This window comes from Loktanella fryxellensis (assembly GCF_900110065.1).
Taxonomy (GTDB): Bacteria; Pseudomonadota; Alphaproteobacteria; order Rhodobacterales; family Rhodobacteraceae; genus Loktanella; species Loktanella fryxellensis.
Genome location: NZ_FOCI01000009.1, coordinates 1 through 56,708, shown reverse-complemented (window position 1 = coordinate 56,708; position 56,708 = coordinate 1). Strand labels below are relative to the sequence as shown.

General features: G+C 65.8%; 54 protein-coding genes and 1 tRNA gene (1 of these 55 running past the window's edge). 34 read left to right on the top strand and 21 right to left on the bottom strand.

Annotation, left to right across the window (positions count from 1 at the left end):
* The 3 genes in view from nusA to infB are tightly spaced (at most 16 nt apart) and all read left to right on the top strand, a layout consistent with a single transcriptional unit that may run on beyond the window.
* Positions 1-1,269, top strand: the 3' portion of a protein-coding gene (nusA, locus tag BMX16_RS08710) for a transcription termination factor NusA (RefSeq protein ID WP_089901829.1). It extends 336 nt beyond the left edge of the window; the window shows 1,269 of its 1,605 coding nt (coding positions 337-1,605); its start codon lies off the left edge, out of view; its stop codon occupies positions 1,267-1,269.
* Positions 1,270-1,285: 16 nt separating this feature from the next.
* Complete coding sequence (locus BMX16_RS08705; RefSeq protein ID WP_089902060.1) at positions 1,286-1,912, top strand: RNA-binding protein; 627 nt, start codon at positions 1,286-1,288, stop codon at positions 1,910-1,912.
* 4 nt (positions 1,913-1,916) lie between these two features.
* A complete protein-coding gene (infB, locus tag BMX16_RS08700) occupies positions 1,917-4,403 on the top strand; it encodes a translation initiation factor IF-2 (RefSeq protein WP_089901827.1) in 2,487 nt (828 codons plus the stop codon).
* A gap of 94 nt (positions 4,404-4,497) precedes the next feature.
* Here infB and mutT read toward each other — a convergent pair whose 3' ends face one another.
* The 3 genes from mutT to BMX16_RS08685 are packed head-to-tail and all read right to left on the bottom strand — an operon-like array spanning position 4,498 to position 7,079.
* Positions 4,498-4,896, bottom strand: a complete 399-nt coding sequence (mutT, locus tag BMX16_RS08695; protein WP_089901824.1) for an 8-oxo-dGTP diphosphatase MutT — start codon at positions 4,894-4,896, stop codon at positions 4,498-4,500.
* Positions 4,893-6,110 carry a bifunctional glutamate N-acetyltransferase/amino-acid acetyltransferase ArgJ gene (gene argJ, locus BMX16_RS08690; protein WP_089901821.1) on the bottom strand — a complete coding sequence of 406 codons (1,218 nt, stop codon included), beginning with the start codon at positions 6,108-6,110 and terminating at the stop codon, positions 4,893-4,895. Before argJ ends, mutT begins: the two co-directional genes overlap by 4 nt.
* Positions 6,111-6,113: 3 nt before the next feature.
* Positions 6,114-7,079, bottom strand: coding sequence for a peptidylprolyl isomerase (locus tag BMX16_RS08685; RefSeq protein WP_089901818.1), 966 nt, complete (start codon positions 7,077-7,079; stop codon positions 6,114-6,116).
* A gap of 190 nt (positions 7,080-7,269) precedes the next feature.
* Between BMX16_RS08685 and secA the strand changes: the two genes are divergently transcribed.
* From secA to BMX16_RS08670, 3 genes are all read left to right on the top strand, one after another.
* Positions 7,270-10,014: a preprotein translocase subunit SecA gene (secA, locus tag BMX16_RS08680; protein ID WP_089901814.1), complete on the top strand. Its 2,745-nt coding sequence runs from the start codon at positions 7,270-7,272 to the stop codon at positions 10,012-10,014.
* A 103-nt stretch (positions 10,015-10,117) separates the two neighbouring features.
* Positions 10,118-11,146: a hypothetical protein gene (locus BMX16_RS08675; protein ID WP_089901812.1), complete on the top strand. Its 1,029-nt coding sequence runs from the start codon at positions 10,118-10,120 to the stop codon at positions 11,144-11,146.
* 71 nt (positions 11,147-11,217) lie between these two features.
* Positions 11,218-12,699 (top strand): OmpA family protein, encoded by a 1,482-nt coding sequence (locus BMX16_RS08670; protein WP_177174616.1) that lies wholly within the window; start codon positions 11,218-11,220, stop codon positions 12,697-12,699.
* Here the strand turns inward: BMX16_RS08670 and radC are convergent.
* Positions 12,696-13,463 carry a RadC family protein gene (gene radC, locus BMX16_RS08665; RefSeq protein WP_089901807.1) on the bottom strand — a complete coding sequence of 256 codons (768 nt, stop codon included), beginning with the start codon at positions 13,461-13,463 and terminating at the stop codon, positions 12,696-12,698. The two genes, BMX16_RS08670 and radC, sit on opposite strands and share 4 nt — an antisense overlap.
* Positions 13,464-13,565: 102 nt before the next feature.
* On the opposite strand from radC, the gene BMX16_RS08660 reads away from it, so the two are divergent.
* Positions 13,566-13,772 carry a hypothetical protein gene (locus BMX16_RS08660; protein ID WP_089901801.1) on the top strand — a complete coding sequence of 69 codons (207 nt, stop codon included), beginning with the start codon at positions 13,566-13,568 and terminating at the stop codon, positions 13,770-13,772.
* On the opposite strand, the gene dnaJ is transcribed toward BMX16_RS08660, so the two are convergent.
* The 3 genes from dnaJ to BMX16_RS08645 all read right to left on the bottom strand — a co-directional run bounded on the left by dnaJ (position 13,757) and on the right by BMX16_RS08645 (position 17,922).
* Complete coding sequence (gene dnaJ, locus BMX16_RS08655) at positions 13,757-14,917, bottom strand: molecular chaperone DnaJ (protein ID WP_089901799.1); 1,161 nt, start codon at positions 14,915-14,917, stop codon at positions 13,757-13,759. The genes BMX16_RS08660 and dnaJ overlap by 16 nt on opposite strands.
* Before the next feature lie 75 nt (positions 14,918-14,992).
* Entirely contained in the window at positions 14,993-16,906 is a 1,914-nt protein-coding gene (dnaK, locus tag BMX16_RS08650; RefSeq protein ID WP_089901796.1) for a molecular chaperone DnaK, read from the bottom strand.
* Between the two features lie 194 nt (positions 16,907-17,100).
* The gene (locus tag BMX16_RS08645) at positions 17,101-17,922 is read right to left on the bottom strand and encodes an ABC transporter permease (RefSeq protein WP_089901793.1); all 822 of its coding nucleotides are present in this window, start codon (positions 17,920-17,922) and stop codon (positions 17,101-17,103) included.
* Positions 17,923-18,070: 148 nt separating this feature from the next.
* Between BMX16_RS08645 and cysQ the strand changes: the two genes are divergently transcribed.
* The 8 genes from cysQ to BMX16_RS08605 all read left to right on the top strand — a co-directional run bounded on the left by cysQ (position 18,071) and on the right by BMX16_RS08605 (position 27,280).
* Positions 18,071-18,871 (top strand): 3'(2'),5'-bisphosphate nucleotidase CysQ, encoded by an 801-nt coding sequence (cysQ, locus tag BMX16_RS08640; protein WP_089902057.1) that lies wholly within the window; start codon positions 18,071-18,073, stop codon positions 18,869-18,871.
* Positions 18,871-19,671, top strand: coding sequence for a 3-deoxy-manno-octulosonate cytidylyltransferase (locus BMX16_RS08635; RefSeq protein WP_089901790.1), 801 nt, complete (start codon positions 18,871-18,873; stop codon positions 19,669-19,671). The genes cysQ and BMX16_RS08635 overlap by 1 nt, the downstream gene beginning before the upstream one ends.
* A 1-nt stretch (position 19,672) precedes the next feature.
* Positions 19,673-20,902 (top strand): glycosyltransferase family 2 protein, encoded by a 1,230-nt coding sequence (locus tag BMX16_RS08630; RefSeq protein ID WP_089901788.1) that lies wholly within the window; start codon positions 19,673-19,675, stop codon positions 20,900-20,902.
* A gap of 88 nt (positions 20,903-20,990) precedes the next feature.
* Positions 20,991-21,893 (top strand): UTP--glucose-1-phosphate uridylyltransferase, encoded by a 903-nt coding sequence (locus BMX16_RS08625; protein ID WP_089901785.1) that lies wholly within the window; start codon positions 20,991-20,993, stop codon positions 21,891-21,893.
* Positions 21,894-21,899: 6 nt separating this feature from the next.
* A complete protein-coding gene (locus BMX16_RS08620; protein WP_089901782.1) occupies positions 21,900-23,087 on the top strand; it encodes a glycosyltransferase family 4 protein in 1,188 nt (395 codons plus the stop codon).
* A 41-nt stretch (positions 23,088-23,128) separates the two neighbouring features.
* Positions 23,129-24,139, top strand: coding sequence for a glycosyltransferase family 2 protein (locus BMX16_RS08615; protein WP_089901779.1), 1,011 nt, complete (start codon positions 23,129-23,131; stop codon positions 24,137-24,139).
* A complete protein-coding gene (locus tag BMX16_RS08610) occupies positions 24,136-25,833 on the top strand; it encodes a DUF5927 domain-containing protein (RefSeq protein ID WP_089901775.1) in 1,698 nt (565 codons plus the stop codon). Before BMX16_RS08615 ends, BMX16_RS08610 begins: the two co-directional genes overlap by 4 nt.
* Position 25,834: 1 nt before the next feature.
* Positions 25,835-27,280: a nodulation protein NodH gene (locus BMX16_RS08605; RefSeq protein WP_177174615.1), complete on the top strand. Its 1,446-nt coding sequence runs from the start codon at positions 25,835-25,837 to the stop codon at positions 27,278-27,280.
* Between the two features lie 4 nt (positions 27,281-27,284).
* On the opposite strand, the gene BMX16_RS08600 is transcribed toward BMX16_RS08605, so the two are convergent.
* The 11 genes from BMX16_RS08600 to BMX16_RS08550 form a co-directional block, all read right to left on the bottom strand.
* Positions 27,285-27,749 (bottom strand): PTS sugar transporter subunit IIA, encoded by a 465-nt coding sequence (locus BMX16_RS08600; protein WP_089901771.1) that lies wholly within the window; start codon positions 27,747-27,749, stop codon positions 27,285-27,287.
* A 21-nt stretch (positions 27,750-27,770) separates the two neighbouring features.
* Positions 27,771-28,367: a ribosome hibernation-promoting factor, HPF/YfiA family gene (gene hpf, locus BMX16_RS08595; RefSeq protein ID WP_089901767.1), complete on the bottom strand. Its 597-nt coding sequence runs from the start codon at positions 28,365-28,367 to the stop codon at positions 27,771-27,773.
* 227 nt (positions 28,368-28,594) lie between these two features.
* A complete protein-coding gene (gene lptB, locus BMX16_RS08590; RefSeq protein ID WP_089901764.1) occupies positions 28,595-29,350 on the bottom strand; it encodes an LPS export ABC transporter ATP-binding protein in 756 nt (251 codons plus the stop codon).
* The gene (gene lptA / locus BMX16_RS08585) at positions 29,350-29,832 is read right to left on the bottom strand and encodes a lipopolysaccharide transport periplasmic protein LptA (protein ID WP_089901761.1); all 483 of its coding nucleotides are present in this window, start codon (positions 29,830-29,832) and stop codon (positions 29,350-29,352) included. Before lptA ends, lptB begins: the two co-directional genes overlap by 1 nt.
* A gap of 1 nt (position 29,833) precedes the next feature.
* Entirely contained in the window at positions 29,834-30,448 is a 615-nt protein-coding gene (locus tag BMX16_RS08580; RefSeq protein ID WP_089902051.1) for a hypothetical protein, read from the bottom strand.
* A gap of 4 nt (positions 30,449-30,452) precedes the next feature.
* Positions 30,453-31,415, bottom strand: a complete 963-nt coding sequence (locus BMX16_RS08575) for a KpsF/GutQ family sugar-phosphate isomerase (RefSeq protein WP_089901757.1) — start codon at positions 31,413-31,415, stop codon at positions 30,453-30,455.
* Positions 31,412-32,026, bottom strand: coding sequence for a ribonuclease D (locus BMX16_RS08570; protein WP_089901754.1), 615 nt, complete (start codon positions 32,024-32,026; stop codon positions 31,412-31,414). The genes BMX16_RS08575 and BMX16_RS08570 overlap by 4 nt, the downstream gene beginning before the upstream one ends.
* Positions 32,027-32,099: 73 nt before the next feature.
* A complete protein-coding gene (locus tag BMX16_RS08565) occupies positions 32,100-32,831 on the bottom strand; it encodes an endonuclease/exonuclease/phosphatase family protein (protein WP_089901751.1) in 732 nt (243 codons plus the stop codon).
* Positions 32,828-34,183: a phospholipase D-like domain-containing protein gene (locus BMX16_RS08560; protein WP_089901748.1), complete on the bottom strand. Its 1,356-nt coding sequence runs from the start codon at positions 34,181-34,183 to the stop codon at positions 32,828-32,830. The genes BMX16_RS08565 and BMX16_RS08560 overlap by 4 nt, the downstream gene beginning before the upstream one ends.
* A gap of 30 nt (positions 34,184-34,213) precedes the next feature.
* A complete protein-coding gene (locus BMX16_RS08555; protein ID WP_089901745.1) occupies positions 34,214-34,978 on the bottom strand; it encodes a phosphatase PAP2 family protein in 765 nt (254 codons plus the stop codon).
* Positions 34,979-35,059: 81 nt separating this feature from the next.
* Positions 35,060-35,145, bottom strand: a tRNA-Leu gene (locus BMX16_RS08550).
* A 168-nt stretch (positions 35,146-35,313) separates the two neighbouring features.
* On the opposite strand from BMX16_RS08550, the gene BMX16_RS08545 reads away from it, so the two are divergent.
* The 11 genes from BMX16_RS08545 (at position 35,314) to BMX16_RS08495 (ending at position 48,995) form a co-directional block, all read left to right on the top strand.
* Positions 35,314-36,297 carry a complex I NDUFA9 subunit family protein gene (locus tag BMX16_RS08545; RefSeq protein WP_089902048.1) on the top strand — a complete coding sequence of 328 codons (984 nt, stop codon included), beginning with the start codon at positions 35,314-35,316 and terminating at the stop codon, positions 36,295-36,297.
* Between the two features lie 3 nt (positions 36,298-36,300).
* Complete coding sequence (locus BMX16_RS08540) at positions 36,301-37,107, top strand: undecaprenyl-diphosphate phosphatase (protein ID WP_089901742.1); 807 nt, start codon at positions 36,301-36,303, stop codon at positions 37,105-37,107.
* A gap of 157 nt (positions 37,108-37,264) precedes the next feature.
* Complete coding sequence (locus BMX16_RS08535) at positions 37,265-38,734, top strand: NAD(P)-dependent oxidoreductase (RefSeq protein WP_089901739.1); 1,470 nt, start codon at positions 37,265-37,267, stop codon at positions 38,732-38,734.
* Positions 38,731-39,447 (top strand): hypothetical protein, encoded by a 717-nt coding sequence (locus tag BMX16_RS08530; RefSeq protein WP_245731437.1) that lies wholly within the window; start codon positions 38,731-38,733, stop codon positions 39,445-39,447. Before BMX16_RS08535 ends, BMX16_RS08530 begins: the two co-directional genes overlap by 4 nt.
* On the top strand, positions 39,434-43,966 hold the full coding sequence (gene gltB / locus BMX16_RS08525; RefSeq protein WP_089901736.1) for a glutamate synthase large subunit: 4,533 nt from the start codon (positions 39,434-39,436) through the stop codon (positions 43,964-43,966). The genes BMX16_RS08530 and gltB overlap by 14 nt, the downstream gene beginning before the upstream one ends.
* Positions 43,967-44,076: 110 nt before the next feature.
* Positions 44,077-44,802, top strand: coding sequence for a monofunctional biosynthetic peptidoglycan transglycosylase (mtgA, locus tag BMX16_RS08520; protein ID WP_089902040.1), 726 nt, complete (start codon positions 44,077-44,079; stop codon positions 44,800-44,802).
* A 52-nt stretch (positions 44,803-44,854) separates the two neighbouring features.
* Complete coding sequence (gene fzlA / locus BMX16_RS08515) at positions 44,855-45,520, top strand: FtsZ-binding protein FzlA (RefSeq protein WP_089901734.1); 666 nt, start codon at positions 44,855-44,857, stop codon at positions 45,518-45,520.
* 69 nt (positions 45,521-45,589) lie between these two features.
* Positions 45,590-46,654 carry a tRNA epoxyqueuosine(34) reductase QueG gene (queG, locus tag BMX16_RS08510; protein WP_089901731.1) on the top strand — a complete coding sequence of 355 codons (1,065 nt, stop codon included), beginning with the start codon at positions 45,590-45,592 and terminating at the stop codon, positions 46,652-46,654.
* Positions 46,651-47,010, top strand: a complete 360-nt coding sequence (locus BMX16_RS08505) for a PQQ-dependent sugar dehydrogenase (RefSeq protein WP_245731443.1) — start codon at positions 46,651-46,653, stop codon at positions 47,008-47,010. Before queG ends, BMX16_RS08505 begins: the two co-directional genes overlap by 4 nt.
* A 1-nt stretch (position 47,011) precedes the next feature.
* Positions 47,012-48,028 (top strand): phosphatase domain-containing protein, encoded by a 1,017-nt coding sequence (locus tag BMX16_RS08500; RefSeq protein WP_089901724.1) that lies wholly within the window; start codon positions 47,012-47,014, stop codon positions 48,026-48,028.
* Between the two features lie 43 nt (positions 48,029-48,071).
* Positions 48,072-48,995, top strand: coding sequence for a DMT family transporter (locus BMX16_RS08495; protein ID WP_089901720.1), 924 nt, complete (start codon positions 48,072-48,074; stop codon positions 48,993-48,995).
* Here the strand turns inward: BMX16_RS08495 and BMX16_RS17615 are convergent.
* Both BMX16_RS17615 and BMX16_RS08490 read right to left on the bottom strand, forming a co-directional pair.
* Entirely contained in the window at positions 48,992-49,162 is a 171-nt protein-coding gene (locus tag BMX16_RS17615; RefSeq protein WP_177174614.1) for a hypothetical protein, read from the bottom strand. The genes BMX16_RS08495 and BMX16_RS17615 overlap by 4 nt on opposite strands.
* A gap of 52 nt (positions 49,163-49,214) precedes the next feature.
* The gene (locus tag BMX16_RS08490) at positions 49,215-49,442 is read right to left on the bottom strand and encodes a hypothetical protein (protein WP_089901717.1); all 228 of its coding nucleotides are present in this window, start codon (positions 49,440-49,442) and stop codon (positions 49,215-49,217) included.
* A 168-nt stretch (positions 49,443-49,610) separates the two neighbouring features.
* Between BMX16_RS08490 and BMX16_RS08485 the strand changes: the two genes are divergently transcribed.
* Positions 49,611-49,895 carry a hypothetical protein gene (locus tag BMX16_RS08485; protein WP_143058006.1) on the top strand — a complete coding sequence of 95 codons (285 nt, stop codon included), beginning with the start codon at positions 49,611-49,613 and terminating at the stop codon, positions 49,893-49,895.
* A 60-nt stretch (positions 49,896-49,955) separates the two neighbouring features.
* On the opposite strand, the gene BMX16_RS08480 is transcribed toward BMX16_RS08485, so the two are convergent.
* Entirely contained in the window at positions 49,956-50,825 is an 870-nt protein-coding gene (locus BMX16_RS08480; RefSeq protein ID WP_089901711.1) for a branched-chain amino acid aminotransferase, read from the bottom strand.
* Between the two features lie 150 nt (positions 50,826-50,975).
* Here BMX16_RS08480 and BMX16_RS08475 point away from each other — a divergent pair, with 150 nt between their 5' ends.
* From BMX16_RS08475 to BMX16_RS08445, 7 genes are all read left to right on the top strand, one after another.
* Positions 50,976-51,488, top strand: a complete 513-nt coding sequence (locus BMX16_RS08475) for a MarR family winged helix-turn-helix transcriptional regulator (protein WP_089901708.1) — start codon at positions 50,976-50,978, stop codon at positions 51,486-51,488.
* On the top strand, positions 51,478-52,182 hold the full coding sequence (locus BMX16_RS08470) for a response regulator (protein ID WP_089901705.1): 705 nt from the start codon (positions 51,478-51,480) through the stop codon (positions 52,180-52,182). Before BMX16_RS08475 ends, BMX16_RS08470 begins: the two co-directional genes overlap by 11 nt.
* Before the next feature lie 120 nt (positions 52,183-52,302).
* Positions 52,303-53,244 (top strand): histone deacetylase family protein, encoded by a 942-nt coding sequence (locus BMX16_RS08465; protein WP_089902036.1) that lies wholly within the window; start codon positions 52,303-52,305, stop codon positions 53,242-53,244.
* On the top strand, positions 53,225-53,464 hold the full coding sequence (locus BMX16_RS08460) for an exodeoxyribonuclease VII small subunit (protein ID WP_089901702.1): 240 nt from the start codon (positions 53,225-53,227) through the stop codon (positions 53,462-53,464). Before BMX16_RS08465 ends, BMX16_RS08460 begins: the two co-directional genes overlap by 20 nt.
* Positions 53,464-54,327, top strand: coding sequence for a polyprenyl synthetase family protein (locus BMX16_RS08455; protein ID WP_089901700.1), 864 nt, complete (start codon positions 53,464-53,466; stop codon positions 54,325-54,327). Before BMX16_RS08460 ends, BMX16_RS08455 begins: the two co-directional genes overlap by 1 nt.
* Before the next feature lie 9 nt (positions 54,328-54,336).
* Positions 54,337-56,250 carry a 1-deoxy-D-xylulose-5-phosphate synthase gene (gene dxs / locus BMX16_RS08450; protein ID WP_089901697.1) on the top strand — a complete coding sequence of 638 codons (1,914 nt, stop codon included), beginning with the start codon at positions 54,337-54,339 and terminating at the stop codon, positions 56,248-56,250.
* A 192-nt stretch (positions 56,251-56,442) separates the two neighbouring features.
* Positions 56,443-56,708: transposase (locus BMX16_RS08445; protein WP_177174613.1), on the top strand; the 266-nt coding region annotated here is incomplete at its 3' end.

Genomic DNA, 56,708 nt, shown 5'->3' with positions numbered 1-56,708 from the left:
ATCGCCGCGCAGTCGGCCAAGCAGGTGATCCTGCAGAAGGTCCGCGAAGCGGAGCGCGACAAGCAGTACGAAGATTTCAAGGACCGTGCCGGCACGATCATCAACGGTCAGGTCAAGCGCGAGGAATACGGCAACGTCATCGTGGACGTGGGCTCCGGCGAGGCGATCCTGCGCCGCAACGAGAAGATCGGCCGCGAAGCCTATCGCCCCGGCGATCGCATCCGCTGCTACATCAAGGATGTGCGCCGCGAACAGCGCGGGCCGCAGATCTTTCTGTCGCGCACGGCACCCGAGTTCATGGCCGAGCTGTTCAAGATGGAAGTGCCCGAAATCTACGAAGGCATCATCGAGATCAAGGCCGTGGCCCGCGACCCCGGTTCGCGCGCCAAGATCGCCGTCATCTCCTATGACAGCAGCATCGACCCGGTCGGTGCCTGCGTCGGTATGCGGGGCAGCCGCGTGCAGGCCGTCGTGAACGAGCTGCAGGGCGAGAAGATCGACATCATCCCCTGGAACGAGGACATGCCCACGTTCCTGGTGAACGCGCTGCAACCCGCAGAGGTCAGCAAGGTGGTGCTGGACGAAGAGGCCGGCAAGATCGAGGTCGTCGTCCCCGAAGAGCAGCTGTCGCTGGCGATCGGCCGTCGTGGCCAGAACGTGCGTCTGGCGTCGCAGCTGACCGGTCTGGATATCGACATCCTGACCGAGGAAGAGGAATCCAAGCGCCGTCAGGCCGAGTTCGAGCTGCGCACCAAGCTGTTCATGGACACGCTGGATCTGGACGAATTCTTTGCCCAGTTGCTGGTGTCCGAAGGCTTTACCAACCTCGAAGAGGTTGCCTACGTCGAGGCCGAGGAACTGCTGGTCATCGAAGGCGTCGATGCGGATACGGCAGCCGAACTGCAGGCCCGCGCCCGCGACTACCTCGAGGCGCAGAACAAGGCGGCTCTGGACCGCGCACGCGAGCTGGGTGTCGAGGATTCGCTGGTCGAGTTCGACGGCCTGACGCCGCAGATGCTGGCCGCACTGGCCGAGGACGGCGTCAAGACGCTGGAAGACTTTGCGACCTGCGCCGACTGGGAGCTGGCCGGCGGCTGGACCGTGGTCAAGGGCGAGCGTCACAAGGACGAAGGCGTGCTGGAGAAGTTCGGCGTGTCGCTGGAGGATGCGCAGGCGATGGTCATGACCGCGCGTGTGGCGCTGGGCTGGGTCGATCCTGACGAGCTGAACGGTGCGGACGACGAAGACGATGCGGAGGCAGAGGCGTAAGCCTCTGACCCTGATCATGACGCGTGGTGGTGCCAGCAAGACACTGGACGACGGACCGGAGCGTCGGTGCATCGTCACCGGCGAGACGCAGCCGAAGTCGGGCCTGATCCGTTTCGTGGTCGGCCCGACGCACGAAGTCGTGCCTGACATCTTGGGAAAGCTGCCCGGACGTGGTATGTATGTCGCATCGACGCGCGACGCACTGGACCGCGCCCGCAAGGGGCAGTTCAGCAGGTCGGCCAAGGCGCCGGTGACGGTTCCCGACGGATTGACGGACGAGGTGGAACGGCAGTTGGTCCGGCGTACGCTGGACCTGATCGCCATGGCCCGCAAGGCCGGTCTGGCCGTCTGCGGGTTCGAGAAGGTCAAGGGCTGGTTGGCGGGTGGTGCGCGGGTCCGCGTCCTTCTGCAGGCCGGCGACGGATCGGAGCGTGGCAAGGCCAAGCTCTGGACGCCCGAAGGGGCAAGATATTACAGCTGCCTGACGGCGGCTGAATTGGGTTTGGCATTCGGTCGGCAAAGTGTGATACACGGCGCGCTCGCGACTGGTGGACTCAGCGACCGTGTTGTAGAGGAAGCCGCGAGACTTCGAGGCCTCCGCGAGATTGACGACGGCAATATGGCTGTCGGGAAGGATACGTAACGAGATGAGCGATACTGACGGCAAGAAACCACTGGGCCTTGGCGGGTCGCGTCCGAGCAACGTGAAGCAAAGCTTCAGCCACGGCCGCACCAAGAACGTCGTCGTCGAGACGAAGCGCAAGCGCGTGGTCGTGCCAAAGCCCGGAACCCCTGCGCCCAAGACGGGCGTGGCGGCCGGACTGCCTGCGGGTGGCGATCCGTCCAAGCGGCCTGCCGGCATCTCGGACGTCGAACTCGCCCGCCGGATGAAGGCATTGGCGCTGGCCAAGTCGCGTGAAGTCGAAGAGGCCGCCAAGCGCGAAGCCGACGAAGCCGCACGTGCCGAAGAGCGCGATCGCCGCCGTACCGAGATCGAGGCGAAAGAGGCCGAGGACCGCGAGCGCGAAGAGCGCGCCAAGGCGAAGGCCGAGGAAGAGGCCAAGAAGCTGCGCGCCGCAGAGGCCGTGCGCAATGCGCCCGCGCCGCAGGTCGATGCGCCTCCGGGCGTGAACGAAGTTGACAGGCCGATGTCGTCCGCCCCACGCAAGGCGACCGAACGCGACCGCGAGGCGCAGACCCGCGACACGACCAAGCCCAAGACCGATGCGGACGCCCGCCGCGGTGGCAAGCTGACGCTGAACGACGCGCTGACCGGGCGCGAAGGTGCGCGTCCGCGGTCCATGGCGCAGATGAAGCGCAAGCAGGACCGTGCCCGCCAGAAGGCGATGGGCGGTCAGGTCGAGCGCGAGAAGGTCGTGCGGGACGTGCAGCTGCCAGAGGCGATCACCGTCGGCGAGCTGGCGAACCGGATGGCCGAGCGTGTCTCGGACGTCGTCAAGGAACTGATGAAGATGGGCATGATGGTCACGCAGACCGAAACCATCGACGCCGACACGGCCGAACTGCTGATCGAGGAATTCGGCCACAAGGTCGTCCGCGTGTCCGACAGCGACGTGGAACAGGTCATCGACGTGGTTCAGGACAAGGACGCCGACCTGCTGCCGCGTGCGCCGATCGTCACGATCATGGGTCACGTCGACCACGGCAAGACGTCGCTGCTGGACGCGATCCGCAAGACCCGCGTCGTCGCGGGCGAGGCGGGTGGCATCACCCAGCACATCGGCGCCTATCAGGTGACGACCGACAGCGGTCAGGTGTTGTCGTTCCTTGACACGCCGGGCCACGCGGCCTTCACGTCGATGCGGTCGCGCGGTGCGCAGGTCACCGACATCGTCGTGCTGGTGGTGGCCGCCGACGACGCCGTGATGCCGCAGACGGTCGAGGCGATCAATCACGCCAAGGCTGCCGGCGTGCCGATGATCGTCGCGATCAACAAGATGGACAAGCCGTCGGCCAATCCCGACAAGGTCCGCACGGACCTGCTGCAGCACGAAGTGCTGGTCGAGAAGATGTCCGGTGAAGTGCAGGACGTCGAAGTGTCGGCACAGACCGGCATGGGTCTGGACAAGCTGCTGGAGGCCATCGCGCTGCAGGCGGAAATCCTCGAACTGCGCGCCAACCCGAACCGTGCCGCCCTGGGTGCGGTGATCGAGGCGCAGCTGGACGTGGGCCGCGGTCCCGTCGCGACCGTTCTGGTACAGAACGGCACGCTGCGTCAGGGCGACATCTTTGTCGTCGGTGAACAGTGGGGCAAGGTCCGCGCGCTGATCGACGACAAGGGCGAGCGGGTCAAGGAAGCCGGGCCGTCCGTACCCGTCGAGGTGCTGGGTCTGAACGGCACGCCAGAGGCCGGTGACGTGCTGAACGTGGTCGACACCGAGGCACAGGCGCGTGAAATCGCCGACTACCGGATGAAGGCCGCCAAGGACAAGCGCGCCGCCATCGGGGCCGCGACGACGCTGGAGCAGCTGATGGCGAACGCCAAGGCGAACAAGAGCGTCAGCGAGCTGCCCATCGTGGTCAAGGCCGACGTGCAGGGTTCTGCCGAAGCGATCGTGCAGGCGATGGATAAGATCGGCAACGACGAGGTGCGCGTCCGCGTGCTGCACTCGGGTGTCGGTGCCATCACCGAGACGGACATCGGTCTGGCCGAAGCGTCTGGCGCACCCGTGATCGGTTTCAACGTGCGGGCCAATGCGACGGCGCGGAACGTGGCCAACCAGAAGGGTGTCGAGATCCGCTACTACTCGGTGATCTATGCCCTCGTGGACGACATCAAGGCGGCGGCGTCGGGCCTGCTCTCCAACGAGATCAAGGAGAACTTCATCGGCTATGCCAACATCAAGGAGGTCTTCAAGGTCTCCAACGTGGGCAACGTCGCGGGTTGCCTTGTGACCGAAGGTGTGGCGCGTCGTTCGGCGGGCGTCCGTCTGCTGCGCGACAACGTGGTAATCCACGAAGGCACGCTGAAGACGCTGAAGCGCTTCAAGGACGAAGTGTCCGAGGTCCAGTCCGGTCAGGAATGCGGCATGGCGTTCGAGAAATACGAGGACGTTCGCCCCGGCGACGTCATCGAGATCTTCGAGCGCGAGTCGGTCGTGCGGACGCTGTAACGGCACCGCTTCCCCACATTGCACAAAGGCCCGTCAGCGCTGCTGGCGGGCCTTTTTCTTTGAGTATTTGAGTAAAAAGCGAGGGAAAGTGCCGTTACAGCCAGTCGCGCAGGATCGGGATCAGGGGAATGTCGGCAGGCGGCATCGGATACTGCGACAGGTCCTGCGCGCGGACCCATTTCAACACCTGCCCCTCGCGCGCCTGCGGCGTGCCCTGCCAGCGGCGGCAGGCGAACAGGGGCATCAGCAGGTGAAAGTCGTCGTAAGCGTGGCTGGCGAAGGTCAGCGGGGCCAGGCAGGACGTCCAGGTGTCGATCCCCAGCTCCTCCTGCAATTCACGGATCAGCGCGTGTTCGGGCGTCTCGCCAGGTTCGACCTTGCCGCCCGGAAACTCCCACAGGCCCGCCAGCGATTTGCCGGCGGGGCGCTGGGCCAGCAACACGCGCCCGTCCACGTCGATCAGCGCGACCGCCGAGACGAGCACGACCTTCATGAGCGGTAGTCGGCGTTGATCGTGATGTAGGTGTGGGTCAGGTCGCAGGTCCAGACGGTACTGGTGCCATCGCCCAGCCCGAGGTCGATGTTGATGTCGATCTCGGGACGTCTCATGTAGGCCGCGCAGTCGGCCTCCACATACTCCGGCGCGCGGTATCCATCGCGCGCCAGCACCAGATCGCCAAGGCGGATCGTCAGGGTATCGCGGTCGGCCTGCGCGCCCGACTTGCCGACCGCCATGACGATACGACCCCAGTTCGGGTCCTCTCCGGCGATGGCGGTTTTCACCAAGGGGCTGTTTGCCGTCGCCATGGCAACCAGACGCGCATCGGCGTCGCTGGCGGCCCCGGTCACGGCGATGGTCACGAACTTCGTCGCACCCTCACCGTCGCGGACGACCTGATGGGCCAGATCCAGCATGACCGCCTGCAACGCGCCGGCGAAATCCGCGTCATCCGTCACATCGACGCCGGATGTACCGGTTGCGGCGATCATCAGGCTGTCGGAGGTGGACGTATCGCTGTCCACGGTGATGTTGTTGAACGTCGTATCGGTCAGACACGCCAGCAGGGCCTGCAACGGGGACTGTGCGATGATTGCGTCGGTAAAGATGTAGACCAGCATCGTCGCCATGTCGGGGGCGATCATGCCGGACCCCTTGGCGATGCCGGCGATCTGCACGGGCCTGCCGCCGATGGTGACGGTCTGCGCAGCGCCTTTGGGGAAGGTGTCGGTGGTCATGATGGCGCGGGCGGCGTCGGCCATGCCGGTGGCCGTTTGTGCCGCCGTCAGTTCCGCCACCTTTGCCACGATCCGGTCGTGGGGCAGGGGTTCGCCGATCACGCCCGTGGACGCCGTGAACACGCGCCCCGCGGGGACACCCGTGGCATCGGCCACAGCATCGCAGATCGCGCGGACGGATGTGACGCCGGCCTTGCCGGTGAAGGCGTTGGAATTGCCGGAGTTCACGAGGATCGCGGCGGGACCGCCGGCGCCGTCTGCCGCCAGTTTAGCCTGACAGTCCAGCACGGGCGCCGACCGCGTGGCAGAGCGTGTGAATACGCCCGCCACCGTGCTGCCGGCGGCAAGCACCGCCAGCATCACATCGGTGCGCCCTTTGTATTTCACCCCCGCCTGCGCCGCCGCAAAGGTGACGCCCGCGATGACGGGCAGGTCAGGAAAGGCGGTGGGCGCAAGCGGAGAGAGTGCCATGGTTTACTTGTCCAGCAGATCGGTGTTGGTCAGCACGGCGGGGTCGATCGCACCGGGTTCTGGCAGGATGATCTCTGCACTTGCCGTCAGCTCCTCGATCTTGGCGAGGATCACGGCCTCTTGCAGCTGACCGACGATCTCGGGGCGCATCTCGTCCAGTGCGGGGACGGGACGGTCGCGGACTTCGTTCAGCTGGATCAGGTGCCAGCCGAACTGGGACTGCACCGGGGCGGACACGCCGCCCACTTCCATGTCGGCCACAGCGGTCTCGAATTCCGGTACCATCTGGCCCGGACCGAACCAGCCTAGATCGCCGCCCTGCGCGGCAGAGCCGTCGCTGGACACTTCGGTCGCGACGGCGGCGAAATCCTCGCCGCCTTCGATGCGGGCCGCAGCGGCGACCGCCTCTTCTTCGGTCGCGACCAGCAGGTGGGCGGCGCTCCACTCCTGCACCGGCTCTGCCGCGGCGGCGGCGGACAGCTCGTCATAGGCTGCCTGGATGGCCTCTTCGGTGACGGCGGCGGTGGACAGGTCGGTAATGACCTCGCCGGCGCGCAGCGAGCGTTCCTCGTTCGCGAGCGCCCAGTTCAGACGGTCAGGCGCCTCTGTCAGGCTGTTGGACAGCAGTTGCTGCTGCACGACCTGATCGAGGAGGCCTTCGAAGATCACCTCCGGGGGAAACTGCTCGTACTGCTGCGGCAGTTGCGCGCGCGCGATGATGAGCTGGCCCAGCGTGATGTCGGTGCCGTCGACGGTGGCCACGACGGTCGCAGGGTCTGCGGTCGGGGCTGCTGCCTCTGCGGGGGCGGCTTGCGTTGCCGGCGCTTCGGTTGCGGGCGCTTCGGTCGCCGGGGCCTCTGCGGGGGCCTCTGTCGCCGGTGCGTCGGTCGCGGCATCCTGTGCGGTGGCAGCGGTGGCCAGGGTCAGCGCCATGGCGGCGGTGCCCAGCAGGTGGGTCAGTCGGGTCATCGGTTCGTCCTTTCGGTCGGGCGCCCTCACGGGGTGCCACGTTGACAGCACACAGCCCCACCCTTACATCGCAGGGATGTCGCGAGGGGGCTGATCTTGGGGCCCTGTTTAGGGGTCCTGATGCGGGCCGACAACCTACCTCCTCTCACTTACGTATCACAGGGGCGGCAATGGTCCGCTTGGAGAGAACATGCTGGGTCTGTCAACGATCGCGAAAAAGGTCTTCGGAAGCACGAACGACCGCAAGGTCAAGGCGGTGCGCCCCCTGATCGAAAAGATCAACGGGTTGGAGCCTGCGTTTGCAGCCCTGTCCGACGACGACATCAAGGCCCGCACCCGCGCGCTGCAAGAACGGGCCCGCGCGGGCGAGTCCCTCGACGATCTGCTGCCGGAAGCGTTTGCCAACTGCCGCGAGGCGGCGCGCCGTGCGCTGGGTCTGCGGGCCTTCGATACACAGCTGATGGGCGGGATCTTCCTGCATCAGGGTAACATTGCCGAGATGAAGACCGGCGAGGGCAAGACCCTCGTGGCGACGTTCCCGGCCTATCTGAACGCGCTGTCGGGCAAGGGCGTGCACATCGTCACCGTGAACGATTACCTCGCGCGGCGCGATGCGGAGTGGATGAGCAAGGTCTATGGCGCGCTGGGTCTGACCACCGGCGTCGTGGTGCCACAGCAACCCGACGCGGAAAAGAAGGTCGCCTATCAGTGCGACGTGACCTATGCGACGAACAACGAACTGGGATTCGACTATCTGCGCGACAACATGCGGTCCGAACTGGGGCAGATGTATCAGCGCCCCCACAACTTTGCGATCGTGGACGAGGTTGACAGCATCCTGATCGACGAGGCGCGCACGCCGCTCATCATCTCGGGTCCTGCGCAGGACCGCAGCCAGATGTACCGTGAGATCGACCTGATCGTGCCGGGCATCCTGCCGGAACACTACACGCTGGATGAAAAGCAACGCTCGGTCAGCTTTACCGATGAAGGCAACGATTACATCGAACAGGCTCTGTCCGGTCGCGGCCTGCTGCCAGAGGGGCAGAGCCTGTATGACCCCGAAAGCGTCTCATTGGTGCATCACACCAGTCAGGCGCTGAAGGCGCACACCCTGTTCGCCAAGGACAAGGATTACATCGTCCGCAACGACGAGGTCGTGCTGATCGACGAATTCACGGGGCGCATGATGACCGGCCGCCGCCTGTCCGACGGCCTGCATCAGGCGATCGAGGCGAAGGAAGGCGTGACCATTCGGCCGGAAAACGTCACGCTCGCCTCCGTCACGTTCCAGAACTACTTTCGTCTGTACGCGAAGCTGGGCGGCATGACGGGCACGGCGCTGACCGAAGCCGACGAGTTCATGGAGATCTACCGCCTTGGCGTGGTCGAAGTGCCGACCAACCGGCCCGTGCAGCGGCAGGACGAACACGATCAGGTCTATCGTACCGCCCGCGAAAAGTTCGAGGGCGTGGTCAAGGAAATCAAGGTGGCCCATGCCACGGGCCAGCCGATCCTGGTGGGCACCACCAGCATCGAGAAATCCGAAGCCCTGTCCACCCTGCTGAAGGCCGAGGGCATCGCGCACAACGTGCTGAACGCGCGCCAGCACGAGCAGGAGGCGCAGATCATCGCCGACGCGGGCAAGCTGGGGGCGGTCACCATCGCCACCAACATGGCCGGGCGCGGCACCGACATCCAGCTGGGCGGCAACGTCGAGCTGAAGGTGCTGGAGGCGCTGGCCGCAGACCCCGAGGCCAACCCGGACGAAGTGCGCGCCCGCATAGAGGCGGAACACGCCGACGGCAAGGCGCAGGTCCTGGCATCCGGCGGGCTGTTCGTACTGGCCACCGAACGGCACGAATCGCGCCGCATCGACAATCAGCTGCGCGGCCGGTCGGGACGTCAGGGCGATCCGGGGCGGTCGTCGTTCTTTCTGTCGCTCGACGACGATCTGATGCGGATCTTCGGGTCGGAGCGTCTGGACAAGGTGCTGTCCACGCTGGGCATGAAGGAAGGCGAGGCGATCGTGCACCCGTGGGTGAACAAGTCGCTGGAGCGCGCGCAGGCCAAGGTCGAAGGGCGCAACTTCGACATCCGCAAGCAGTTGCTGAAATTCGACGACGTGATGAACGAGCAGCGCAAGGTCATCTTCGGCCAGCGCCGCGAGATCATGGAAGCGCAGGACCTGTCCGAGATCGTGCGCGACATGCGCCATCAGGTGATCGAGGATCTGGTGGACGACCACATGCCGCCGCGCAGCTATCCCGACCAATGGGATGCCGAGGGGCTTTATGCGCAGACCATCGCCATCGTCGGCGTCGACGTGCCGGTGATGACGTGGGCGCAGGAAGAGGGCGTCGATCAGGAGGTGATGCGCGAACGGCTGGAGAAGGCCTCTGACGATCACATGGCCGAGAAAGAGGCGGCCTTTGGCGCGCAGGCGATCCGCAGCATCGAAAAGCAGGTGCTGCTGCAGACCATCGACGCAAAGTGGCGCGAGCATCTGGTCACGCTGGAGCATCTGCGGTCCGTCGTTGGCTTTCGCGGGTATGCGCAGCGCGACCCACTGAACGAATACAAGACCGAAGGCTTTCAGTTGTTCGAGCGTCTGCTGGACGGTCTGCGGCTGGACGTGACACAGAAGCTGGGCCAGATCCAGCCGATGACGCAGGACCAGCAGGCGCAGATGATCGCGCAACTGCGGCTGCAGCAGGCCCCTGCGGCTGAACCCGCACCGATCGCAGAGCCTGCCCCTGCCGATCCGGCGCCGCAGGCGGTGGAGCGTGCCACATCCTCTGTCGTCACCGGCGATGCGACGCCGCGTACGGGGTTCGTCGCCGACGGCCCCCGTACATGGGGTACGCCGACACGCAACGAACCCTGCCCCTGCGGGTCCGGCAAGAAGTTCAAGCATTGCCACGGCGCCCACTGACCGCCGCCGCATTTACGACACGTTAATTCCTTGCGCCGGTCCCGTTCGGGACACTAGCGGTAGGCATACCGGTCCTTGACCCCACCGGGCAAGGAGACAGGACATGCGGGCATTCGTGCGCAAGGCGATCACGGCGACGGCGACATTCTCGGTCGCGCTGGGGATCGGGTTCGTGATGCAGTATGGCGATGCCCTGGCTGCGCGGCTGGGTGTGGACGATCCCGTGATCGACCCGGCGGTGCCGGACACGAACCCTGTCGCCCAGGTGACGACACCGCAGGCTGCGACGGCTGTGGCAGAGCCGCGCGGCGGGCGGGCGGTGCCGGATGGTATCGTCGCTGCCGGGATGCCGCTGGACATGCCGACACCGCGCTTCGACCTCGTCCGCTTCGATGCGGGCATGGCCGGTGCAACGACACCGTCAGCGCCAGTGCCCACGGCGTCCGTGGCAAAGGTGTGCGCGCCCAGCCTGTCGGCTGAGGCGCAAGATCAGGCTATGGTGCGCCTGACGCTGGATGCGGAATGCCACCCGTCCGCGCCCGTGACGATCCACCATCGTGGCATGATGTTCAGCGTCCTCACCGATGCAAAGGGACAGTTGCAGGTGGATGTCCCCGCGCTGTCACGCGATGCGATGTTCGTCGCCGACCTTGGGGCCGATACCGATCTTGCCACCGTCGTGCGCGTGCCGGATGCGGACACCGTCGCGCGCGCCGTGCTGCAATGGCAAGGCGAGGATGGCGTGCAACTGCATGCGCTGGAGTTTGGGGCGGATTACGATGACGCCGGGCACGTCTGGGCTGCGAATGTCGGCACCGTGTCCCCTGCCGGGCAGGCGGGTGGCCGTTTGACGGTCCTCGGCGACAGCCGCGTCAGCGACGCACGCCTGGCCGAAGTCTATACCTTTCCCGATGGTCAGATCGCCGTGGGCGATGCCGTGCGGCTGAACGTCGAGGTCGAGATCACGCAACGCAACTGTGGCCGGGCCGTCTCGGCGCAAAGCATCCGTATCGCACCGGGCGGCGACCCCGTTGCTGTGGACCTGACGATGACCATGCCGGATTGTGATGCGGTGGGCGAATTTATCGTCTTGAATAACATGTTCACGGACCTGACACTCGCGGCGCAATGACGCCACACGGACCATCTGTTCGGCAAGGTATCTGGCAGACTGCGGCAAAGGGATTTGCCGCAGTCCTGCTGTTGGCGTCGCCGCTCTCTGCGCAGGAGGTCACGATCACCTCGCAGGGCGGCGACCTGCAACTGACGGGACGTGTCGCGGGGTTCGACGGGACGTATCTGGAAATCGAAGGACCGCACGGCCCGGTGATCGTCGATCTGGCGCGCGTGACCTGCGCTGGTGCCGCCTGTCCGCCGCAGCAAGGCTACGTGCCGACCCTGCGCATGTCAGGAGAGCCGGTCCTGTCCGGGTTCCTCTTACCTGCGCTGCTGGAAGGGTTCGCCGCGGACCGTGGCCTGTCCCTGTCGCGGGCGGATGATGCGATCACTTTGACCACTGCGGATGGTACGGTGGCGTTGCATGTCGTGCTGACGCAAACGGGAAGTGCCGAGGCGTTTGCCGACCTGATCACCTTTGCCACCGATGTCGCCCTGACGCTCCGGGAGCCGTCGCCGGACGAGCGGGCGCGGGCCGCAGCGGTTGGTCTGTCGCTGACCGCACCTGCGGACGGCGTCATTCTGTTGGGCAACGATGCGCTGGTGCCCGTCGTGTCCCCGCGCAATCCGGTGCGCACGCTGGCACCCGCCGACCTGATCGCAGCCTACGCGGGACAGGTTGCGGACTGGGCGGCGATGGGCCAGACCGATACGCCCCTGACCCTGCATCTTGGCCTGGCCGACAGCGGCGCGGTCGAGGCTTTTCTGGCCCAACTGGACGCTCCGCCGGCCACCACCATCGTCCACCATCCGACCGCAGCGGCCCTGGCGCTGGCGGTGGCCGATGATCCCGGCGCGCTGGGGCTTGCCACGCTGGCTGATGCGGGCGTCGCACAGACCGTGACACTGCGCGACGCCTGCGGTCTGACCGCCAGCCCGCGTAGCGTGGATCTGCATACGCAGGACTATCCTTTGACGATGCCTGCCTTTGCGCTCGTCCGCTCGGCTGTGCAGCCGGCCATCGTCGTCGACCTGCTGGGCTGGCTGCGCAGCCCTGCCGCCGCCGCGATCGTGCGGCGCAGCGGGCTGGCCGACCGCACTGTCGTTCCGGTTCCGCTGAACGATCAGGGTGAACGGATCGCCCATGCAATCGACATCGCGGGTCCACAGACATCCCTGACCGACCTGCAAGCCACGATCGCACAGTTGCGCGCCCGGTCGCGGCTGTCGCTGACCTTCCGCTTTGCCGAAGGCGCGCTGGCACTGGACGCGGCATCGGCCGCCAACTTGCGGCGTCTGGCGCTGGACATCCGCGACGGCGTCCATGGTGGCCGCGACATCCTGCTTGCCGGCTTCACCGATGGCGCGGGCGAGGCGCAGGCCAACCGCGACCTGTCCGCCGCGCGTGCGCTGGCGGTCGAGGCCGCGCTGCTGGACCTGCTGGGCACGTTGCCTGCGGATGTGGATCTGGGCACCGTGGGATACGGCGAGGCGATGCCCATCGCCTGCGACGACATCGCATGGGGCCGGCGCATGAACCGCCGGGTCGAGGTCTGGATCGGCGACTAAAGCAGCCCTTCCGCCCTGAACGACAACTCTCGCGATTTGCCGATGATCAGGTGGTCGTGGACGGTAATTCCCAGCGCCTTTGCCGCCGCCGCGATCTGCGCCGTCATCGCGATGTCCGCCTGCGATGGCGTGGGATCGCCCGAGGGGTGGTTGTGCACGAGGATCAGGGCGGCGGCATTCAATTCCAGCCCGCGCTTAACGACCTCGCGCGGATAGACGGGAACGTGGTCGACGGTGCCGCGCGCCTGTTCCTCGTCCGCGATAACGGTGTTGCGGGTGTCGAGGTAGAGGACGCGGAACTGTTCCGTTTCCCGGTGCGCCATGACCGTATGGCAGTAATCAAGCAGCGCGTCCCAACTGCTGAGGACCGGGCGCGCCATGATCCGGCCGCGGGCCATGCGGTGCGCCGCCGCCTCGATTACCTTCAGCTCCGTGATGACGGCGGGGCCCACGCCCGTGACCTTTGCCAGCGCCATGGGGCTGGCGGCAATCACGCGGTTGAAATCGCCGAACCGGTCGATCAGCGCACGCGCCAGCGGTTTCACGTCCTGTCGCGGGATGGCGCGGAACAGCACCAGTTCCAACAATTCGTAATCCGGCAGCGCCGCTGCACCCCCCGCCATGAACCGGTCGCGCAGGCGTTGCCTGTGGTCGCGGATATAGGACGGCTGGCGCGTGCCCGTGTCAGGCACGTCGTCCACAGCCACCACCGGATGCGAAGTGGCGGCAAGGAACGGCAACGAGTCCTGAAATCCATGTGTCATGCACCGATGATGCCGCAGGGCCGGTAAACAATGCCTTAACGCAGTCCGCGCCGACGTGAGGGGTCATGGTCCGATGCAGCGACGAGGATGAGGGGAAACCGCATGGTGACGGATGTGATGCATTGGTGTGCTTGGAACATCATCGTCACGATGCCGGGCCTGATCCTGCTCTTCGTGCCGCGCTGTGGATCTACCGGTCTGGCGCTGATGTCGTCGCACCGGCAGCCTAGATTGAAAAGGCTCGCGATCTGCACCGCGAGCCTTTCGTTGGTCATCATGCTGAAAGGGCTGCTTCAGCCCTTCATCTGATCCCAGAAGCCTTTGACGGTCTTGAAGAAACTCGACCCGTGTGGATTGTTGTCCTTTGACAGAGTGTCGAATTCCTTCAGGATTTCGCGCTGCCGTGGGGTCAGGTTCACCGGGGTTTCCACCGACAATTCGATGAACATGTCTCCCGGGCCGCCGCCACGCAGCGCAGGCATCCCTTTGGACCGCAGGCGCATCTGACGGCCCGACTGCGAGCCTTCGGGGATCTTCACGCGGCTGCGGCCACCGTCGATGGTCGGCACTTCGATCTCGCCACCCAGTGCAGCGGCGGCGATGCTGACCGGCACCCGGCAGAACAGGTTGTTGCCGTCACGTTCGAACAGCGGATGATCGGCCACCTCGATGAAGATATAGAGGTCGCCCGCAGGACCGCCGCGCATGCCCGACTCGCCCTCTCCGGCCAGACGAATGCGGGTGCCGGTTTCGACGCCGGCGGGAATGTTGACGGACAGCGCCTTTTCCTTTTCGACGCGGCCAGCGCCCCGGCAGACGTGGCAGGGGTTCTTGATCGTCTGGCCCATGCCGTTGCAGGTGGGACAGGCGCGTTCGACGGTAAAGAAGCCCTGCTGCGCGCGCACCTTTCCCATGCCGGAACAGGTCGGGCAGGTGACGGGTTCCGACCCGTCGTCGGCACCGGTGCCCTTGCAGTTGCCGCAGGCCACGGCGGCAGGCACGTTGACGGTCTTCTGCAGGCCGGCAAAGGCGTCCTCCAGCTTGATCCGCAGATTGTAGCGCAGATCGTTGCCTCGGGTCGCGCGCGACCGTGCACCGCCGCCCGCGCCACCGCGCTGGCCGCCCATGAAATCGCCGAACAGGTCGTCGAACACGTCGGAGAAGGCCGACGCGAAATCGGCGTTGCCCTGCGCGCCACCGGGACGGCGTGCGCCGCCACCCATGCCGCCCTCGAACGCCGCGTGACCGTAGCGGTCGTAGGCGGCCTTCTTGTCGGCATCCTTCAGCACTTCGTAGGCCTCGTTGGCCTCCTTGAACTGGTCTTCTGCCTTGGGGTTGTCGGTGTTGCGGTCGGGATGCAGCTCTTTCGCCTTCTGGCGGTAGGCCTTCTTGATCTCTGCGGCATCGGCGCCTTTGCGGATGCCCAGCGTCTCGTAATAATCGCGTTTTGCCATATGAACGGGTCCCCCTCGGGAAAGGAAAAGACCGGCCCGGTTGCTGGGGCCGGTCTGTTCCGTCAGGCGGATGCCTTACTTGTTGCGCTTGCCATCGTCGAGATCCTCGAAGTCGGCGTCGAGGATGTCATCCCCTTCGTCGACGCCCTTGCGCGCGTCGGCATTGTCGCCCTCCTCGGCATCCTGGCTGGCCTTGTAGATCGCTTCGCCCAGTTTCATCGCCGATTCGGTGACGTTCTGGATGCCCGACTTTATCTTGGCGACGTTGTCGTTCTCCAGCTCGTCCTTCAGCGCGGCGATGGCCAGCTCGATGGCCTCGATCGTGGTCGGATCGACCTTGGACGCATGCTCTTCCATCGACTTTTCGGTCGAGTGGATCAGGCTTTCCGCCTGATTGCGGGCCTCGACCAAGGCGCGGCGTTCCTTGTCGGCGTCGGCATTCGCCTCGGCGTCCCTGACCATCGCCTCGATGTCCTCGTCCGACAGACCGCCGGACGCCTGAATCGTGATCGTCTGCTGCTTGCCGGTGCCCTTGTCCTTGGCGCCGACCGACACGATGCCGTTGGCGTCGATGTCGAAGGTCACTTCGATTTGCGGCATGCCGCGCGGTGCGGGCGGGATCCCTTCGAGGTTGAACTGACCCAGCATCTTGTTGTCGGCCGCCATCTCGCGCTCACCCTGGAAGACGCGCAGGGTCACGGCGTTCTGGTTGTCCTCGGCGGTCGAGAAGGTCTGCGACTTCTTGGTCGGGATCGTCGTGTTGCGGTCGATCAGGCGGGTGAATACGCCACCGAGCGTTTCGATGCCCAGCGACAGCGGGGTCACGTCCAGCAGCACCACGTCCTTGACGTCACCCTGCAGCACGCCCGCTTGAATGGCGGCACCCAGTGCCACGACCTCGTCGGGGTTCACGCCCTGATGGGGTTCCTTGCCAAAGAACTTGGCGACCTCTTCCTTGACGCGGGGCATGCGGGTCATGCCGCCGACCAGCACGACTTCGTCGATGTCACCGACCGACAGACCCGCATCCTTCAACGCGTCCTTGCACGGTTTGATCGAGTTCTTGATCAGGTCGCCGACAAGGCTTTCCAGCTTGGCGCGGGTCAGCTTCATCACGAGGTGCAGCGGCTGACCGTTCGACCCCATCGAGATGAAGGGCTGGTTGATGTCCGTCGTGGACGACGACGACAGCTCGATCTTGGCCTTTTCGGCGGCTTCCTTCAGCCGCTGCAGGGCCATTTTGTCCTTGGTCAGATCGACGGAGTTCTCTTTCTTGAACTCGTCGGCAAGGTAGTTGACGATCCGCATGTCGAAGTCCTCACCGCCGAGGAACGTGTCCCCGTTGGTGGATTTCACTTCGAACAGGCCGTCGTCGATTTCCAGGATGGTCACGTCGAACGTGCCGCCGCCGAGGTCATAGACCGCGATCGTCTTGGCGTCCTTCTTGTCCAGACCATAGGCCAGTGCGGCCGCCGTCGGCTCGTTGATGATGCGCAGCACTTCGAGGCCGGCGATCTTGCCGGCGTCCTTGGTCGCCTGACGCTGGGCGTCGTTGAAATAGGCGGGCACGGTGATGACGGCTTGCGTCACTTCTTCGCCCAAATAGGATTCTGCGGTTTCCTTCATCTTGCCGAGGATGAACGCGCTGATCTGGCTGGGCGAATACTTGTCGCCGCGCGCCTCGACCCAGGCATCGCCGTTGCCGCCATTGACGACGTTGAACGGCATGTTCTTCTTGTCCTTGGCCAGATCCGCGTCGTCGTAACGACGGCCGATCAGACGCTTGACCGCAAAGATGGTGTTTTCGGGGTTGGTGACGGCCTGACGTTTGGCCGGCTGGCCAACGAGGCGCTCGTCATCCGTGAAGGCGACGATGGACGGCGTGGTGCGGGCACCTTCGCTGTTCTCGATTACACGGGGCTTGCTGCCATCCATGATGGCGATGCAAGAGTTGGTGGTTCCGAGGTCGATGCCGATGACTTTGGCCATGGTTCAAATCCCTTATACTTCAGGCGGTTTGAGAGGCGCAGACCCGTTGCGGCACCTGCGCCCGTTTCACTGATGCGGTTGCCGGACACGCGTCCTGCACCGTCTGTCTGGCGTATATAGGGAGGGGCCACGGGGCCTGCAACGGGGGCCCCGCACCGGCCCCCGTTTTTCCCGTCCGGCCTGTCGCGGTGCAATCAGCGCCCGGCGTTCCAGCTGGCCGATGCCCGGCCGCGGGTATAGTATTCGCCCAGCAGCCCCAGCATCAGCAGGACCAGCGCCACGTAGACCGGATAGGTCGCAGAGCTGAAATGCGGGTTGTAGTTGACGAAGATGTCGCCGCGCAGCTGGTCGATCGTATGGAACAGCGGGTTCCAGTCGAACACCACCAGCATCGACGGTGGCAGGGTGTTGGCCAGGAACATCTTGCCCGACGCGATCATGTTGACGCGCCCATAGATCGAGCTGCCGATGCGCGTGAACTCCGGCGACCATGGCTTGATCGCAAGGAAGATCGTGCCGACGGCCACGCCGGAAAACCACGAGATCATGAACATTTCCAAGGCACCGATCGGATTTTCGATCACGACGGGGGCATAGGTGACATGATAGATGAACAGGATCACGAAGATCGACAGGAACTGCAGATACAGCGACGACAGGGCCGCGGCGCAGATCGAGATGGCGGTGCTCATCGGGGCGTGCTGCATCATGGGGGATGCGGGCCCTTCGGACGCGACGACGGACGACATGGCCTTGGTATGCGCCATGTAGAGGAAGATCCCCGACATGATGTACATCAGGTAATCGCCGCGCACCGCAGCCCCCCGGATGCCCAGCAGCGCGAACATCGCATAGAACGACGCGATCATCAGGACGGACTGGAAGATGTTCATCACCAGACCCATCAGCGGATTGCGATGGTTCTTGCGGATGTCGCGGATCGCGGAGTGATAGATCAGCTCTGCCATGCCCAGCAAGGTGCGGGATCGCGACTTGGGCGTCTGGATCTGAAACATCGGCGGCGTCCTGTGGCTGGCAATCCGGGCCCTGCGGGCTGACCGGCATCTAGACCTTGCCCGGCTGAAGTGGCCAGACCATAAGGGCAAAAGCAACGGTTTTCGATCAAATTGCAGTGTGTCGCAAAATTACGGAGAAAGTATGACCATGGATTTTGCCACGCTGACCACGGTCATGCGGCGACTGGCCCTGCAGGCGGGCGACCGCATCATGGAGATCTACGATTCCCCCGATTTCGAGGTCCGCACCAAGAGCGACGACAGCCCCGTGACCGCCGCGGACGAGGCCGCCGACGCCATCATCAGCGATGGCCTGCGTGCCGCATTTCCCGATGTGGCACTGGTGACAGAGGAGCAGGCGGCGTCCCACGGCGTGACGGCCACCACGTTCCTGATCGTCGATCCGCTGGACGGCACCAAGGAATTCGTGCAGCGGCGCGGCGATTTCACCGTAAACATCGCCTATGTGGTCGACGGCGTGCCGGTGCGCGGCGTCGTCTATGCGCCCGCCAAGGGGCGGTTGTTCTACACCGCCGCCGACGGCCAGTCGGTCGAGGAAACCGGCGATTTCGCCAAGGATGCGCCGGGCGCCACGACGCCGCTGTCGGTCAACGCAACACCCGACAACGCGGCCCTGATGGTCGTGGCGACCAAGTCGCACCGCGATCAGGCGACCGACGACTACATCGCCCGCTACGGCGTGCGCGACATGACCAGCGCCGGATCGTCGCTGAAGTTCTGCCTCGTCGCTGTCGGTGAAGCCGACCTCTATCCCCGACTTGGCCGCACGATGGAATGGGACACGGCGGCGGGTCATGCGGTGCTGACGGGCGCTGGCGGCCATGTGGTCGATTTCGACACGCTGGCCCCGCTGGCCTATGGCAAGGACGGGTTCGCCAACCCGTTCTTCATCGCTTACGCCCCCGGCGTCGCGTTGAAGTCCGCCTGATGTCGGTCCTGATCGTCATCCCCGCCCGCTATGCGTCCACTCGGTATCCGGGCAAGCCGCTGGTCGATCTGCGTGGTGCCAGCGGCGATGCCCGTTCGCTGATCCGGCGGTCGTGGGATGCGGCGATGCAGGTGCCGGGCATCGACCGGGTCGTGGTCGCCACCGACGACGCCCGCATCCGCGACGCTGCGGCAGCCTTCGGTGCAAAGGTCGTGATGACGCCCGAGGCGTGCCGCAACGGCACCGAACGCTGCGCCGCGGCCATCGACGCGATGGATGAAACCTACGACATCGTCGTGAACCTGCAGGGCGACGCGCCGCTGACGCCCGCGTGGTTCATCAGCGATCTGGTGACGGCGCTGGCAGCACGTCCCGACGTGGATGCCGCAACGCCCGTGCTGCGGACCGAGGGGCGCGCGTTGCGCGGGTTCCTCGACGATCGCCGCGCGGGGCGCGTGGGCGGGACGACGGCGGTGTTCGGGCAAAGCCACAACGCGCTCTACTTCTCCAAGGAAGTGATCCCCTATACCGGGCAGGACTGGGCGGACGACGCGATCACCCCCGTCTGGCACCACGTCGGCGTCTATGCCTATCGCCCGGACGCGCTGCGGGCCTATGGCACATGGCCCATCGGCCCGCTGGAGACGCTGGAGGGGCTGGAACAGCTCCGCTTCCTCGAACAGGCGCGTCCGGTGCTGTGCGTCGAGGTCGATGCCAAAGGCCGCCAGTTCTGGGAGTTGAACAATCCCGAGGATGTCCCACGGATCGAGGCGATGCTGCGCGAGATGGGCGCAGACTGACATGCCCGAAGGTGCCGCGGTCAGCGTCATCGTCGTCAGTACCGGACGCCCCGACGCCCTGCGCCGTTGCCTGCTGGGTCTGTCCCAGATCGCCCATCCGCTGTGCGAGGTGATCGTCGTCGCCGACGCCGCATCCCGTCCGGCCATTGCGGCAAGCGGGTTGGCGGATCACGTCAAGGCGGTGTCGTTCGGGGTCCCCAACATCTCGGCCGCGCGCAATGCCGGGCTGGCACTGGCGGCAGGCGACATCGTCGCCTTCATCGACGACGACGCGGTGCCGGAGCCGACATGGCTGACGCGGCTGACGGCACCCTTTGCCGATCCGGTCGTGACGGCGGCGGGTGGCTTCGTGCGCGGGCGCAACGGCATCGCATTTCAGTGGCGCGCGCGGCTGGCCTTTGCGGATGGAGAGGCTGTTCCCATCACCGTGGACCGGGTGCAGCCCACCCTGCTGACCGCCGGACCTGGTCGCGCTGTCAAGACCGAGGGCACCAACATGGCGATCCGCCGCGACGTGCTGCGGGACATGGGCGGGTTCGATCCGGCGTTCGCCTTCTACCTCGACGAGACGGACGTGAACCTGCGGCTGGCGACCATGGGTGCCGTCACCGCCATCGTGCCGCGGGCTGAAGTGCATCACGGCTATGCGGCCAGCGCCCGCCGCACGTCCGACCGTGTGCCGCGGGATCTGTTCCAGATCGGTGCCAGCATCGCCGCATTCCGGCGCAAACATGGCGATGGTGCCGCCTTTACCTCGCAGGCTGCGCGGGATCAGCAGCGGCAACGCCTGCTGGGGCACATGGTGGCGGGGCGGCTGATGCCGGGCGACGTGCCGCGCCTGCTGCGCACCTTCGACGCCGGGTGGGAGGACGGACTGGCGCGGGCGCTGGGCCAATATCCCGCCTTTGCCGCATCACCGCCATTCCTGCGGTTTCCGACGACCCGGCGGCCCCATATCGTCATAGGGACGGGTCTGCGTGGGGCGCAGGTGGCACGGGCGCGGGCAGCGCGAGCCGTGGCGGACGGGGCCGTCGTGTCGCTGATCATGCTGTCGCCGACGGCATTGTTCCACCGCATCAGGTTCACCGATGCGGGGGTGTGGGAACAGACCGGGGGGCAGTTCGGGCGGTCGGACCGCGGCGGGCCGCTGGTGCGGATGATGCGGCGCAAGGCCCGCGTCGCGGCAGAGATGGCGCGCGTGGTGGCGGTGCGCGATCCCTTTGCGCCTTGATCGCTTTCGATTTGCCACGATTTCTTCATAGATTAAGCTGAAACGTTACCGATACCCGTGCGATCCGATCCTGAAAGCGAGTTGCACCATGCGAGCCAAGATCACGAAAGCCATTTTTCCCGTTGCCGGTCTGGGCACCCGGTTCCTGCCTGCCACCAAGGTCGTGCCCAAGGAAATCATGACCCTCGTGGATCGGCCCCTGATCCAGTATGCCATCGACGAGGCGCGGGCGGCGGGCATCACCGATTTCATCTTCGTCACCGCGCGTGGCAAAACCGCGCTGGAAGATTACTTTGACCGGTCGCCCGATCTGGAACGCACGCTGGAGGAGGCGGGCAAGACCGACTTGCTGGCGACCCTGCGGGCCACGAACATGGACAGCGGCGCCATCGCCTGCGTCCGGCAGGACAAGGCGCTGGGTCTGGGTCATGCGGTCTGGTGCGCGCGGCGGCTGATCGGCGACGTACCCTTCGCCGTGCTGCTGCCCGACGACGTGATCGCGGCGGACAAGCCATGCCTGCAACAGATGGTCGAGGCGTATGACCACACCGGCGGCGCGATGGTTGCCACGATGAAGGTCGCACCAGAGGCGACGTCGTCCTACGGCGTCCTCGATCTGGCGACCGGGGCCGATCCCATCGGACGGGTCGTCAAGGCCCGCGGCATGGTGGAAAAGCCCGCCCGCGGGACGGCGCCGTCGAACCTTGCGGTCATCGGGCGCTACATCCTGACGCCGCAGGTCATGGCCAACATCGGCCATGTCGGGCGCGGCGCGGGTGGAGAGATCCAGTTGACCGACGCCATCGCCATGGAGATCGCGGCAGGCCGCGACGTGTTCGGCTATCGCTTCGACGGGATGCGCTACGACTGCGGGTCGAAGGCGGGGTATCTGCAGGCGACCGTGGCCTTCGCCCTCGACCGGCCGGAACTGCGGGACGACCTGCAGGCCTATCTGATCGACCGGCTGGCGCACCGCCACGCGGCGCAATAGGGTCCGGTGCCGGGGGCGCGCCTGCTGGATGTGACGCGGCTTGCGTCCCGCGCCGGTCTGCTGCCGACCGGCGTGGATCGGGTAGAGCTTGCCTATCTGCGGGCGCTGACGGCGGATGGCGGCAGGCCGGTGTTCGGGCTGTGCCGCACGGCGCTGGGGTTCGTCCTGCTGGACCGCATCGGGCTGCTGGCGTTGGGGCAGGCGGTGGCAACGCGCGATTTTGGCCGGGCCGACTGGCTGTCGCGGTTGAACAGACGACTGACGCCCGCGGCGCGGCTGGGGCAAAGCTTTGTGCGGCGTCATGCGATGGCACGGTCCACCCGTCGCAGGTTGCCCCGCCTGCTGGCGCGGGTGCCCGCCGGGTTCACGTATTTCAACGTCGGCCACAGCAACCTGACTGATGCGGTGTGCCGCGGGATCAGGGCATGCGACGGTGCGCGCATCGCGATCCTGATCCACGACACGATCCCGCTGGACTGGCCAGACATGCAGCGTGCGAACACCGTCGCCGCCTTTGCCGCGAAGCTGCAGGTGGCACAGCGCCATGCGGACCGGATCATCTGCACGTCCGCCGCCTGTGCCGCCGATGTGACGCGGCATATGGCGGGCCACGGCCCGGTGCCGCCCATCGTGACGGCACATCTGGGGCTGGACCTGCCCCGCCCCGCGCCAGAGGAGATTCCGCCCGGCGTCATGCCGCTGCGACCCTATTTCGTGGCGCTGGGCACGATCGAGCCGCGCAAGAACCATGCCCTGCTGCTGGATGTCTGGGACAACTGGGGACCCGGCGCGCCCGCCCTGCTGATCTGCGGGCGGCGGGGCTGGCGCAATACGGAGGTCTTTGCCCGGCTGGATGCGGGCGTGCCCCACGTCCACGAGGTGACGGACCTGTCCGACGGGGCCATCGCGGCGCTGCTGGCGGGGTCGCGGGGGCTTGTGTTTCCGTCCTTTGCCGAAGGGTTCGGCCTGCCCCCGCTGGAGGCGGCATCGCTGGGCGCACCGCTCATCTGCGCCGACCTGCCCGCCTGCCGCGAGCTCTTGGGCGACTGGGCCGTTTACGTGGACCCCAAAGATCAGTATCGGTGGAAAAAAGAGGTCGAGCGGCTGGCGGATGCAACATCACGGGATCGTCGGGCGGCGTTCGTTCCGCCATCCTGGACTGCGCATTTTAGAGCGGTGTTATCGGATGCCTGATACGGTCATCCGGATGGAGCAAAGCTGAAGAAGGGAGCGCGGTGGGCGCCTGGCGGTCATACCGGCTGCGGTTGCAGCGCAAGAAGTGGCTGGTGCGGGCCTTCCGCAAGCGGCGGGAATTGCGCTGCGTGGTGGACCGCACGGCACAGATCAGGCCGGATGGCATCCTCGTCTTCAGCACGTTCCGCAACGAGGATGTGCGCCTGCCCTATTTCCTCGACTACTATCGTGGTCTGGGCGTCGATCATTTCATCCTCGTGGACAACGACAGCACCGATGGGGCGGGCGCATGGCTGGCCGACCAGCCCGACGTGACGCTGTTCCACACCACCGCAAGCTACAAGCGGGCCCGGTTCGGTGTGGACTGGCTGAACCATCTGCAGCGCAGATATGCCCATGGCCACTGGGCGCTGGTCGTCGATCCCGACGAATTGCTGGTCTATCCGTTCTGCGACACGCGGCCCCTGCGGGCGCTGACCGACTGGCTGGACGCGTCGTCGATCAGGTCGTTCGGGGCGATGCTGCTGGATATGTATCCCAAGGGGCGCATCGGCGATGTGCCCTATATCCGCGGCACAGACCCGCTGCAGGTCGCCGGCTGGTTCGACAGCGGTAACTACACGATCAAGCGCAACCCGAAATTCGGCAACCTGTGGATCCAGGGCGGCGTGCGGATGCGGTCGTTCTTTGCCGATGCGCCCGGAAAGGCGCCGTCGCTGAACAAGGTGCCGCTGGTGAAGTGGGACAGGCGCTATGCCTATGTCAACAGCACCCATATGCTGCTGCCGCAGGGGCTGAACCTCGTCTATGACGAATGGGGGGGCGAAATGGCAAGCGGCGTGCTGCTGCACACCAAGTTCCTGTCGACCTTCACCGAAAAGGTCCGCGAAGAGCTGGATCGCCGTCAGCACTTTGCCAACAGCCGCGAATACCGGGCTTATGCAGAGGCGGGCGACGCCAACCCCGACCTGTGGTGCAAGTGGTCCGAACGCTACATCAACTGGCGGCAGCTGGAGATCCTCGGGCTGTTGTCGAAGGGAAACTGGGCATGACGCTGGGCATCGTCATGCTGGTCCATGCCGACTTTGACCGGGCGGAACAACTGGCGCGCCATTGGGTCGCCGGGGGATGTCCGGTGGTGATCCATGTGGATCGCAAGGTCCGGGCCGCGCAGTTCGAGCGGTTCCGCGCGGCTTTGGCCGACCAGCCGACCGTCCTGTTCAGCACGCGTCATCGCTGCGAATGGGGTGCGTGGGGGATCGTCGCTGCGACGCAGGCCGCGTCGGAGCTGATGCTGGCCCGTTTCACGCAGGTGCGGCACGTCTATCTGACGTCGGGGTCGTGCATGCCGTTGCGCCCGGTGGCGGACCTCCGGCGCTACCTCGACAGTCGTCCGCGCACCGATTTCATCGAGAGTGCGACCACCGCCGACGTGCCTTGGACGGTCGGTGGCCTCGACCACGAACGCTTTACCCTGCAGTTTCCGTTTTCATGGCGGCGGCAGCGCAAGCTTTTCGACCGCTATGTCGCACTGCAGCGCAGGGTCGGCTATCAGCGGCGCATCCCTGACGGGATCGTGCCGCACATGGGATCGCAGTGGTGGTGCATGACGCGCCAGACCCTGTCGGCGATCCTCGGTGACCCGGACCGGCGTCGCAACGACGCCTATTTCGCCAAGGTCTGGATTCCGGACGAAAGTTATTTCCAGTCGCTGGCGCGGCTCTATTCCGTCAGCATCGAAAGCCGGTCGCTGACCTTGTCCAAATTCGATTTCCAGGGCAAGCCGCACATCTTCTACGACGATCACCTGCAACTGCTGCGGCGGTCCGACTGCTTCGTCGCGCGCAAGATCTGGCCGCGCGGCGATCGCCTGTACGGCACGTTCCTCAAGGACGACGCCACGGCCATGACGGCGAGCGAGCCCAATCCCGGCAAGATCGACCGCATCTTCTCCAAGGCGGTCGATCTGCGGACCAAGGGGCGTCCGGGTCTGTACATGCAAAGTCGCTGGCCGCGACACGACCGGGAAAACGGCATCACGTCCGGGCCGTATGCGGTCTTTGGCGGTCTGGCCGAGCTGTTCGAAAATTTCGAGCCGTGGTTGGCCAAAGCGACCGGCATGCGCGTGCATGGCCACCTGTTCAATCCGCACCGGGTGGAGTTCGACGGGCGGCAGAAGATCTTCAACGGTGCGTTGACCGACAATCCGGCGATCCGGGAATACGATTCCCAGCGGTTCCTGACGAACCTGATCTGGAACACGCGCGGCGAACGGCAGGCGTTCCAGTTCTCGCCCGCGGATACGCAAGGCATCCGGTACCTCGTGGCCCGCGATCAGAATGCCTATGTCTGCGTCGTCTCGGGCGTGTGGGCCGTGCCGCTGTTCCAGTCGAACGGCAACTTCGGCGAATTGCGACACCGGGCCGCGCATCTGCAACGCGTCGAAAGCGAATGGCTGGACATCCTGCGGTCGCCCTGGACCAAGGCGCGGGTGCGGATCTGGACCATGGCGGATTTCATCGACAGCCCGATGGAGGCGTTGCAGCAGGTGGTCGACGATCTGGTGGGTGGCGGCGTCCGGCGGCTGAACGAAGCGCCTCGGATGCACGACCTGACAGGCTTCGGTCAGTTCCTGCAAAACCTCAAGAATCAGGGGATGCACCCGCATCTGATGGGCGATTTCCCGGTTGGGAGCGCGCCGTTGCATCAGGCCCCGAAACCCCGCAAACCCTATCTGGTCAATTAAAGTGTCAAAATACGATTACTTCGTGGTCTTTGCGGAAATGCGGACCGGGTCCAATTTTCTCGAGGCGAACCTGAACATGAACGACGGCGTCGCCTGTCTGGGCGAGGCGTTCAATCCGCATTTCATCGGTTATCCCAACAGTGCCGACGTGCTTGGCGTCACGCAGGGTGAGCGTGAGGCCGATCCGCAAATGCTGATCGACCGGATCAAGGCGGCCCCCGGTCTGAACGGTTTTCGCTTCTTCAACGATCACGACGGCCGCGTGCTGGACATCGCGCTGACCGATCCGCGGTGTGCCAAGATCGTGCTGACGCGTAATCCCGTCGACAGCTTCATCAGCTGGAAGATCGCCAAGGCCACCGGCCAGTGGAAACTGACGAACGCCACCCATGCCAAGACCGAAACTGTCCCCTTCGACGCGGCGGAGTTCGAGGCGCATCTGGCCGCCCTGCAGCAGTTCCAGACCCTGATCCTGAACACGCTGCAACGCAGCGGGCAGACCGCGTTCCACGTCGCCTACGAGGACCTGCAGGATGTGGCGGTGATGAACGGCCTCGTCCGCTGGCTGGGCGTGGACAGCGAGATCACGGCGCTCAACAAAAAGCTGAAGAAGCAAAATCCCATGCCAATGGCCAACAAGGTGGCCAACTTTGCACAGATGGAGCAGGCGCTGGCGCGGCTGGACAGGTTCAATTTGTCGCGCACACCGAACTTCGAGCCGCGTCGGGGGCCGATGATCCCGACCTATGTCGCCGCGGCAAACAGTCCGCTGTTGTACATGCCGCTGAAATCCGGACCGAATGCAGCCGTGCAGGACTGGCTGGCGGCGCTGGACGAGGTGACGCCTGCCGACCTGCGGACCGGGTTCGGGCAAAAGACGCTGCGCGACTGGCAGCGGGCGCATGTCGAACATCGCACGTTCACCGTCATCCGCCATCCGGTCGTCTGGGCCCATACGGCGTTCTGCGACCGCATTCTTGCGACCGGGCCCGGCACCTTTGCGGAAATTCGCGGGACGTTGCGCAAGATTCACGGCGTTGCCGTGCCCGACGGCGGGCCCGTGCCGGAAACCGATGTGGTCTACGACATGAAGGCGCACCGCCTCGCGTTCCTCGCGTTCCTGCGTTTCCTGCGCAACAACCTGTCCGCACAGACCGCAGTGCGCACCGACGCAGCCTGGGCGTCGCAGTCGTCGCTGCTGCAGGGAATGGCGGACTTCGGCGTGGCCGACGTGGTTGCGCGCGAGGCTGGTCTGCGGGGACATCTGGCATGGCTGGCGGGCCAGATCGGTCGCACCACGATGCCGCCGCTACCAGCCGTAACCGATCCGCATGGCGCACGGTTGGCGGCGATCTATGACGACGCGGTCGAGATTGCGGCGCAGGACGCCTACGGTCGTGATTACGACGCCTTCGGGTTCGGCCCGCTGTCGCGAACCGACGCCTGACGCGTCACGCGGCCTGAATGGACTGCGCTTCAGTGAGGATGGCATAAAGCTTGCCCGGGTCGGTGTTGGCGCGCAGTTTCGCGCAGACATCGGGCAGGCGCATGGTGCGCGACACCAGCGCCAGCGCCCGCAGGTGCTCGACACCGGCCTGCTCTGGCGCCAGCAGGGCGAAGACCAGATCGACCGGTTGCCGGTCCACCGAATCGAAATGCAGCGGCTTTTCCAGCCGCAGGAACAAGCCCTGGATGCGGTCCACATCGGGCAACCGGGCGTGGGGCAGGGCGATACCATGCCCCACGCCGGTCGGCCCGAGGGCCTCTCTCTCGATCAGCGCATTGACCACATCACCGGCCTTCGGGCCGTAGGTCTGTTCGGCCAACGCACCCAGATCGTGGAACAACCGCTTCTTGCTGGTGCAGCCGCCCACGACCTTGACGGCGCCTTGCTGCAGAATGTCGGCCAGTTGCATCGGTCAGTCGATCTCCAGAGGTCAGTTTGTGGCGGCTCTATCCGCATCGTGCGGGTCGATCCAGCCGATATTGCCATCGTCACGCTTGTAGACCACGTTGATGCGGCCCTGCTTTTCGTTGCGGAACACCATGACGGCGGCGTGGGACAACTCCATCTGCATCACGGCCTCACCCACGGACAGCGACGGGATCTTGGCCTCGGTCTCGGCGACGATGACCGGGGCGTCGTGGCCCTCGGCGGGATCGTCCTCGACCTCGTCGGTGGTGGCGGCAAGGATGTATTCGCCGCCGCCCGACATGGCGACCGGATCCGGCCGATCACGGTGATGGTCCTTCAAGCGGCGCTTGTACCGGCGAAGCTGCTTGTCCATCTTTTCGCAGCAGGCGTCGAAGGCCGCATAGATCTCCGGATCGCGGCCAGAGGCCTGCACGGTCAGACCTGTGGACAGATGGACCACCGATTCAGCGACATGCTCGTGCCCCGACTTAGAAAACACGACATAGGCCTCGGTCGGGCGGCCGGCATACTTTGACAGGGTCTGCCCCAGTTCCGTCTCGACGTGGGTCTGTAGGGCCGCACCGATGTCGATCTGTTTTCCGCTGATCTGATACCGCATGATCTCTCCTGTTGCGATGGCACTCGGCGTTTCCGGACCAAGCCGCGGATCGGTCGCCCGGTTCCACGTCACGGACCGGAAACGATGAATCCTTGATCCTGATCATGTCCCGGATGCGACGGACCCGGTGGGGCCCGGTGCGGTGCGACAGGCGGATGACAAGGTCTCCATCCCTCTTATTGAGCGCCAAGGGACCCGCATTTGTCAATGGCGGGGCGTGGTTGGCGTCAATTCACGCGGAACCCTTCGCCCAGATAGACACGGCGCACATTCTCGTCCTGCACGACTTCGGCGGTCGTCCCGCTCATCAATACGCGGCCATCGTGCAGGATGTAGGCGCGATCGACGATCTGCAGGGTTTCCTGCACGTTGTGGTCGGTGATCAGCACACCGATGCCGCGCGTCTTCAGGTCGGCCACCAGATGACGGATCTCTGCCACGGCGATGGGATCCACCCCGGCGAAAGGTTCGTCCAGCAGCACGTATTTCGGCCCTGCGGCCAGACAGCGGGCTATTTCGGCGCGCCTTCGTTCACCGCCAGACAGGGCCACGGCGGGCGCGCGGCGCAGATGCTCGATCGAGAATTCGGTCAGCAGCTGTTCCAGCCGGTCGCGCCTGCGTTTCTTGGACGGCTCGGCGATCTGCAGGACGGCCTTGATGTTGTCCTCGACCGTCAGGCCCCTGAAAATCGACATTTCCTGCGGCAGATAGCCGATCCCGCGATTGGCGCGGCGATACATCGGCATCGTCGTCACATCCTCGCCGTCGACGGTGACGCGCCCCCCCTCCAGCGTGATGAGGCCGGCGATCAGGTAAAAGCACGTCGTCTTGCCCGACCCGTTCGGACCCAGAAGGGCCACGACCTCGCCCCGGCCCAGATGCAGGCTGACGTCGCGGATCACCGGCCGCTTGCGATAGCTCTTGCGCAGGTTCGTGACCCGCAGGCCCGTGCCGTCGTCGGGGATCGCCGGGTCGCGGGGCATCAGTTGTTGCCGTCCTGACGGAACACGGTGCGGACGCGCCCCGTCATCTGCGCCGTGCCGGTGTCCAGGTTCACCACCATACGCTCGGCCGACAGGGCGCTGGCGCCTTGCGTCAGCAACACGTCGCCCGTCATGGTCAGGGTCCCGGCGACGAGGTCGTAATCCGCCTCTGCCGCCTCTGCCGCTTCTGTGGGTGTGGCAAAGGTGACGCCGCCGCTGGCCTGCAGGCGGGTGATGTCGCCGGTTGCGTCGGAATATGTCACCTGCACCTGCGGCGCCGACAGCCGCAGGTCGCCCTGACCGATCACCACGTTGCCGCTGAACACGGCGCTGCCGGTTTCCTGATCGACGTTCAGGTTGTCGGCGGTCACTTCGACCGGGGCATTCGGATCGGCGCTGATGCCGCCCAGGTCGATGTTCGTCTGGGCACTGGCCGGGGCCGCGAACAGCAGCAGGACGGCAGTCAGATAGCGGCGGAGCATGTCAGTCGTCCTTTGGTGCGGTTGAGGGTGTATAGACCAAATTCACGCCATCGGTGAACGCGATGTGGCCACCGGCGCCATCCTGCGCGGTCTCGACCGTGACCTGACCGGCGGACAGTCGCCCGAACGGGGCCTGCGCCTCCAGCGGGCCATCGGACGTGATGGTGCCGCTGTCCATGTCGGCGCGCAGACCGGCGGTTTCCATGGTGTAGCCGTCGGACGTCTCCAGCCGGGCCAGACCGTCCAGCCGTGCGGTGCGGGCAACCGTGTCGATGCTGCCTGTCCCCGCCGTGATGCGCAGCGAGGTGCCGTCGGTGCCATCCAGCGACAGGTGCGGGCGGTCGATGTCGATCTGCGAGCCGCCGTCCGCCGCCGGGCGCGCGGCCTCGGCGCTGATCTGCAAGGTGTCGCCGGTGCTGGTCAGCCCGGAAAAGCGGGGTGACGCCACGCGCTGTTCCGCCGCCGCCGCGTCGATCTGGGCAAAGGGAATGTCGTCGGACGCCCCGTCGCCGCGCGCGAACAGGAACAGCGTGGACAGCAGCATGAGGGCGGCGAGCGGCAACAGGATCTTGAGCCAGCCGACGATCACCGAATGCAGGTTCGACGTATGGGCCATCAGGTCAGACCACGCCCGCACGCAGGCAGTCGTGGATGTGCAGGATGCCCGCGACCTGTCCGCCCGCATCCACCGCGAACAGGCAGGTGATCTTGCGGTCGTTCATCACCGCGACGGCGGTTTCCGCCAGCGCGTCGCTGCGCACCGTGGTGGGATTGCGGGTCATCACCTGTTCGGCGGTATGATCCAGCAGGCCCTGCATGTGGCGCCGCAGGTCGCCGTCGGTGATGATGCCGGCAAGCTGCCCGTCATCGGACAGGATCCCCGCCACACCGAACCCACGCTGAGAGATCGTCAGCAGCACGTCGCCCATCGGCGTGTCGTGATCGACCAGCGGCAGTTCGCCCCCGGTGTGCATCAGGTCGCGCACCTTGGACAGGCGTGCGCCCAGCTTGCCGCCCGGATGCACGTCGCGGAAGTTTTCGGGCGTGAACTGCCGATGTTCCATCAGCGCGATGGCCAGCGCATCGCCCAGCGCCAGCGTCATGGTGGTGGAGATGGTGGGCACCACGCCGGTCCCGCACGCCTCGCCCAGTTGCGGCAGCACCAGCGCCACGTCGGACTGCGTCAGCAGCGTGCTGTCCGGGCGGCTGGCGACCCCGATCAGGGGAATGGCGAAACGTCGGGTATAGGCCACGATATCCGACAGTTCCGGCGTCTCGCCGGAATTGGACAGCACGATGACCGCGTCGCCGGGTGTCAGCATCCCCAGATCGCCGTGGCTCGCCTCGGCGGGGTGGACGAAGTGGGCGGGCGTGCCCGTGCTGGCAAAGGTCGCGGCGATCTTGCGGGCGATGTGACCGGACTTGCCCATGCCGGACACGATGATGCGCCCGCGCGCGTCCAGCAGCACCTGCACGGCGGCGGCGAAACTGTCGCCCAACGAGTCGGACAGGATGTGCAGGGCCTCAGCCTCTGCGGCGATGACGCGGCGACCGGTGTCGCGGAATGTGGCGTCCATCGTCATGCGTGGTAGAACACGTCGCTGTCGGCCCAGCCGAGCAGGTCGAGTTGCGCGCGCGTCGGCAGGAAGTCGAAGCACGCCTGCGCCAGATCCTGCCGCCCTTCGCGCACCAGCCTGCGGTTCAGTTCGTCGCGCAGGCGGTGCAGGTGCAGCACGTCGGACGCCGCATAGTCAAGCTGCGCCGGCGTCAGGTCGGCGGCACCCCAGTCGCTTTGCTGCTGGTATTTGGAGATGTCGATGCCCAGCAATTCCTGCACCAGCTGCTTCAACCCGTGGCGGTCGGTATAGGTGCGCACCATGCGCGACGCGATCTTGGTACACCAGACAGGGGCCGTCACCACATCATAGGTCTGGAACAGCGCCGCGATGTCGAAGCGGCCATAGTGAAACAGCTTCAGCGTGGCGGGGTCCGCCAGCATCCGGCACAGGTTCGGCGCGGGGGCGGGGTCGCGGGCGACCTGCACCAGATGGCAGTCGCCGTCGCCTGCGGACATCTGGATCAGACACAATCTGTCGCGGCGCGGCAGCAGTCCCATCGTCTCGCAGTCGATGGCGACGATGGGGCCAAGGCTCAGCCCATCCGGCAGGTCGTGGTGATGAAGGTGGTTCGCCATGGTCCGCCGTGCCTGTTGCCGCAACACGCCGTGCCTGTTGCTGATCAGCAGATAGGTCGGTGTGGCCCGCCCCTCAACCCCTGTGGTGTGCTGTGGGCCCAGCAGTAGCGGTCGGCCACGTCACGCTGGCGCGGATCGGCAGATGGTCAGACCCCTTGCGCGAGAGGGTCGTGTCGATCATCGACAGATCGTGCATGGCAATCTCCTCGGACAGGCCGATCCGGTCCAGCGGGGCCAGTCGCCAGCGGGCGTGATAGGAATGGCCGGGCGTGTGCAGCGCGAACACCCGCGCCAACGGGCCAAGACCGCGCCGCGCCGACCATTCGTTCAGGTCGCCGCCGATCACCATGGGGCCAGTGTCCTGTTCGGCGATCCAGTCGATCAACGCCTGTTGCTGACCCAGCCTCGAGCGGCGCAGCAATCCCAGATGCGCGCCGATCACCCGCAGCGGACCGAGCGGTGTCCTGACCAGCGCACTGATCGCACCGCGCGGTTCCAGCCCCGGCAGGGTGATGCGGTCGGTGGCGGCAACGGCCCAGTCGGGCCGCACGAGGATCGCATTGCCGTGCCACCCCAGACTGACGCCGTTCACGGCTATGGGCACCGGCACCAGCCCGCAGTCCGGGATCAGGTCCATCGGCAGCGCGGTGCGCCGCTGGCCCAGCCGCAGGTCGGCCTCCTGCAGGATCACGATGTCGGCCTGCGCCTCCTTCAGGATGGTCAGGATGCGGTGCGGGTCGCGGCGGCGGTCGGTGCCCACCGCCTTGCGGATATTGTAGGACAGGATGCGGATGGGTGTGGTCACAGGACGGGTGCTCCGATGCGGAACAGACCTTCGCCCACGCGGCGCAGGAATTTCGCTGGCGCGATGCCTTCTTCGCAGTACTGGAACTGGGCCGCGAACCAGTCGTCGATGCGGCCGACGCTGCCTGCATCGTGCAGGATCAGCGCATCCTCGAAGTTCAGCAGCATGCTGCGCACGTCGAAATTCACCGACCCGATATAAGCCACATCGTCGATGATCCCGGCCTTGGCGTGGATCATGCCGCGGTTGAACTTCAGCACCCGCGCACGGGACCGGTGCAGGTCGCGCAGATAGGCTCCGCGGGCGAAGTCGGCGATCTTCTGGTTCGACCTCCGCGGCAGCATGATCCGCACGTCGATCCCGCGACGGCCTGCGATCAGCAGGGCTTCGGCAAGGGTATCGGTGGGCAGGAAATAGGGCGTCACGATCCATATGCGCCGTTCGGCCCGGTGGATGGCGCTGACCAGCGCATCGTGCAGCCCGTCATGCCGCAGATCCGGGCCGGAGGGCGCGACCTGCACCACGGCGGTGCCGCTGCCCGGTGGGGGAAAGGGTGCCGGCGCGATGGCCTCGCCGCCCGTACCGTCCCAGTCCGACGCGAACACGTCGTCGAAACTGCCTACCGCCGGTCCGGTCAGGCTGAACGCAAGGTCGGTCCACACGTCGGGGCCTTTGCCCATGTATTCCTCGCCCACGTTCATGCCGCCGGCAAAGACGCGGGTGTTGTCCACGACCACGATCTTGCGGTGATTGCGCAGGTTCAGGTGCCCGCGCATCGGCGGCTGCACGAAAGGCGAGAACCAGTGCACCTCTCCTCCCGCCGCGATTAGTGCCTTCAGCGCGTGGCGGGGCGGAAACAAGCTGCCGAGGCGGTCGATGATCAGCCGCACCTTGACCCCCGCCCGCGCCCGTTCCGTCAGCGCGGTGACGAAGGCGCGCCCGATGTCGTCGCGCGCGACGATATAGAACTGCGCGTCGATGCGGGTCTGCGCGCCCTTCACCATGTCGAACAGGGCCGTGCGCGCCGCTTCGGGGCTGTCGTGCAGGGTGAACGTATGCCCACCCGTGGCCCCCGGCAGGCGGTAGCTGCGGAGCATGTGATCCACCGCATTCTGCGGGTCGGTGCCACCCAGCGGGCGCATGGTCAGCGCGCCCGGTCCCGCCGCCCGCTTGCGCACGCCAAGGCCGACGAAGATCGGGATCGCCAGATAGGGCACCATGATGAGGAACAGAAGCCACGCCGCCGTCGATTGCGGCGACCGCCGCTGTTGCAGCAGATAGGTGGCCGCCGCCAGCACCACGAAGCCGATGAGGACGATTTCGCCGTGGGTGATGAGCCAGTCGAACGGCAAGGGGCAACTCCTGCGCAGGTCTGCCGCAAGCTAGACCCCTGCGGCGGATTGTCCATTCCCGGTCGGCTCCGGTTCCGCGACGGGCCGCGTCAGGGTCGAGGCGAGGATGACGGCCAGCGCAATGGCTGCGGCCATGCTTGTCGCGGCCATGCGGTGACGCGGGGCAGTGGGGCGGGGCGTCATGTGGGCGGCACATGTCAGCCCTGCGGTGAGCCAGAGCCCGCCCAGCAGATAACCGCCAAGGATATCCGTCAGGTAATGCTGCCCCAGATAGATGCGGGTGCCGCCGATCACGACGGCGCACAGGACGGCGGCGGCGATTGCCGGGCCGCGCCGGATGAGGTGCAGCCGCGCTGACACGATCCACAGCATCGCCCAGACAGCGATGGCCCCCGCCGCATGGCCGCTGGGAAAACTGCCCGAGGTTTCGATGAAATACCCCATCGCGGGCCGGGGCCGGTCGAAGGCCGCCTTCAGCAACGTAACGCTGACGAGGTTGCCCAGCGCCGCGACCCAGACCGCGGCCAGCAGATCGCTGCGCCGCAGCAGCAGCAGCGCCACCGTGGCACCTGCCAGCAGCGGCAACACCCCGTGCCGTCCGCCGATGCGGGTGATCCAACCCATGACGGCCACGCCCGCGTCGCTGCGCAGCGGATACACCGCGTCGGCGATGCGGTGATCCAGCACGATGTCGCCGCCTGTCGCCGCATAGGCGGCAAGGGCCGCCAGCAGGGCCAGCGAGAGCAGGAAAGCCGCGCTCCGAAGCCGCCGATGCGCCGTGTCGATCTGTGGCATGGTGCGCGTCCAGGTTTGCCGGCGGAAACGAAAACCCCCCGAAACCGAAGGGTTTCAGGGGGATTTTTTCGATCCGGTCTGTGGTGCCCAGGAGAGGACTCGAACCTCCACGTCCTTGCGAACACTAGCACCTGAAGCTAGCGCGTCTACCATTCCGCCACCTGGGCCGGTGTCGTGGGGCGTGATCTACGAGTCGGGCCAACGGGTGTCAACGCGAATTTCGACGCCACCTCGAATTTCCTGCGCGGCCCTGCGGCAGCCGCCGTGATCCAATTCAGCTTGTCTGGCATGGGGGTGCGGTCTAAACCGCCATGAACAGCGTGAAAGGCCATGCCATGTCCCAGCTTGTCACCATCTACGGCGGTTCCGGTTTCGTCGGGCGCTATATCGCGCGGCGTCTGGCCAAGGACGGCTGGCGCATCCGCGTCGCCTGCCGCACCCCGAACGAGGCGATGTTCGTGCGCACCTACGGCGCCGTGGGTCAGGTCGAGCCGGTGTTCTGCAATGTCCGCGACGACGACAGCGTGCGTGCCGTGATGCGCGGGGCCGATGCGGTGGTCTATTGCGTCGGCGTGCTGGCCGAGGCGGGCCGCAACACCTTCAAGGCCGTGCAGGCGGAGGCACCGGGACGGATCGCCCGTATCGCGCGCAGCGAAGGTGTCACGCGGATGGTGCAGATTTCCGCCATCGGTGCCAATGCGGACAGCGCCAGCGCCTATGCCCGGACCAAGGCGCAGGGCGAACGCGCCGTGCTGGAACACATGCCGGACGCCGTGATCCTGCGCCCGTCCATCGTGTTCGGGCCGGAAGATCAGTTCTTCAACCGGTTCGCCGGTCTGTCGCGCGTCGGGCCCGTGCTGCCCGTGGTGGGGGCCGACACGCGGTTTCAACCCGTGTATGTCGATGACGTGGCCGCCGCCGCCGCCGCCGCACTGCATGATCCCGCCACACGCGGCGTCTATGAATTGGGCGGGCCCGACGTGGCGACCTTCCGCGAGCTGATGCAGACCATGCTGACGGTCATCCACCGCAACAAGCTGATCGCGAACATCCCGTTCTGGATGGCGCGCCTGATGGCGGGGGCGTTCGGCATCCTGTCCAAGGTGACGTTCGGTCTGGTGAAGCCGCCGTTGACCACGGATCAGGTGCGCAACCTCGCCGTGGATAACGTGGTGGCGGATGGGGCGCGTGGGTTCGCCGATCTTGGCATCGTGCCCACCGCGATGGCCGCCGTCCTGCCGGAGTATCTCTGGCGGTTCCGGCCGTCGGGGCAATACACGGCCATCAAGGACAGCGCCAAGAACCTGCGGGAGTCTTGAAGCATGGACGCCCAGACGACGCTCATCGCTGCCTTTCTCGGTATCCTCGAAGGGCTGACCGAGTTCATCCCCGTCTCGTCCACCGGGCACCTGCTGTTGGCGGGACATTTCCTTGGTTTCGACAGCGCCGGCCGCACGTTCGAGGTGGTGATCCAGCTGGGCGCCGTCCTGGCGCTGCTGGTCGTCTACTTCGGCAAGCTGTGGCAGGTGTTCCGCGATGCGCCGCACGACCCTGCGGCGCGGCGGTTCATCCTGTCGGTGCTTGTGGCCTTTCTGCCCGCCGTGGTGATTGGCGTGCTGGCGCATGATTTCATCAAGACCGTGCTTTTCGAGACGCCGCGCCTGATTGCGGTCATGCTGGTGCTGGGCGGGGTCGTCCTGCTGTTCGTGGACCGCATGGCCCCCGAACCGCGTCACCCGGATGCGACGCAATTCCCGATCCGCATGTCGCTGGCGCTGGGTTTCATCCAGTGTCTGGCGATGATCCCCGGCGTGTCACGGTCGGGGGCCACCATCGTCGGTGCGTTGATGCTGGGCGCCAGCAAGCGGGCTGCGGCGGAATTCAGCTTTTTCCTGTCGCTGCCGACAATGGCGGGGGCGTTCGCCTATGACATCTATCAGAACCGCGACGTGCTGGATGCGGGTGCGGTCAGCGAGATCGCCGTGGGCCTGATCTGTGCCTTCATCACTGCGGTGCTGGTGGTGCGCTGGCTCCTCGATTTCGTCAGCCGGCGTGGCTACGCCCTGTTCGGCTGGTGGCGAATCATCGTGGGATCGGTCGCTTTTATCGCGCTTTCCATGGGGTTGTGACTGGATAGGTAACTTTTACTGACCTTGTTTTGGCGAAAATCGACCGACCATGCACGTTTGTCGCGGATTTTCTGCCTTATAGGTCAGTCTTGCTGACTTTTCATTCCCGGTGACGCGCCGTAAAACGGCGCGGCAACCGCAATGAGGAAGTTGGCGCATGGCCGGTCAGAAGATGCTGAAGTTCACGACCGTGAACCGGGACATGCCCGAAAAGCGGCCGCCCGATCTGCGGAACGAGGATTTCCATGAAATCTATGCCGAGTTCGCCCGCGAGAAGGCCGCAGAACAGGCCAGCCGGTGCAGCCAGTGCGGCGTGCCCTATTGCCAGAGCCATTGCCCCCTGCAGAACAACATTCCCGACTGGCTGCGCCTGACCGCCGAAGGCCGCCTGCGCGAAGCCTATGACATTTCTCAGGCGACCAATACCTTCCCCGAGATCTGTGGCCGTATCTGCCCGCAGGACCGGTTGTGCGAAGGCAACTGCGTCATCGAGCAGTCGGGACACGGCACCGTCACCATCGGCGCGGTCGAGAAATACATCACAGACACCGCGTTCGCGGAAGGTTGGGTGCAGCCGATCCGCCCCTATGCGGAGCGGTCCGAAAGCGTCGGTATCATCGGGGCCGGTCCCGGCGGGCTGGCGGCGGCGGACATGCTGCGCCGCGCCGGTGTGCAGGTCACGGTCTATGACCGCTATGACCGCGGCGGCGGCCTGATGACCTACGGCATCCCCGGCTTCAAGCTGGAGAAGGATGTCGTGATGCAGCGCATGGCGCAGCTGGAGGATGGCGGCGTCCAGTTCGTGCTGAACTGCAACGTCGGGACGGACCTGACGTTCGACGCGATCCGGGGCAAGCACGACGCGGTGCTGATCGCCACGGGCGTCTACAAGACCCGCGATCTGGACAACCCCGGTCACGACGCCGACGGCATCGTGCGGGCCATCGACTATCTGACCGCGAGCAACCGCGTGGGGTTCGGCGACGACGTCCCGGAGTTCACCAGCGGAGAGCTGAATGCGATGGGCAAGCGGGTCGTCGTCATCGGTGGCGGCGACACCGCGATGGACTGCGTGCGCACGGCGATCCGTCAGGGGGCCACATCGGTCAAGTGCCTGTATCGCCGCGACAAGGCGAACATGCCCGGCAGCCAGCGCGAAGTGCAGAACGCCGAGGAAGAGGGCATCGAGTTCGTCTGGCTGTCCGCGCCGCGCATGTTCGTCGACGACCCGGCCAACCGCGACGAGGTGCGCGCGCTGACGGGGCCGATGCGCGGCGTGGTCGTGGACCGGATGCGTCTGGGCCAGCCCGATGTCACCGGCCGCCGCAGCCCCGAGATGATCGAGGGCGCCCATTACGTCGAAGAGGCCGATCTGGTGGTCAAGGCGCTGGGCTTCGAGCCCGAAGACCTGCCGACCCTGTGGGGTGTCGACGGGCTGGAGGTCACGCGCTGGGGCACGATCAAGGCCGATTTCACCACGGGTCGCACGTCGCTGGACGGCGTGTTCGCCGCGGGCGACATCGTGCGTGGTGCCAGCCTTGTGGTCTGGGCGATCAAGGACGGGCGCGATTGCGCCACCGCGATCCTGAACTACCTGTCCCAGTCCGACGCTGTGGCGGCGGAATGATGCGCGGGGCGCTGGCCCTGCTGATGCTGTCGGCCAGCCCCGTGCTGGCGGCGGACACCTTTGCCCTGCCGCAGGGCTGCGAGGCGTTCGTGACGATCCAGAGCCGCAGTTGTGCGGTCGAGCATCATTTCGTATGCGCCGCCGACCCCGAGGGGATCAAGCGGCGTGCCAGCCTGTCCGAGGACGGGATGACCTACCTCGGCAGCACCGACCGCGAGGGGCAGTGGGTCACCAGCTTCTATCCCGAACTGGGGGATGAAGAGACGTTGGAGGCGGCCCCGGCCGACCCCGCGTCCCTGACCGAGTTGCTGGCCAACGGCGTGGATACCTACGACTTCCAGACCCTGTCGGACACGGTGGGCACCACCCGCTATGTCGGGCAGGATCGCCTGACCGGGACGACCGAGACGATCGACGGCATCACGCTGCAGCAGACCGAATACAACATCCGGGCCTATGGCCCCGATGGGACGGAAATCTGGTCGTCCGCGGGGCGCGAATACGTGTCCGACCGCTGGCGGCTTTTCATCGGCGGGACGGGACGCGTGACCGTGCCGACTGAGACCTTCGACAAGGACGACCGACCGGTCGAGTTCATCTTTCCGGGAGAGCCGGGATTCCTGTCCGCCAATCCGAAACACGACTGCGGCGCGATGCTGTCATCCGCACCCAGCGACCTGATGCCCAAGGAGATTGCACATGACCACCTATGATTCCGCCTGGGTCGCCGCCGAGGAAGCCAAGCGCAAGTGGATGGCCGAGAACAGCCTGTACCGCGACGAGGATGAGCACGCCTCCTGCGGCGTCGGCCTTGTCGTGTCGATCAAGGGCGAGGCGTCGCGCGACGTCGTCGAAAAGGGCATCAATGCGCTGAAGGCGATCTGGCATCGCGGTGCCGTCGATGCCGACGGCAAGACCGGTGACGGCGCCGGCATTCACGTGCAGATCCCCAAGGCGTTCTTTCAGGATCAGGTGCGCCGCACGGGCCACGAGCCGCGCGAGAGGGACCGCATCGCCGTGGGCCAGATCTTTCTGCCGCGTACGGATTTCGCGGCGCAGGAACGCTGCCGGACCATCGTGGAATCCGAAGTTCTGCGCATGGGTCACTGGATCTATGGCTGGCGCCACGTCCCCGTGAACACCGAAGTACTGGGCGAAAAGGCGAACGCGACGCGGCCGGAGATCGAGCAGATCCTGATCCGTTGCGAAACCGCCATCGACGAGGAGCAGTTCGAACGCGAACTCTACATCATCCGTCGCCGCATCGAAAAGGCCGTGACGGCCGCTGGCGTCGCGGGTTTCTACATCTGCTCCTTGTCCACGCGGTCGATCATCTACAAGGGCATGATGCTGGCCGAACAGGTCGCCGTGTTCTATCCCGACCTGATGGACGCCCGGTTTGAGAGCGCCTTTGCGATCTATCACCAGCGTTATTCCACCAACACGTTCCCCCAGTGGTCGTTGGCCCAGCCGTTCCGCATGCTGGCCCACAACGGCGAGATCAACACCCTCAAGGGTAACGTGAACTGGATGCGCAGCCACGAGATCCGCATGGCGTCCAGCGCCTTTGGTGACGCGGCGGGCGACATCAAGCCGATCATCCCGTCTGGCGCGTCCGATTCCGCGGCGCTCGATTCCGTGTTCGAGGTACTGGTGCGGGCCGGCCGCACCGCGCCCATGGCCAAGACCATGATGGTGCCGGAAGCGTGGTCCAAGCAGCAGACGGAAATGCCGCAAAGCTGGCAGGACATGTACGGCTACTGCAATGCCGTGATGGAACCGTGGGACGGCCCCGCCGCCCTTGCCATGACCGATGGCCGCTGGGTCTGCGGCGGTCTGGACCGCAACGGTCTGCGTCCGCTGCGCTATGTCGTGACCGGCGACGGCCTGCTGGTCGCGGGGTCCGAGGCGGGGATGGTCCCCGTGGACGAAGCGACAGTGGTGGAGAAGGGCGCGCTTGGCCCCGGCCAGATGATCGCCGTCGATATGGCGGAAGGGCGTCTCTATCATGACACCGAACTGAAGGACAAACTGGCTCTCGCCCAGCCGTTCGGCGATTGGGTCGAAAAGGTCGTGGAACTGTCCGACCTGTTGCGCGAAGTGCCCGAAAAGGCGCTGTTCGCCGGGCAGGACCTGCGTCGCCGTCAGCGCGCCGCAGGCTATACCATCGAAGAGCTGGAGCAGGTGCTGGCTCCGATGGCCGAGGACGGCAAGGAGATGATCGCGTCCATGGGCGACGACACGCCCAGCGCCGTGCTGTCCACGACGTTCCGGCCCCTGTCGCACTTCTTCCGGCAGAACTTCTCTCAGGTCACGAACCCGCCGATCGACTCGCTTCGCGAAAGCCGGGTGATGAGCCTCAAGACGCGGTTCGGCAACCTCAAGAACGTGCTGGACGAGGACAGCAGCCAGACCGAGATCCTCGTGCTGGAAAGCCCCTTTGTCGCGAACGCCGAGTTCGACGAGATGGTGCGCTACTTCGGAGAGAGCGTCGCGATCATCGACTGCACCTTCGCCCCCGGCGAGTCCGCGCTGGCGCAGGCGCTGGAACGCATCCGGTCCGAGGCCGAGGATGCGGTGCGGTCCGGTGCGGGCCATCTGGTGCTGACCGATCAGCACCAGTCGGAGACGCGCGTCGCGATGCCGATGATCCTTGCGACCAGCGCGGTTCATTCCGGCCTGACGCGCAACGGGCTGCGGACCTTCTGTTCGGTGAACGTGAGGTCGGCGGAATGCATCGATCCGCACTACTTCGCCGTGCTGATCGGCTGCGGTGCGACCACGGTGAACGCCTATCTGGCGCAGGACAGCATCGCCGACCGGCTGGATCGCGGCCTGATCGACGGCAGCCTGACGGATGCGATGCGCCGCTACCGCGCGGCCATCGACGCGGGCCTGCTGAAGATCATGTCGAAGATGGGGATTTCTGTGTTGTCGTCCTATCGCGGCGGTCTGAACTTCGAGGCGGTGGGCCTGTCCCGTGCCATGGTCGCCGAATACTTCCCCGGTATGCAGTCGCGCATCTCCGGCATCGGCATCAGCGGCATCCAGTCCAAGCTGGAGGAAGTGCACGCCCACGGCTGGCGGCAGACCGAACAGGTCCTGCCCATCGGCGGCTTCTACAAGGCGCGGCGGTCCGGTGAAAAGCATGCGTGGGAAGCGCAGACGATGCACATGCTTCAGGCAGCCTGCGCCAAGTCGTCCTATGCGATGTGGCAGCAGTTCTCTCGCACCATGCAGGCGAATCCGCCGATCCACCTGCGCGACCTGCTGGCGATCAAACCGATGGGCAAGGCCATTCCCATCGAAGAGGTCGAGAGCATCACGTCGATCCGCAAGCGGTTCGTCACACCCGGCATGTCGCTGGGCGCGTTGAGCCCCGAGGCGCACAAGACGCTGAACGTCGCGATGAACCGCATCGGCGCGAAATCCGACTCCGGCGAGGGTGGCGAAGATCCCGCACACTTCCTGCCGGAGGCGAACGGCGACAATCCGTCCGCCAAGATCAAGCAGGTGGCGTCGGGCCGGTTCGGCGTGACGGCTGAATACCTGAACGCCTGCGAAGAGCTGGAAATCAAGGTGGCCCAGGGCGCCAAGCCCGGCGAGGGCGGCCAGTTGCCCGGCATGAAGGTGACCGAGCTGATCGCGCGGCTGCGCCATTCGACCAAGGGCGTCACGCTGATCTCGCCGCCGCCGCACCACGACATCTATTCCATCGAAGACCTTGCGCAGCTGATCTACGACCTCAAGCAGATCAACCCGCGCGCCAAGGTGACGGTCAAGCTGGTGGCGTCCAGCGGGGTCGGCACGATTGCGGCGGGCGTGGCCAAGGCCAAGGCCGACGTGATCCTGATCTCTGGCCACAACGGCGGCACGGGGGCATCGCCCGGCACGTCGATCAAATATGCGGGCCTGCCGTGGGAAATGGGCCTTACCGAGGCGCATCAGGTTCTGGCGATGAACAACCTGCGCGAGCGGATCACGCTGCGCACGGATGGCGGCCTGCGGACGGGCCGCGACATCGTCATGGCCGCGATGATGGGGGCCGAGGAATACGGGATCGGCACCGCCGCCCTGATCGCCATGGGCTGCATCATGGTGCGTCAGTGCCAGTCGAACACTTGCCCGGTGGGCGTGTGCACGCAGGACCCCGCGCTGCGGGAAAAGTTCGTGGGCAACGCGGACAAGGTGGTGAATCTCATCACCTTCTACGCGACCGAAGTGCGCGAAATCCTCGCCTCCATCGGGGCGCGGTCCATTCAAGAGGTGATCGGGCGGGCGGACCTGCTGACGCAGGTGTCGCGTGGATCGGCGCATCTGGACGACCTCGACCTGAACCCGCTGCTGATCACCGTCGATGGCGCCAGCAAGATCAAGTACGACCGCGCGCAGCCGCGCAACGTCGTCCTCGACACGCTGGACGCTGAGATCGTGAAGGACGCCGAGCGCTTTCTGAACGACGGTGAGAAGATGCAACTGGAATACGCGGTGCAGAACACCCTGCGCACCGTAGGTACCCGCACGTCGAGCCATATCGTGAAACGCTTCGGCATGAACAACGATCTGCAGGACGACCACCTGACGGTGAAGCTGCGCGGATCGGCGGGGCAGAGCCTTGGTGCCTTCGCGGTCCACGGGCTGAAGCTGGAGGTGTCTGGCGACGCCAACGACTATGTCGGCAAGGGTCTATCGGGCGGCACCATCGTGGTGCGTCCGCAGATGCAGAGCCCGCTGGTGGCGTCCGAGAACACGATCATCGGCAACACGGTCCTTTACGGCGCGACCAAGGGGTTCGTGTTCGCGGCGGGTCGTGCGGGCGAGCGGTTCGCCGTCCGCAACTCCGGCGCGCATGTGGTGATCGAAGGCTGCGGGACGAACGGTTGCGAATACATGACCGGCGGCGTGGCGGTGATCCTCGGCAGCATCGGCGCGAACTTCGGCGCGGGCATGACGGGGGGGATGGCGTATCTCTATGACCCGGACGGCACGACACAGGCGCTGGTCAATCCTGAAACCGTCGTGACCTGCGGCGTGGCCGTCGATCACTGGGAAAACCAGTTGAAGACGCTGATCGAGCGTCATGCGACGGAAACCGACAGCCGCAAGGCGCGCGACATCCTCCAGCACTGGGACCGCGAGCGGGGCAACTTCCTGCAGGTCTGCCCGCGAGAGATGTTGGCGCACCTGCCCGCGCCGCTGGGCATCGAGGATCTGGCGATCCCAGCGCAATAGGCGCGGGACCCGATTGTCACACAACACCCCGTCGCTGTGCATCAGCGGCGGGGTGTTTTCCTGTGGTGGCCCGCTTGACCGGCACGGGTCCGGCATGACTTATGGGCCGCATGGCGAAAGCGCGCACCACATCAAAGCCAAAGGCGGCACCGCGCGCGGCCCGACCCGTCGGGCGACGACTGTTGCGCATCGCGGCACGCATCGTGGTCGGTATCGTCGCGGCCCTGCTGCTGCTGACGGTGATCTACCGCGTCATCAACCCGCCCACGACGCCCTACATGTTCGCCGAAGGGCGCCGTCAGGGCGGTGTCGCGCAGGAGTGGGTCGACATGGACGACATCGCGCCGGTGATGGCGCGGTCGGCGGTGGCAGCCGAGGATGCCAATTTCTGCCTGCACTGGGGCCTCGATGTCGTGGCGATCCGCACGGCATTGGCCGAGGGCGGCGATCGTGGCGGCTCTACCATCTCGCAACAGGTGGTGAAGAACGTGTTCCTGTGGCAGGGCCGGACGTGGACCCGCAAGGTGGTCGAGGCGGTCTGGACGCCCCTGACGGAGGCGGTCTGGGGCAAGCGGCGGATGCTGGAACTGTATCTGAACGTGGCAGAGTTCGGGCGCGGCATCTTTGGCGTGCAGGCGGCGGCGCGGCATTACTTCGGCGTGGATGCCGCCGAATTGACACCGGTGCAGGCCGCTCGTCTGGCGATGGTCCTGCCCGATCCCAAGGACCGCGATGCGGCGAACCCGACGGATTGGCAACGCAACCGCACGGCCAGTATCCGCGACGGCGCCGCGACGATTGCCGTGGATGGCCGCGCCGCCTGCTTCGAGAGTTGAACACCGCGCCAAGGTGCGGCATGGAGAAGGGGTCCTGACCCCTTGGTGATCCATGAACCGCCTCTATCATTTTCCGCTGTCGCCGTTTTCGCGCAAGGTCCGCCTGAGCCTTGCGGAGAAGCGTATCGAGGTGGAGCTGATCGAGGAGCGCTACTGGGAGCAGGACAACGACTTCCTGCGCCGCAATCCTGCAGGCCAGATCCCCGTGCTGCGGCTGGGCAACAAGCTGATGAGCGAAAGCGCAGCAATCTGCGAGTATCTGGAGGAGGTGCAGCCCAGCCCGCCCCTGATGCCGCGCGATGCGGATGGCCGGTTCGAGGTGCGCCGTCTTGTCGGCTGGTTCGACGACAAGTTCCACGTCGAATGCACGCAGAAACTGCTGGGCGAACGGGTGTTCCGCAAGGTGATGGGCACGGGGTATCCCGACAGCACCAACGTCAAGGCGGGCAGCAAGGCGATGCGGTTCCATCTGGACTACATGGCGCACCTGCTGGAAAAACGCCGCTGGCTAGCCGGGAACGAGCTGAGCCTTGCCGATTTCGCGGCGGCGGCGCAGTTATCATGCCTTGACTACATTTCCGACGTGGACTGGAACCGGTCGGAGGTGGTGAAGGACTGGTATGCCAAGATCAAGTCGCGCCCGGCGTTCCGGTCTCTGCTGGCCGACCAGGTGTCGGGGTTCAGACCGCCGTCGCACTATGCCAACCTCGATTTCTGATCCGGGCCAGGGTGCAGGACGCCTTGGGGCGCTGCCCCAAACCCCGGGATATTTGAGACCAGAAGAAACATGGACCTGACCGCCGACCTGCGCGCCTTCGCGACTCAAGCGGGATTCGCGAAGGTGGGCATTTGCAGGCCCGATGCGGCGCCGGACACGGCAGGGCGGCTGGCGGATTTCGTGGCCGCGGGGCGGCACGGGCAGATGGGCTGGATGGCCGAGCGGATGGCGTGGCGCGGCGATCCCACGGCACTGTGGCCCGAAGCGCGGTCGGTCATCATGCTGGCCGAGAGTTATGCCCCCGACGTGGACCCGCTGGCGGTGCTGGAGGAGCGCGACAGGGCGGCGATTTCCGTCTATGCGCAGGGGCGCGATTATCACGATGTGGTCAAGGCGCGGCTGAAGGTCGTGGGGCGCTGGCTGATCGACCGGGTGCCGGGGACGGAAATCAAGGTCTTCGTCGACACGGCTCCGGTGATGGAAAAGCCGCTGGCGCAGGCGGCTGGGCTGGGCTGGCAGGGCAAGCATACCAACCTGCTGGGGCGGGATCTGGGGAACTGGGTGTTCCTTGGTGCGATCTTTACCACCGCCCTGCTGGACGTGGATCAGCCAGAGGTGTCGCATTGCGGGTCCTGCACCGCGTGCCTCGACATCTGTCCGACGCAAGCGTTTCCTGCGCCGTACCAACTGGATGCGCGGCGCTGCATTTCCTATCTGACGATCGAGCATCGGGGGCCGGTGGATATCGCGCTGCGCCCGGCGCTGGGCAACCGGGTCTATGGCTGTGACGATTGTCTGGCGGTGTGCCCGTGGAACAAATTCGCTGTCGCCGGCCGCGACGCGCGGCTGGCGGCGCGCGACGATCTGCGGGCACCCGCGCTGGACAGCCTTCTGGGACTGGATGACGCTGCCTTCCGGGCGCGATTTTCGGGTAGCCCAATCAAGCGCATCGGACGCGACCAGTTTGTCCGGAACGTGTGCTATGCGGCCGGCAACAGCGGGAACCGGCGACTGGTCGCGGTGTTGGCACCCCTGACGACCGACGCGGACCCCGCCGTGGCCGATGCCGCGCGCTGGGCCATCCAACGCCTGACCCCGGTCAACCCAGTGGAGGACAATCCTTGGACCGCATGACCGCTATCCTGACGCTGATCCCCGGCCTTCCCCTTGCGCAGGTCGAACGCGACGGCAGCCCTGGCGGCACTGGCGACGCGACCGCAGGAGGCATGGAACAGCCACTTTCTCGTCAAGACTGCGCGATCGCGCCCGGCGGCCATGCGTTTCAATACGGCGACCACGCGGACAGGCGGGGCAACTTTCTGGTTCCGGGCGTGAACTCCGACAGCTTGACGCGGCCTGTTCTGGACGGCGGCCGCGTAACGGGTGAGGGGCACCTGCTGCAGTGTGCCGGTTTGCTGGACGACTGCGACCTGCTGATCCTGATCGACACCGATCCGGGCCAGATCCTGCCCGTCGCGCCGAGGATCTGATATGGGCTTTCGTCGCAGGATGCTGCGCGCCGCCGCCGTTGTCGAGGTCGCGGTCGAACGTGTCTTTCATCGCGGTGACCTGAGCCGTCTGCTGATCGAGCCTTACCATGGGTATGCGACCCCGGATCACCTTGTGGTGCGTGGCCGCGTGTTGGCGGCGCGTGATGTGGACCTGATCGACGGTGCCAGTCGACTTGCGAATGCACGCCAGATGATGCGGATGTTCGCGACCCACGAGGTCGCGAACGTCACAGTGGCAAGCGGCAACTGCACCGCAATCAGCGATGCCGAAGGCTATTTCACCCTGCTCTTGCCGCGACCGGATGCGGACGTGGCCGGGTGGGTCGACGTTCCCGTGACGATCCGGCCGGAACAGCCCGTGTCGGGGATCGTGTGTCCCGTGCTCGTTACACGACCCGATGCACGATACGTCGTGATTTCCGACATCGACGACACGATGATGCACACGGGCGCATGGTCGATGGCCCGCAACCTGTGGACGTCGCTGACGGGCAGTGTCGTCAGCCGCGTGGTGTTTCCCGACGCGGTGAGGCTGATCGTCGAACTGGGCGATGCGGGGCGCAATCCGGTGTTCTTCGTGTCATCCTCGCCATGGAACTTTCATGCCTTTCTGGACGAGGTCTTTGGGCGCGCCGGTCTGCCGCGCGCGCCGAAATTCCTGCGCGACTACGGTTTCGGTGCGGATCAGTTCCTGACCGGAAACCATGGCGACCACAAGGGATCAGCCATCGACCGCATCCTTGCGGCGCATCCCGGTCTGCCCGCCGTGCTGATCGGCGATACGGGCCAGCAGGATGCGACGATCTACGCGGATGCGGCGGTGCGCCATCCGGGGCGGATCGGGCGCGTGATCCTGCGCACGCCCGGTCCGGGGCCCGATGCCATGGACTTATCCGAGGTGGAGCGTCTGCGCGGGCTGACGGTCCCGGTGACGCTTGGGCCGGATTTCACCGATGCGCTGGCGGCCGTCCGGATCGCAGTTTCGGACGGGGTTTAACCCCCGCGTCGACCGGCCTAGGGTCCGCGCGAAAGGGGCCGTCATGCAGCCGTTGCGCGGAATTTCCTACAAGGTCGTCTCGGTCATGATCTTTGTCGCCATGTCGGCGCTGATCAAGGCCACGTCGGAGACGGTCCCCCCGGGGCAGGCCGTGTTCTATCGCAGTTTTTGTGCGCTGCCGATCATCCTTGGCTGGCTGGCGATGCGGCAGGAATTGCGGCATGGCTGGAAGACCTCCAACCCGCTGGGTCATGTCTGGCGCGGGCTGATGGGCACCACGTCGATGGGGCTGGGGTTCGCGGGCCTGGGCCTGCTGCCCCTGCCAGAGGTGACGGCGATCGGATATGCCGCACCGCTGCTGGTGGTGATCTTTGCGTCGATGTTCCTGAACGAGCAGGTCGGCGTCTTTCGTCTGAGCGCGGTTGCACTGGGTCTGGTCGGTGTGCTGATCGTGCTGTCACCGCGCCTGTCGGTGGGCGAGGCAGTCGATCCGTCGGAAACGCTGGGTGCCGTGCTGGTGCTGATGAGTGCTGTGTGTGCGGCGCTGGCGCAGGTGTTCGTGCGCAAGCTGGTGTTCACCGAAGACACCGCCGCTATCGTGTTCTGGTTTTCCGTCACTGCGACGCTGCTGTCGCTGCTGACCCTGCCCTGGGGCTGGGTTTGGCCAGATCCGACCGCGTGGATCATGCTCGTGATGGCGGGGCTGCTGGGGGGCGTCGGGCAGATCTTCCTCACTTCCAGCTATCGTCATGCGGATGCGTCGCTGGTGGCGCCGTTCGACTACACCTCGATGCTGCTGGCGCTGGCGGTGGGTTATGTCTTTTTCGACGAGGTGCCGACGCGGACGATGCTGATGGGGGCCGCCCTCGTGATCGCTGCGGGTGTCATGATCATCCTGCGCGAACGGCATCTGGGGTTGAAGCGGGCCCGGCAACGAAAAGTGACAGGGACCGTCGGCCACAACTAGCGCGTGGCCGCCTTGCACGCGTTCATGACCTCCTGACGGACCTGGCCCCAGGTGATCAGGCTGAACACCACCGTCCCGCCGAACACATTGCCCAGAAACGCGGGGACGAAGAAGGTCAGGATGCCGTCCAGAAGCCTTAACTCTCCGGTCAGGTTTGGGTAGAACATCACGACAGTGTGGCGACGATGTGGATGAACCCATCGGCTGCGATCAGTCAGGTCATGGCGACGATGACAGGAAGACCCCCCGCGTGCCGGAGGGATGCATCCACACCAGCGCCGCAATCAGCAGACCCGCAGGCACCGCCTTGGCAAAGCGGCCGACAAAGCCCGATCCGGTCGCCTCGCGGCTGATCGCGGCGACGGAGTCCAGCATGTCGGGACTGAACGCGGGCGGGTGCGCGATGAACAGCGCCGCCAACAGGCAGCCGATAGCACCGTGCCCCATAGCCGCGCCATGGTGCCCACGACCCGCAGGCTGGGCCGTGCAAGCGGCGGCAGCACGGTGGTCAACGTGGTGTCCATGAACAACTGCATCCGGCCAAGGATCACGATCACAAGGCCGAAGGTGTAGCCGAAGGTTTCGACGAGCGGCAGCCGGTCGGTGTCGGGCCAGGTGGCTGCTGCATACGGCCTCGCCCAGTACGGAAACGCCGATGCTCAGACCGGCGGCGATGGCAGATTGGAACAGGGCGATGTTGGACCGATCCAGCTCTTCATCGCCTTTGCGATGGATCACCTGATAGACCAGTCGTGGCGACATATGGGATGCGTCGCGCACCGCATCCTCGTCAGCGGCGGCGTTGCCGTCCGCGTCTGCGGCGGCAGGGGACTGGGCGGCGCGGCCTGTCTGCGCAGGATCGGTCATGGCGCACCTTTGCTGGATGCACCGGACCTGTAGTTGCGATGTGCCACGTCAGGTTGCCCCGGCGCGCCCAAACATCGGCGCGCCGGGATCGCGTCAGGCGCGGACCAGTTTTTCGTAATCCGACGCGATGTCGAGCGTCAGCTGGCCAACCTCGAAGTTGTAGTCGCCGATCTGGCCCACGGGCGTGACTTCGGCCGCGGTGCCGGTCAGCCAGCATTGCTGAAAGCCCTCCAGCTCCTCTGGCATGATGTGGCGTTCGTGCACAGTGATCCCCTTGTCGCGCAGCATGCCGACGACGGTCTGCCGGGTGATCCCGTTCAGGAAGCAGTCGGGTTTCGGCGTGTGCACTTCGCCGTCCTTGACGAAGAAGATGTTCGCGCCCGTCGCCTCGGCCACGTAGCCGCGATAGTCGAACATCATGGCGTCGGAACAGCCCTTGGCCTCGGCCGCGTGCTTGGACATGGTGCAGATCATGTAGAGACCCGCCGCCTTGGCTTGATGCGGGATCGTCTCGGGGCTGGGCCGCTTCCATTTCGCGATGTCGAGCTTGGCACCCTTGGTCTTGGCATCGCCGTAGTAGTTGCCCCATTTCCACACGGCGATCGCGGTGCGGACCGGATTGCGGGCCGACGCCACGCCCATGTCCGGCCCGGCCCCGCGCCACGCGAAGGCGCGCACATAGGCGTCGGTCAGCCCGTTCGCTTCCAGCGTCTGCGCCTTGGCCGCGATCAGGTCGTCAACGGAATAGGGGATCTCGAAGTCGAGGCAGTTGGCCGAAAAATGCAGCCGTTCCGCATGTTCGCGGTCCTTGAAGATGCGGCCGTTGTAGCACCGCTCCCCCTCGAACACGCTGGAGGCGTAGTGCAGCGCGTGGGTCAGGACGTGGACGTTGGCGCCCCGCCAGTCCACCAGTTCGCCGTCCATCCAGATCTTGCCGTCACGGTCGTCATATCCGCCTTCCATGGCCTCACCCCCTTGTGATTTGCATTTGTATCGTCGTTAAGTCCGTTTCGGACACAATGTTGCGTAATTTGCCCGGCTTCGCTATCAGTTGACCCTAGTCATGTCAACAAGGCTGACGTATCCTGCGGCGGTGACGGAAAAGGGCGGGCGATGAACCAGACACCACAGGGCGCCTCGGGTCAGGCCCTGCTGTTCCTGACGGACGAGCAGTTGCGCAAGGGCATCGAGGCGATGTTCTTTGCCTATCAGGGATTCACCGCCGATCCCGACCGGATCCTTGAGGGGATGGCCTATGGTCGCGCCCATCACCGGGCGATCCATTTCATCCACCGCAGCCCGGGGACGACGGTGAACAACCTGCTGGCGATCCTTGGCGTGACCAAGCAATCGCTGAACCGGGTGTTGCGTACGCTGATCGCCGATGGTCTGGTCAGCAGCACGGTCGGCACGCGGGACAAGCGGGAACGGCACCTGCACCTGACCCCGCAGGGGGCCACGCTGGAACGCAGTCTGTCGGATGCGCAACGCGACCGGATGCGGACGGCCTACCGCGCGGCGGGGCCGGTGGCCGTGGCCGGGTTCCGACAAGTGCTGGAGGCGATGATGGACGAGGATATGCGACGGCATTACCTGACACTGGTGGACAAACCCGATGGCCGCTGATGACGCACACCTGCTGGTCGTCGACGACGACGAGCGTATCCGCCTGCTGCTGCGCAAGTTCCTGACGCGGGTGGGGTTCCTTGTCACGCTGGCGCGCGATGCGGCCCATGCGCGGCGCATCCTGGCGGGCCTCGACTTCGACTTGATCGTGCTCGACGTGATGATGCCGGGCGAAGACGGGCTGAGCCTGTGCCGCGACCTGCGCCACCGGATCGGCACGCCCGTCCTGCTGCTGACCGCGCGTGGGGAAACCGAACACCGCATCGCGGGGCTGGAGGCGGGGGCCGACGATTATCTGCCCAAACCGTTCGAGCCCAAGGAATTGCTGCTGCGCATCAATGCGATCCTGCGCCGCGCACCGCTGGCCGAGGCGCAGCCGATCGCCCGGACGGTGCTGCAACTTGGCCCCGTGCGCTATGACATGGCCAAGGGTGAGATGCGGCAGGACGAAGGGCTGGTGCGGCTGACCGCGACCGAGAGCCAGTTGATGCGCATCTTCTCCGCCCGCCCGCACGAGCCGGTGACGCGCAGCGAACTGGTCGAGGAGCTGAACCGCGCGGGCGGTCAGACGCAGGAACGCGCCGTCGACGTGCAGATCACCCGCCTGCGGCGCAAGATCGAGGCGGACCCCAAGCAGCCCCGCTATCTGCAGACGGTACGGGGATCGGGGTATATGCTGGCGCCGGATCAGTAAGCAACCGTTCCAACGGGGGATCGTAGAAGCCTCTGGCGGGAGTATTTGTGGCAAGATGATGCGCAACGTCGCGTGCCGATAGGGCTTGCCCTCTGTCGTGGGTTTCGTTTGTCTGTGGGGATGACAACAGCCCTCATCACACACGCCGCCTGCCTGCAGCACGTCACACCGCCGGGGCATCCCGAACAGGTCGCCCGCATTGACGCGGTCCGGCTGGCGCTGGCCGACATGGACCTGCTGCGCGTGCAGGCGCCGCTGGCCGCCGACGACGACGTGCTGCGGGTGCATCCGCAGGCGCATCTGGATGCGCTGCGGGATGCGGCGCCCGATGTGGGTATCGTGTCGCTGGATGCCGACACCCACATGTCCGCCGGCACGCTGGAGGCGGTCTGGCGCGGGGCCGGCGGTGCGGTGCGGGCCGTCGATCTGGTCATGGCGGGTGCGGCGGGCAATGCCTTCGTCGCCATGCGTCCGCCGGGGCACCATGCAGAGCGCGAGGTGGCGATGGGGTTCTGCTTTCTCGGCAACGTCGCCATCGCGGCGAAACATGCGCTGGGCCATCACGGGCTGTCCCGCGTCGCAATCGTGGATTTCGACGTGCACCACGGCAACGGCACGCAGGATCTGATCGAGGACGATCCCCGCATCCTGTTCTGTTCGACGCACCAAAGCCCCCTCTATCCCGGCACCGGGGCGGCGGATGAAACCGGTGTGGCCGACAACGTGGTGAACGTGCCGCTGCGCGAGGGGACCGACGGCAAGGGGTTTCAGGCTGCGATGGAGCGGCTGCTCCTGCCGCGTGTGGATGCGTTCCGGCCGGAGCTCATCGTGATCTCTGCAGGATTCGACGCGCACCGCGACGACCCATTGGCGGGGCTGGCGCTGGAGGTGGCGGATTTCGCGTGGATCACCGCACGTCTGTGCGATCTGGCGGATGCCCATTGCGGTGGACGGGTGGTGTCGTGCCTCGAGGGGGGGTATGACCTGACGGCGCTGGGGGCATCCGCCGCCGCGCATGTGAACGTGTTGAGGGAGCGCAGCCATGGCCGAGACGCCGGTTGAGAGCATGACATTCGAGGACGCGATCCGCGAGCTGGAGCAGGTCGTGGGCAAGCTGGAGCGTGGCGATGTCGCGCTGGAGGACAGCATCGCGCTGTACGAACGCGGGGCCGCGCTGAAGAAGCGGTGCGAGGCCAAGTTGCGCGACGCCGAGGAGAAGGTTGCCAAGATCACGGTCGGCCCCGACGGCATGGCCACTGGCACGGCACCGCTGGATCCGTGATGTTCGCCAACCAGCTGGCGCTGGACGCCACCACGGCGCAACGCCTGATCGGACTGGCGCTGACCCCCGTGCCCGACGTAGCCTTGCACGCGGCGATGCTGCACGCGGTACAGGGCGGCAAGGGGTTGCGCGCGTTTCTGGTGTTGGAAGGGGCGCGGCTGCATGACGTGGCCGACCGCGCCGGTCATGCGGCGGCGGCGATCGAGGCGATCCACGCCTACTCCCTCGTGCACGACGACCTGCCCGCGATGGACGACGACGACCTGCGGCGCGGGCAACCGACAGTGCACCGCCAATGGGACGAGGCGACGGCTATCCTTGCGGGGGACGCGCTGCAGAGCCTTGCCTTCGAACTGGTCTGCGCGCCCGCATCCGGCGTCGTGGATGCGGCGCGGGTGGATCTGGCGCTGACGTTGGCGCAGGCGGCAGGGGCAAGCGGCATGGTGTTGGGGCAGGCGCTGGACATCGCGGCGGAAACTGGGCCTGCGCTGACGCTGGACCAGATCACCCGGTTGCAGGCGGGCAAGACGGGCGCGCTGATCACATGGGCCGCCTGTGCCGGGCCGCGCATCGCGCAGGCCGACGTGGCGCCGCTGCGGGCCTATGGCGATGCGCTGGGCCTTGCGTTCCAGATTGCCGACGACATTCTGGATGAGACGGGTGACGCAGACGCTGTGGGCAAGGCGGTAGGCAAGGACCGGTCTGCGGGCAAGGCGACCTTCGTGTCGCTGCTGGGTCTCGACGGGGCGAAACGCCGCGCAGCCGATCTTGTGGAACTGGCGTGCGATGCCCTAGTTCCCTATGGCGACCGTGCCGCCACGTTGAAGGATGCCGCGCGTTTCGTGATCGCGCGCGACAAGTAAGGACAGCCCATGACCGACCACCCCCGCACACCGATCCTGGACCGCGTGCATGTGCCCGCCGACATGAAGGGGTTGTCGGACGCGCAACTGCGCCGTCTGGCCGATGAGGTGCGGGCCGAAACCATCGCCACCGTGTCCAAGACCGGCGGCCATCTGGGCGCGGGTCTGGGCGTGGTCGAGATCACGGTGGCGCTGCATGCGGTGTTCGACGCGCCGCGCGACAAGATCATCTGGGACGTCAGCCACCAATGCTACCCGCACAAGATCCTGACGGGCCGCCGCGACCGGATGCGGACCCTGCGGATGAAGGATGGCCTGTCCGGTTTCACCAAGCGCAGCGAAAGCGTCTACGACCCCTTCGGCGCGGCGCATTCCAGCACGTCGATTTCGGCGGCGCTGGGATTCGTCGCGGCCCGCGATCTGGGCGGCGACGCGGGCGACGCCATCGCGGTGATCGGCGACGGGGCGCTGTCGGCTGGCATGGCGTACGAGGCGATGAACAACGCGGGCCATCTGGGCAAGCGGCTGATCGTCATTCTGAACGACAACGAGATGTCCATCGCGCCGCCGACGGGGGCGATGTCGTCCTATCTCTCGCGCCTGTATGCAGAGGCGCCGTTTCAGGAGTTGAAGGCGGTTGCCAAGGGCGCGGTGTCGTTCCTGCCGCCGCCGTTCCGCGAAGGGGCGAAGCGCGCCAAGGACCTGCTGAAGCACATGACCGTGGGCGGCACGTTGTTCGAGGAGCTGGGGTTTTCCTATGTCGGCCCCATCGACGGGCACGACATGGACCAGTTGCTGGCGGTGCTGCGCACGGTCAAGGAACGCGCCACCGGCCCGATCCTGATCCACGCGATCACCAAGAAGGGCAAGGGGTTCGCCCCCGCCGAAGCGTCGGCCGACCGGGGCCATGCGCGCGGCAAGTTCGACATGGTGACGGGCGAGCAGCAGAAGGCGCAAAGCAATGCGCCATCCTATACGACGGTCTTTGCCGATACGTTGATCAATCTGGCCACCAAGGACGACAAGATCGTGGCGGTAACGGCGGCGATGCCCGATGGCACCGGCCTCGATCGATTCATGGCGCGGTTCGCCAGCCGCACGTTCGATGTCGGCATCGCGGAACAGCACGCTGTGACGTTCTGCGCCGGGCTGGCGGCGGGCGGGATGAAGCCGTTCTGCGCGCTCTATTCTACGTTCCTGCAGCGCGGCTACGATCAGGTCGTGCACGACGTGGCGATCCAGCGTCTGCCGGTGCGGTTCGCCATCGACCGGGCGGGGCTGGTCGGTGCGGACGGGGCGACCCATGCGGGTTCGTTCGACGTGGCATTCCTTGCCAACCTGCCCGGCATGGTCGTCATGGCGGCGGCGGACGAAGGCGAGCTCGTGCGCATGGTCGCCACCGCAGCGGCGCATGACAGCGGCCCCATCGCCTTCCGCTTTCCGCGCGGCGAGGGGGTGGGGGTCGAGATGCCCGTGGACCCGCAACCGTTGGAGATCGGCAAGGGCCGCATGATCCGCGAGGGCAAGGGCGTGGCGATCCTGTCCTTCGGCACCCGCCTGTCAGAGGTGTTGGTGGCCGCCGAGGCGCTGGGCGCGCGCGGCATCACGCCCACCATCGCCGATGCGCGGTTCGCCAAACCGCTGGACCGCGACATGATCCTGAAACTCGCGGCGGACCACGACGCGCTGATCACGATCGAGGAAGGCGCCGTGGGCGGCTTCGGCAGCCACGTCGCCCAGTTGCTGGCAGACGAAGGCGCATTCGACCATGGCTTGCGGTTCCGGTCGATGGTGCTGCCGGACACTTTCATCGACCAGTCCAGCCCCGCCGACATGTATGCCATGGCTGGCCTGAACGCCGCCGACATCGAGGCGATGGTGCTGAAGGTGATGGGCGTGGAAACCTTGAAGGTCAGGGCGTAAAAAGCGAAACCCCGCGAGGACCTTACGGCTGTCGCGGGGCTCTGATAGCTTGAGGGCTTACGTTTGCCCCCGATATGTAGACAGATATGGTTTGCTTGGTCTCTCAAGTCAATAATCTTGCCTGTATCGTGGCTCTGTTGCACAAATCCGAGAGGGATTCATGTTGTGAATCCAGTGTGGTAGCTGGCCCGCATGAGCAAACCGACATCACTTACCTACAAGACGACGAACTGGGCTGATTACAACGCGGCGCTGAAGCGCCGCGGATCACTGACGATCTGGTTCGATCCCGAGATGAACTGGGATGCCGAACCTTCCGGCAAGAGGGGCAGGTCGCGGACCTTCAGTGACGCCGCCATCCAGACGTGTCTGACCATGAAAGTGCTTTTCGGGATGGCGCTTCGGCAGACGACGGGCTTCGTCGAGAGCCTGCTGCGGCTCACGGGGCTGGACTGGGT

Bases quoted from the DNA above. Each gene is read 5' to 3' on its own strand.
- BMX16_RS08705 (WP_089902060.1), top strand. From the start codon at position 1,286: ATGACGCGTGGTGGTGCCAGCAAGACACTGGACGACGGACCGGAGCGT.
- infB (WP_089901827.1), top strand. From the start codon at position 1,917: ATGAGCGATACTGACGGCAAGAAACCACTGGGCCTTGGCGGGTCGCGT.
- mutT (WP_089901824.1), bottom strand. From the start codon at position 4,896: ATGAAGGTCGTGCTCGTCTCGGCGGTCGCGCTGATCGACGTGGACGGG.
- argJ (WP_089901821.1), bottom strand. From the start codon at position 6,110: ATGGCACTCTCTCCGCTTGCGCCCACCGCCTTTCCTGACCTGCCCGTC.
- BMX16_RS08685 (WP_089901818.1), bottom strand. From the start codon at position 7,079: ATGACCCGACTGACCCACCTGCTGGGCACCGCCGCCATGGCGCTGACC.
- secA (WP_089901814.1), top strand. From the start codon at position 7,270: ATGCTGGGTCTGTCAACGATCGCGAAAAAGGTCTTCGGAAGCACGAAC.
- BMX16_RS08675 (WP_089901812.1), top strand. From the start codon at position 10,118: ATGCGGGCATTCGTGCGCAAGGCGATCACGGCGACGGCGACATTCTCG.
- radC (WP_089901807.1), bottom strand. From the start codon at position 13,463: ATGACACATGGATTTCAGGACTCGTTGCCGTTCCTTGCCGCCACTTCG.
- BMX16_RS08660 (WP_089901801.1), top strand. From the start codon at position 13,566: ATGGTGACGGATGTGATGCATTGGTGTGCTTGGAACATCATCGTCACG.
- dnaJ (WP_089901799.1), bottom strand. From the start codon at position 14,917: ATGGCAAAACGCGATTATTACGAGACGCTGGGCATCCGCAAAGGCGCC.
- dnaK (WP_089901796.1), bottom strand. From the start codon at position 16,906: ATGGCCAAAGTCATCGGCATCGACCTCGGAACCACCAACTCTTGCATC.
- BMX16_RS08645 (WP_089901793.1), bottom strand. From the start codon at position 17,922: ATGTTTCAGATCCAGACGCCCAAGTCGCGATCCCGCACCTTGCTGGGC.
- cysQ (WP_089902057.1), top strand. From the start codon at position 18,071: ATGGATTTTGCCACGCTGACCACGGTCATGCGGCGACTGGCCCTGCAG.
- BMX16_RS08635 (WP_089901790.1), top strand. From the start codon at position 18,871: ATGTCGGTCCTGATCGTCATCCCCGCCCGCTATGCGTCCACTCGGTAT.
- BMX16_RS08630 (WP_089901788.1), top strand. From the start codon at position 19,673: ATGCCCGAAGGTGCCGCGGTCAGCGTCATCGTCGTCAGTACCGGACGC.
- BMX16_RS08625 (WP_089901785.1), top strand. From the start codon at position 20,991: ATGCGAGCCAAGATCACGAAAGCCATTTTTCCCGTTGCCGGTCTGGGC.
- BMX16_RS08610 (WP_089901775.1), top strand. From the start codon at position 24,136: ATGACGCTGGGCATCGTCATGCTGGTCCATGCCGACTTTGACCGGGCG.
- BMX16_RS08600 (WP_089901771.1), bottom strand. From the start codon at position 27,749: ATGCAACTGGCCGACATTCTGCAGCAAGGCGCCGTCAAGGTCGTGGGC.
- hpf (WP_089901767.1), bottom strand. From the start codon at position 28,367: ATGCGGTATCAGATCAGCGGAAAACAGATCGACATCGGTGCGGCCCTA.
- lptB (WP_089901764.1), bottom strand. From the start codon at position 29,350: ATGCCCCGCGACCCGGCGATCCCCGACGACGGCACGGGCCTGCGGGTC.
- lptA (WP_089901761.1), bottom strand. From the start codon at position 29,832: ATGCTCCGCCGCTATCTGACTGCCGTCCTGCTGCTGTTCGCGGCCCCG.
- BMX16_RS08580 (WP_089902051.1), bottom strand. From the start codon at position 30,448: ATGGCCCATACGTCGAACCTGCATTCGGTGATCGTCGGCTGGCTCAAG.
- BMX16_RS08575 (WP_089901757.1), bottom strand. From the start codon at position 31,415: ATGACGATGGACGCCACATTCCGCGACACCGGTCGCCGCGTCATCGCC.
- BMX16_RS08570 (WP_089901754.1), bottom strand. From the start codon at position 32,026: ATGGCGAACCACCTTCATCACCACGACCTGCCGGATGGGCTGAGCCTT.
- BMX16_RS08555 (WP_089901745.1), bottom strand. From the start codon at position 34,978: ATGCCACAGATCGACACGGCGCATCGGCGGCTTCGGAGCGCGGCTTTC.
- BMX16_RS08545 (WP_089902048.1), top strand. From the start codon at position 35,314: ATGTCCCAGCTTGTCACCATCTACGGCGGTTCCGGTTTCGTCGGGCGC.
- BMX16_RS08540 (WP_089901742.1), top strand. From the start codon at position 36,301: ATGGACGCCCAGACGACGCTCATCGCTGCCTTTCTCGGTATCCTCGAA.
- BMX16_RS08535 (WP_089901739.1), top strand. From the start codon at position 37,265: ATGGCCGGTCAGAAGATGCTGAAGTTCACGACCGTGAACCGGGACATG.
- BMX16_RS08530 (WP_245731437.1), top strand. From the start codon at position 38,731: ATGATGCGCGGGGCGCTGGCCCTGCTGATGCTGTCGGCCAGCCCCGTG.
- gltB (WP_089901736.1), top strand. From the start codon at position 39,434: ATGACCACCTATGATTCCGCCTGGGTCGCCGCCGAGGAAGCCAAGCGC.
- mtgA (WP_089902040.1), top strand. From the start codon at position 44,077: ATGGCGAAAGCGCGCACCACATCAAAGCCAAAGGCGGCACCGCGCGCG.
- fzlA (WP_089901734.1), top strand. From the start codon at position 44,855: ATGAACCGCCTCTATCATTTTCCGCTGTCGCCGTTTTCGCGCAAGGTC.
- queG (WP_089901731.1), top strand. From the start codon at position 45,590: ATGGACCTGACCGCCGACCTGCGCGCCTTCGCGACTCAAGCGGGATTC.
- BMX16_RS08505 (WP_245731443.1), top strand. From the start codon at position 46,651: ATGACCGCTATCCTGACGCTGATCCCCGGCCTTCCCCTTGCGCAGGTC.
- BMX16_RS08500 (WP_089901724.1), top strand. From the start codon at position 47,012: ATGGGCTTTCGTCGCAGGATGCTGCGCGCCGCCGCCGTTGTCGAGGTC.
- BMX16_RS08495 (WP_089901720.1), top strand. From the start codon at position 48,072: ATGCAGCCGTTGCGCGGAATTTCCTACAAGGTCGTCTCGGTCATGATC.
- BMX16_RS17615 (WP_177174614.1), bottom strand. From the start codon at position 49,162: ATGTTCTACCCAAACCTGACCGGAGAGTTAAGGCTTCTGGACGGCATC.
- BMX16_RS08490 (WP_089901717.1), bottom strand. From the start codon at position 49,442: ATGGGGCACGGTGCTATCGGCTGCCTGTTGGCGGCGCTGTTCATCGCG.
- BMX16_RS08480 (WP_089901711.1), bottom strand. From the start codon at position 50,825: ATGGAAGGCGGATATGACGACCGTGACGGCAAGATCTGGATGGACGGC.
- BMX16_RS08475 (WP_089901708.1), top strand. From the start codon at position 50,976: ATGAACCAGACACCACAGGGCGCCTCGGGTCAGGCCCTGCTGTTCCTG.
- BMX16_RS08470 (WP_089901705.1), top strand. From the start codon at position 51,478: ATGGCCGCTGATGACGCACACCTGCTGGTCGTCGACGACGACGAGCGT.
- BMX16_RS08465 (WP_089902036.1), top strand. From the start codon at position 52,303: ATGACAACAGCCCTCATCACACACGCCGCCTGCCTGCAGCACGTCACA.
- BMX16_RS08460 (WP_089901702.1), top strand. From the start codon at position 53,225: ATGGCCGAGACGCCGGTTGAGAGCATGACATTCGAGGACGCGATCCGC.
- BMX16_RS08455 (WP_089901700.1), top strand. From the start codon at position 53,464: ATGTTCGCCAACCAGCTGGCGCTGGACGCCACCACGGCGCAACGCCTG.
- dxs (WP_089901697.1), top strand. From the start codon at position 54,337: ATGACCGACCACCCCCGCACACCGATCCTGGACCGCGTGCATGTGCCC.